Origin of the sequence: Natronospirillum operosum (assembly GCF_004768465.1) — a bacterium.
In the GTDB taxonomy this organism is placed as follows: Bacteria; Pseudomonadota; Gammaproteobacteria; order Pseudomonadales; family Natronospirillaceae; genus Natronospirillum; species Natronospirillum operosum.
Genome location: NZ_SRMF01000002.1, coordinates 505,305 through 562,975, shown reverse-complemented (window position 1 = coordinate 562,975; position 57,671 = coordinate 505,305). Strand labels below are relative to the sequence as shown.

Here is a 57,671-nt window from a genome sequence, read left to right as displayed (position 1 = left end):
CTGGTGTGTGGCAACAGCCTGCTCTGGAAGCCCTCTCCGAAAACCCCGCTGACCGCACTGGCCTGTCAGGCGCTGCTGGAAAAAGCCATGGCCCGGTTCGGCTCTGATGCGCCAACGCATCTGAGCCAGGTAGTGCTGGGTGATACTGAGCTGGGTGAAATACTGGTGGACGATCGGCGTGTAGCCCTGATCAGCGCCACCGGCAGTACCCGCATGGGCCGTGCCGTGGCGCCGCGTGTGGCCAGCCGCTTTGGCCGCTGCATCCTGGAACTGGGCGGCAACAACGCCATGATCATGACCCCCAGTGCCGATCTGGATATGGCGGTGCGGGCGATCCTGTTCTCGGCTGTGGGCACGGCCGGTCAGCGCTGCACCACCCTGCGCCGCCTGATTGTGCACCGCAGCATTCAGCAGGAGGTGACCGAGCGGCTGCGCACAGCCTATGCCGGCATTCGCATCGGTGACCCGCTGGCGGACAACCTGGTCGGCCCGCTGATCGACCTGCAGGCCTTCGAGCAGATGCAAGAAGCACTGGTCACCGCCCGCAGCAAGGGCTACACCGTCACCGGCGGAGAGCGCGTGCTGGCAGCGGAGTATCCCGATGCCTACTACGTGGAACCGGCCATTGTGGAAGTGCCCGCGCAGGATGATCTGGTGCGCGCGGAGACCTTTGCGCCCATCCTGTATGTGATGCCTTATGAGTCCTTCGACTCTGCCATCGCCATGCAGAATGATGTACCGCAGGGCCTGTCGTCCTGTGTGTTCACCACCGATGTGCGTGAAGCGGAGCAGTTTGTCTCCGCCACCGGCAGCGACTGCGGTATCGCCAACATCAACATCGGGCCCAGCGGCGCGGAGATCGGAGGGGCCTTTGGCGGCGAGAAGGACACCGGTGGCGGCCGGGAATCCGGTTCCGATGTCTGGAAAAGCTACATGCGCCGACAGACCAACACGGTGAACTATTCACGTGAACTGCCGCTGGCGCAGGGCATTCAGTTCGACTGAGAGCACGGGAGGATCCCATGCAAGCGCACTGCATCTGGGAGATCGATTGCAGGGAGCCGGAGCCTTCAGCGCCGCGCCTGCAGGCGTCGCTTGAGGCCGATGTCTGCGTGATCGGCGGTGGCATTACCGGGCTGTCGACAGCGCTGCATCTGGCCGAGCAGGGCGCTTCGGTGGTGGTGCTGGAGGCACAGCAGATCGGTGCTGGCGGCTCGGGCCGCAATGTGGGGCTGGTCAATGCCGGCTTGTGGATCCCGCCCGATGACATCACGGACACGCTGGGGCAGGTCGATGGTGAGCGCGTCAACGCCGTGCTCGGCAAGGCGCCACAGCGGGTGTTCGAGCTGATCGAGCGCCACCGGATACAGTGTGATGCCACCCGCACCGGTACCCTGCATATGGCGCACAATGCCAAGGCCATCGGCGAGCTGGAGCGGCGGCAGCAGCAGTTCAGCCAGCGCGGTGCCCCGGTGACGCTGCTGCGCGGTGCGGAATGCGAACGGCTGCTCGGTACCAACAAGGTGCCCGCCGCACTGCTGGATGCCCGCGCCGGCACCATCAACCCGCTGGGGTATACGCGCGGCCTGGCCCGTGCGGCCGAGCAGGCGGGTGCGAGGCTGTACAGCCACAGTGCTGCCCAGGGGCTGCAGCGAACCCCTCAGGGCTGGTCGATTCCCACCTCCGAGGGGCGTGTGACCGCGCAGCAGGTGGTGCTGGCGACCAATGCCTATACGGAAGCCGCCTGGAATGTGGTCCGCAAGCACTGTTTTCCCGGGTATTTTTATCAGGTCGCGTCAGAACCGCTGGAAGGCACAGCCGCGGAGGCCATACTGCCCGAACGTCAGGGCTGCTGGGACACCCGCACGGTGCTCAGCAGCATTCGCCGGGATGCGCACGGGCGCTTGATTCTGGGCAGCCTGGGGCGGGGAGACACCAAGCCCGAGGCCTTCGTACGGGCCTGGGCCAACCGCATTCAGCGGCACTATTTCCCGCAGCTGGGGCGGGTACGGTGGCAAACCACCTGGACCGGTCGCATTGCCTTCACGCCGGAACATACGCTGCGCGTGTTCTCTCCGGCCGAAGGCTTGCTGGCGGTCACCGGCTACAACGGCCGCGGCAACACCACGGGCACCATGGTCGGCCAGGGTCTGGCCAACTGGATATTGCACGGCAAGGACGACGACCTGCCCCTGCCCATCCGGGACTCCGACCCGGTCACCGGCATTCCGTTGCGCAGCCTGGCCTACGAATCGGGCTTCACGCTGTATCACGCCGGGCAGTGTCTGCGGGTGGTGTGAGGGAATACACCCAAGCTGACGCTTTGCCTCAGACACAAAAAAACCACCTCGAGGGTGGTTGTCTTGTGCCAATGGCCCGCCCGAGAGGATTCGAACCTCTGACCTCTGCCTCCGGAGGGCAGCGCTCTATCCAGCTGAGCTACGGGCGGTCTGTATTGGAGGGCTGAATTGTAGGGATGGCCCGTTGCTTTGTCCAGCCCTCGTGAGTCTCGGATGCGCTCAATCCCCCAGGTTATTGATGATCCCGTTGACCATGGCCTGCAGATCCCCGGTTCCACGAATATCGGCGGTTCGGGTTGCGGGGTCAGCGAGGGCGGCTACAATTCCACGCTGCATCAGTGCGGCTGTTTCCAGGGCCTTGCTGTTGTCGTGGCGCTGGCCGAGCCACTCGATCAGCATGCGCGTGGATTCGATCATGGCATAGGGATTTGCGAGGCCCTTGCCGGCAATGTCGGGTGCTGAACCGTGCGTGGCCTGGGCCATGGCAATGTTGCCCCGCCCGAGGCAGAGCCCAGGGGCCATGCCCAGCCCGCCGACCAGTCCGGCGGCTTCGTCGGTGAGAATGTCGCCGAACATGTTGGTGGTGACAACCACATCGAAGGCCTGGGGATTGCGCACCAGGTGCATGGCGAAGGTGTCGACAATGACCTCGTCGATCTCGACATCCGGGAAGTCTTCCCCGGCCTTGTAGCATTCCTCGACGAACATGCCGCAGCCCAGCTTGAAGACGGTGTTCTTGTGCACCACGGTCAGCCGCTTCTGGCGAGCCTGTGCCAGTTGCAGGGCTGCTGTGGCGACCTTGCGGCTGCCTTCACGGGTAATGACCCGAACCGAAATCGTCACATCTTCGGTGGGCCGAAACTCGCCGCTGCCTGCGACCACATTGCGATCCGGCTGAAACCCTTCGTTGTTCTCCCTGACAATAACCAGGTCGATATCATCATAGACACAGCCGATATCAGGGTAGGAGCGCGTTGGTCGTACATTGGCAAACAGGTCGAAATGCTTGCGCAGGATGGGGTGCGGGTTGATGGCGCCTTCCACTTTCGGGTAGTCGCGATGTCCGATGGGCCCGAGAATGAAACCATCAAAAGTGGCCAGGGCATCCAGAGTGCCTTCAGGCATGGTGGAACCGTGGGTGTCCAGGGCGGTGCGGCCGATGGGCATCGGCCGCCAGTCGATATCAAGGTCGGTTCGATCCGCCGCCGCGCGGGTGATGTCGACGGCAGCCGGCACAATTTCATGACCGATGTCGTCGCCATTCAGGATGCCCAGAGTAAGTGCAGACATGGCAAAGCTCCTGAGGTGTTGTTGTTCCGGTGGGATAGATGGGCGATCTGGGATGCCGCGATCAGGCGGCAGCCCGGGATAACGACCCAATTAACGGGGGACGGTGGCGCGGGCCAGGGTGCTGACATCGGTCAGATCGGCAAAGCCCCATGCTTCCTTGAGCAGCTCTTCTGCCTGTGCCTTCCCGATTACCAGCGCAGCCTGATCCACGAATTTGGTATCCAGTTGGTCGTTGGTCAGGGGTTTTTCGAAGGAACCTATGGCGCGCTCTACCTGCTTGCTGATCACGCGGCCGTCTCTCAGGGTTGCCTTGATGGATACCGCAGCTTCGTGGCAGTTGGGGTCGGTCTCCACCTTGACTCGGCGGCGCATGTCGATCAGTTCCGGCGCATTGACGGCTTCGTCGGTAAAGGCCGTGGGTGTGCCATCACGTCTGAGCAGTGCCGTGGCAGCGGAATGAAAGACACTGAACTTGCCTTCCAGTCCGGTCTTCGGCTCCGGCTTGCCGGTCAGTTCCAGTACCAGCGGGTGGGTGACCAGGTCAACACGCTCGATGTTCTGCACATCATCGCCCAGTTCCTCTGACAGCTGAATACAGCCATCGATAGTGGGGTGGATGACAATGCCACAGGCGAACGGTTTGTAGGAGTTCAGTGCGGCTTCCCAGTTTTCCCCGAGGCCACCCAGAATCTCGTCGTAGTCCTGCTTTTCGGACATGACGTTGGCGAAACCTCTGGGTGCTTCGATTGCCTTCTCCGAAGAATCATAGTCCGCTTTCGCCAGGTAGGCGGCCAACGCGCCATTCTGGGCAGCTCGGCCCGGATGGAAGCTCTTGGTCATGGTGCCGAACATTTCCCGCAGGCCTGATGACTGCGTCGCCGCAATGCCGAGTGCCCAGGTCATCTGCTGCTCATTCAGTTCAAGCAGTCGTCCGACTGCTGCTGCTGCCCCCATGACGCCTGTGGTACCGGTGATGTGCCAGCCTCGGTCATAATGATGCGGGTAAACCGCATTGCCGATGCGGCACTCGACTTCGATGCCAACGATCAGTGCGTTGAGCAACTGCTTACCGGTCACCGGCTGTCGCTCGGCCACAGCAAGCAGTGCAGAAGCGACCGGGCCGGCCGGATGAATGATGGTTTTCAGGTGGGTGTCGTCATAGTCCAGCACATGTGAAGAGATCCCGTTGAGCAGTGCGGCATGCAGTGCATCGAGTCTCTCGCTGCGCCCGAGAACAGTTGAAGTGGGGTCGCCGGAGAACGGGCTGACACCGGCCAGGGCTCGATCCACTGTTTCATGCATGGCGCCACCTACTGCGCACCCTAGCCAGTTAACAAAAGTTCTTACGCCTTCCTTCTGGGTGGCTTCGGGGATGTCGTTGAGGTCGCAACCTACTATCCACTCTGCCAGGGCGCGAGTTACGTCAGTTCTCTGGGTCATGCTGTGCCTCTCTGTTCTGCCATCCACTATAATTTATATAAAATACTAAATCATGTGATGTGACTTGTGTCAATCAGATTCTAATAAGTCTTTTGAAATCAATGGGATAAGATTTTCAGTGCCCAAGTGTGGTGCACATGATTGTCAAAAAATTGCGGATCAGGGTTGCAACTGATCTCCGTATGGCTACTATAAATTATATAAGATATTGTTTAGGTTAGTTTGCAGCCTGGACAACACAACGCGAATCATCCCTGAGCAAGCAGGGTCGTCGGATGCCACTGCAACAATAGAGTGACAACAAATTAGTGCGACAGTTTGCCAGCCAGGGCCAGTAACGAAGACAACAACAAAAGCACAAGCAGGAGAGACGCGATGTTTAAGCCAAAACTGTTGGTAACAACTCTGATTGCCCTTCCTTTAGCCTTGCCGGCTATGGCAGATGGTTGGCCTCCGGAAGAATTGAATCTGGTCACCCACTCCAGCTCGGGTGGTGGCGGAGACGTGATGATGCGCAACCTTGGCCAGACCATGGAAAGCGAGTTTGGTATCAGCACCGTGGTCGACAATCGGGTAGGGGGTTCTGGTGCAGTAGCACTCAGCTGGCTCGCCAACCAGGCACCGACCGATGGCACTGCCATCATGTCAGTTACGCCCACACAATTGATCACCCCGCTGCGGGCTGACGGCATTCCCGGATATCAGGATGTGACGCCGATTGCGCGTTTGTTTATCGATCCGTCTACCCTTTATGTGCATGAGAACAGTGAGTTCGAGACCATTGAAGAACTGCTGGAACATGCTCGAGAAAATCCTCGCTCATTGAGTATCGGTATTGGCAGCGCAGGGTCACTGGATCAGTTGGTATTGCAGAACTTTGAAGCGGCAACCGGTATCGAAGTGCGTACCGTACCACACGAAGGCGGAGGTGATGCCGTGGTAGCGCTACTGGGTCAGCACGTCGATGCCGTGGTGGGTGAGCCCGGCCAGGCTCTGACGCACCTGGATAATGGTACGCTGCGCATGCTGACGGTATTTCAGGAAGAGCGTCTCGATGCCTATCCGGACGTGCCGACGCTGAGCGAAATCGGCTACGAGGTGGTGTCCAACAAGTTCCGCGGTGTCTTTGGCCCGCCGGGGATGGACCCCGATCTGGCAAACGAAATCGCGGACAAGCTGAGTACCCTGTATGAAGCCGAGCCCTGGAATACCTACTGGGTTGAAGGCAGCATGAACCCGGCGTTCCTGGGGCCTGATGACTTTGTATCCTTCCTCGATGGCGCTAATGAAGAGATGGGTGACTTCATCGAGAGTCTGGAGTAAGCATAAGCAGGCAGGTTTGATAGGGCTTGCCTCAGGCGGCCTGCCCGGCAAGCCTCGCAGTCGACCAATGTTGGTTGGCTGCGGGGTCAGGCACTATAACGATAAGTTGTGTCAGGATGGATCTCCAATGCTACTGAAGAATGTAATTTCCGGCCTCGTGTGTCTTGTTTTGGGCGCGCTACTCTGGTGGATAGCGGGTGATGTGCCCAGTTTCACCGCGACGGATGAACTGGGCGGACGTTTCTTCCCGCGCCTGATCGCTGCCATGATCATGTTGGCCAGTGCCGGTCTGATCATCACCGGCGCTCTGGGTATAGAGATAGCCGGTGGTCAGGTGGGCGGCAAGAAAGGCCAGGCCCAGGCACCGCAGGTCAGTAAAGAGGACGAGGAGCCGGTCGAAACCGCTCATGTGTTGGGCGTACCTGTAGGCACTGCGAGACTGATTTCGTTCGTTTTGGTGATGCTGGTCTACACCCTGATTCTTGATGTGATCGGTTACATCCCAGCCTCGCTGGTCACGTTCGCGGTCATGATCTGGATCGCCGGAGAGCATCGTCCGGTGCGGGTGATACTGGGTTCAGTGGTGATCACGGCATTGCTCTACACATTGTTTGCCATCGTTTTCGGAATGAATGTCCCCGAAGCCTCGTTGTTCTGACGCTGACCAGGCGCAGACTCCGAATTCCCTATTGATAGGTTGACGTCCAGAGGAATCGAATCATGATCGAGGTGTCAGCGATCTTAGAGGCGTTATTGAATGTATTGACGCCCTACACACTGTTTTTCCTGGTACTGGGGGTACTGATCGGCATTGTTGCCGGCATTCTGCCCGGTATCAACGGTGCCATCGGCATCAGTCTTATTCTGCCGTTCACTTTCGGCATGGAGCCCGCCACCGCGCTGATCATGATGTTGGGGCTGTGGGGTGGCCAGAACTTCGGTGGCGGTGTCACTGCCGCTCTGGTTCATGCGCCTGGAGCAGCCTCCGGGGCGGCAACCCTGTTCGATGGCTATCCGATGGCCCAGAAAGGCCAGGCTGGCAAGGCGCTGGGCATAATTTGCGTGTCGTCGTCGATCGGCTGGTTTCTCAGCACCATCATGCTGGCGGTGATTGCCATTCCGCTGGCGGCATTTGCACTTCGCTTCAGCGCGCCGGAGTACTTTGCCGTGGGGATCTTCGGCTTGAGTATGGTGGCCAGCATGGCCACGAAAAACATCTTCAAGGGGGCCATAGCTACCCTGTTCGGCCTGGCCATTGTCACTATCGGCACTGATCCTTTCAGTGGGCTGCCTCGTTTTACTTTTGGCCGTTTCGAGCTGATGGATGGCATCAACTTTCTGGTCGTGATGATCGGTGTCTTTGCCATTGCCGAGGTGCTGGTTCAGGTCCAGAAGCCCAATGTCCAGGCCAAGGTCAAAAAGTTCTCGCGCGAGCTGCCTTCCTGGCGGGAAATCCGTGCGCTGCTGCCCACCATGTTCCGTTCGGCAGGCATCGGCATGCTGGTCGGTACCGCGCCGGGCGCCGGCGGCTCCATAGCAGCCTTTATCGCCTACAACGAAGCCAAGCGCTTTTCGCGCAAGCCGGAGGAGTTCGGCTATGGTTCGCAGGAAGGACTTGCAGCGCCTGAGGCCGCAAACAATGCCACGGAGGGCGGTGCCATGGTGCCGCTGCTTGCCTTGGGTATTCCCGGGTCTGGTGCTGCAGCCGTTATTTTGGCGTCCATGATTCTGTATGGCCTGCGTCCGGGCCCCCAGATCTTTACCGAACAGCCGGTTCTCGTATACAGTCTGTTCTTCGGTTTGGCCCTTGGTGCAGTGGCGCTGCTGATCCTCGGTCTGTTGCTGACGCCCTATCTGGCGCTGGTGATGCGTATTCCGAAACCCTATCTGATCACCGGGGTGGCGGGCATCGCCTTCATGGCTGCCATGGCCATTACCGGCCTGCTGTTTGATGTGCGACTGGTGCTGCTGTTCGGTGTTGTGGGGTATATCATGCGCAAGCTTGATTTCCCGCCTGCGCCCATGATTCTGGCGCTGGTGCTCGGGTTCATGATCGAGACCTCCCTGCGCCGTGCCCTGATCATGTCGGATGGTGACTGGTCGATATTCATGACCCGACCGATAGCGGCAACCATTCTCGCTGTTGCAATACTGAGCTTCCTGTACCCGATGTTGCGGGAGATTGTCGGCAGGCTTCGCCAGCGTTCGGCCAAACAGTAACGCCATTGTCCTCGAATGAGTGTGTGAAGGCCTCGGTTGCCGAGGCCTCTTTTGCACCGGAGCCGGTTGATGCCGACTCCGGTTTTTTTTGCTCAGAGGGTAATAAGAATGCCGCCGCAGGCGAGTGCCAGCACGGCCGCCCAGGCCGGGAGTTTCCAAACGGTAAGCATCAGGAAGCCGGTCAGCGCCAGGGCGAACTCAAGTGGGCCGACAACCGCACTGGTCCACACCGGCTGATAGAGAGCAGCACCCAGAATACCCACCACGGCGGCGTTGGCACCGCTCATCAGGGCGCGGGCGCTGCTCCAGCTGCGAAAGCGTTCCCAGTGCGGCAGCACGGCAATCAGCAGCAGCAACCCGGGCAGGAAGATCATGACCAGAGCCAGGGTAGCGCCGAGCAGGCCGCCACCAAGCGGCGTCATGACGGTGCCCAGATAGGCAGCAAAGGTGAACAGAGGGCCCGGCACGGCCTGGGCGGCCCCATAGCCGGCGAGGAATTCATCCGCAGTGACCCAGCCGGACTGCACCACTTCCGCTTCCAGCAGCGGCAGCACCACATGGCCGCCGCCAAACACCAGCGCCCCGGCGCGGTAGAAGGCATCCATGACCTGCAGAGTGGCCGTGGGATTGAGCCAGACCAGCAGGGGCAGGCCTGCCAGCAGGGCCACAAAGACTACGCCGGCCAGATTGCCCGCACGCACTGACACCGGCATTGTCAGTGGGTTCTGCTCACCGGTCTCGGCCTGGGTCCGGCACAGCACCATGCCGGCCAGCGCGCCTACAACTATGGCCGCCACCTGACCCAGCGGGCCGCTGACCAGTACCACGGTGAATACGCCGGCCAGGGCAATGCCGGCGCGCTGACGGTCAGGACAGAGGTTCTTCGCCATGCCCCAGACCGCATGCGCGACAATGGCCACGGCGGCTACCTTGAGCCCGTGAATGATGCCCTGACTGATGGGGTCGCCGAGTGCAGAAGCCCCCAGGGCAAACAGCACCAGCAGCAAGGCCGAAGGCAGGGTAAAGGCCAGCCAGGCAGCGGCCGCACCCAGGGGACCGGCACGCATCAGGCCCAGAGCGAAGCCCACCTGACTGCTGGCGGGTCCGGGCAGGAACTGACACAGGGCAACCAGGTCGGCGTAGGCCTTCTCAGTCAGCCAGCGGCGGCGCTCGACAAACTCGGTGCGGAAATAACCCAGGTGGGCGATGGGGCCGCCAAAGGAGGTCAGCCCAAGCAGCAGAAAGGCGCCAAAGACTTCTCCGAGGCGCCCGGTGACGGAAGATGATGATTGTGTCATGGTTGAATTATAACCTGATTGCAGTTTGCCCGACCACATTCATGTTCGCAGCCAGGCCAGCAGAGGTGGCAACAGAAGTGAGACGCCGCCCAGTATGATCAGTATCTCCATCAGCCGGGTGTGGAGCCTGGAGGAGGTGCGCTGCACCAGCCATCGACCCAGGTAATTGCCCGGAATGGTCAGACAGCCGAGCATCAGACCCATCAGCAGCAAGGAAGAATTCAACACCTCCTGCTGTCCGAACGCGATCATCTTGGTGATGTTCACGGCGGTGGAAATGGCTGCATCCGTTGCCAGGAACGTCTGCCCCGTGAGGCCGGCACCGAGCAGCAGCGGGGCCAGGAACATGCCCATGCCGGTGGTGGTGCCTGATCCCAGACCGAACAGCCCGGAACCAATGGCCAGGCCTCGAAATCCGACTCGGACCCGCCGTCTCTGACAGAAGCGACTGACAGGGACTGCAAGTACAAGAAAAATACCCAGCATCAGGGAAATGGCTTCGGCGCTCAAGCGGGCGTATATCAGAGTACCGAGCAGTGTGCAGGGCAGGGCACAGGCCAGGGTGATGGCCAGTACACGACCATCCAGCAACTTGCGATAGATCCAGAGCCGGTGTCCGTTGGCCAGCAACATGGCCACACTCACCACCGGGACCACAGCTTTGGCGCCCAGGATGGGCGCCAGAACGGGTGGCAGAATCAGCCCGCCGCCAAAGCCGGACAAACCGCCAGCCAGTCCGGCCAGCAAGGCCGCCAGCATGACCAGGATGAACTGCAGTGCTGTGGCACTGTCAATCGGCAGACCGAGTTCCATTCCTTAGCGGATCAGCTCGCAGCGCATGGTTCAGCCCTTGAGGGCCGCAGCAGAGAAGGTCTTCTGACTGCCAAACAGTCCGTCCGCATAGCGGGCGAGCTGCTCCGCATTCAGGCCTTTCCACTGTCCGAAATCCAGATTGGCCTGACACTTGGTGAGCAGTTGCTGGCGCGTCAGGGGTTCGCGTATGCCACCGCGCAACTGGCCCTGAAATTCTGTCACCACATCGCCGTTCTTGAGTTTGGCATCCACCTGACCGGTATAGTTGTGCGGGTACTCGTTGCCGGGGTCCACCTTGAAGCGAATGCGCGATGTAAGATCCAGCACGTCCTTGTTGCGGATGGCCCGCTCGGTGAATTCTGCCAGACCAGCATCCCCGTACAGCAGGCCGGCGGCTACGGTGTAAGGGCCGCTGAATTTGGCGGCATAGGGGGTCGGCGGTGCCTGTTTGAGATCAAGCGGTTCCCAGAGGCGATGCACGGTGCCTTCCCCTACATGGCAGACGATGTCCACGACATCCTCGGGTTTGATGCCCTGGTCGGCGAGGCGGACCGCACAGTCGATGAAGGGTTGCGTCATGGTGCCGCAGGCATAGGGCTTGAAGGCCACATTGGCTGCTTCCCAGCGCTCACCCAGATCGTCCAGCAGCTCGCTTAGATCTGGCTCAATCGAGGGCGCGAAGGCCCTGTACAGGCCGTGCACACCCTCGAAAACCGAAACCGGGCCCATGAATCCGGCGCCACCCATGGCTGCAGCCCGCAGCCCGGACTGTGCCGCCCAACCCGCATGCATGCGTTTGGTCCAGGAGCCGTCGGCCAGGTATTCTATAATGCCGGCAGACATGCTGGCCGATACACCCAGAACGTCTTTCAACTGCTCTGCGGACTGGCCTCGAGCAACGCCAATGCCCAGGGCCGCGGCGACCGTACCCAGCACGGAAGTGGGGTGAAAACCGGCTGTATGTACGCCCTTGCGGGCCACAACGCCCAGGCGGCACATGACTTCCATGGCCACTGCCAGACCCAGGGCCACACGCCCCTCCGAAAGCTGATAGGCCTCACCGGCAGCAAACAGTGCGGGAACCACTACCACACCGGAATGTACCGGGCATCCTTCATAGGTGTTGTCGAAGTCTTCGCCATGGCCCGTGGTGCCGTTGATCAGAGCCGCATCATAGGGGCTGCGGGTTTGGGCGTGACCAAACACGGTGCACTCCCCCGGGGTGTCGGCAGCCTGGTCCACGGCCCGGCCATAGTCGGTGTCCAGTGAGGCAATGGAAAGTGCAACGGTGTCCAGTACCGTATTGGCAACGGCATCCCTGACCGCCTGCGGAAGGTCGTTTTCCTGCAGCTCGGCGGCCCACTCTGCCAGTTGTTCAGACACGGAGTGCTGTTGGCTTGCATTGGGTTTCTTTGCTGTTGTCATGATGTTTTCTCCGTCAAATCTTATCTTGCTCTGGGCTTGTCTTGAGAGGTCACGGGTTGCATGTCCCGCGTCGAGTTTGTGCTTGAGTACCCACTTCAGGGGAGATAGGTGCCGCCGTTGACATGAATGGTCTGTCCCGTCATGAACCGGCCGTCCGGTCCACACAGGCTGTACACCACACCGGCGATTTCCTCGGGTGTGCCCCGGCGGCCGAGCAGGGGCTTGTGTACGGAATGATGCCTGGGCCTGACGGCCGAGGAACTGTGCGTGCGGTCGGTCGCGACCATGCCAGGTGACACCAGATTGACCGTGATGCCGTCATCGGAGAGGTCCCATGCCAGGGCCTTGGTCAGTCCGATCAGTCCGGCCTTGCCGGTCACGACGTGGGCCCGATCACTGCCGCCGGAACTGCCGGTGAGGCCGCCAATGTTGACAATGGCGCCGCTGTCACTCTGGCGGAGCAGAGGAGCAGCGGCCTGTGCACAGAGGAAGGCGCCGTCCAGGATAATGGCCAGTACCGAGCGCCAGTCTTCCAGCGTCAGGGTGTCCAGACGACCTTCCTGTCGAACGGCTGCGTTGTTGACCAGGATGTCCAGACCACCGAATTCATCCCGAGCACAGTGCATCAGGCGTTCCACATCCGCCGGTCGAGTCACATCGGCCAGGCAGCCAACGGCCTGCCCTCCGGCAGTGCGGATCTCGTTCACGGTGGCTTCCACTTCAGCCTGGCTGGTGCGTGCATTGATCACCAGCGCGGCGCCTTCATCGGCCAGGCGCATCGCAATGGCCTTGCCGATGTTGCGCGCGCTGCCGGTCACCACAGCGACCTTGCCTGCCAGCGGCCGGGTTTCAGAACGGTTTTGCATGGTGCTGCTCCTGTAGCCAGTCGGCTGCGGCTTGCCGCAGGGGTCCGGTTTTCATGGCGGTATAATTGTTATAAAATATAAATTTATATAATTTATAACTCATAGTGGTTGGTCATGCAAGTCGGACACCGCTATGCTGGCCACAGCAGTGGGTTCAATTGGCTCCGGTGATTAGGGGGAAGGTCGTGGCAGAGGTGGACAATTTTCTGGATGAGTTGGCTGTACAGATGCCTCTGTCGACCAGCGAGCGTGAACGAATTCGCGCTCTGTGGCCGGAAGCTGAGCGGGCCGCTGACGAGTGTGAACGCCACATGCCGACCATCGGCTGGTTGTCCTTTCGCAAGCGTTATCGAGCCTTCATGGATATCTGTCAGCGCCTGGATCGGTTGCAGACAGATGGCAGCATTGATGACGAGCAGGCCCAGTTGGCCCTGACGTTGCTGCGGCGGCGCAGTCGCAGTTATCGCAAGGCAGAGAACATGTTCGCCGCACGCGCCAGAGGCTATTCATTGGGGCAGCGACAGCAGTTGCCGCTGACGGCACAGCAATTGATCAAGGCCATGCAGTTTCCCTTGCAGGGTTCACCCGACCAGAATGAGGAGTGACAACAAGGACATGTCGAAGCCACTTAAGGTGACCCGCAGTCTGCTGCTGGGTTTTGCAGGTGGAGCAGTAGCCGCCTGGTTCGATTTACCCCTGGCCTGGATGCTGGGCGCTCTGGTGTTCACCATGGTGCTGTCACTGGGTGGTGTGGAAATCAGTATTCCCAAGCCATTCAAGACCAGCTGTCGCATGGCAGTGGGTGTTATTCTGGGGGCTGCAGTCAACCCGGAGACACTGAGCCGGGTGGGAGAGTGGCCGGTCAGTCTGGCCCTGGTGGTGGCCGGTGTCATGCTGATGGCTGTGCTGTCCACCCTGTACTACCGCCATGTGGCGCGGTTCGATACCCTGACCTCCGTGTCCGCGTCGCTGCCCGGTGCCATCAGTACCATCCCCATGATCGCCATCGACATGGGGGCGGACCCCAGAAAGATGGTGCTGCCCCACCTGTTTCGTATCACGCTGATCATATTGATCATACCGCCGCTGTTTACCCTCTGGCAGGGCAGCGGATCTGGCCGGTTGGTAGCCGCCGAGCAGGGGATCGACTGGTGGGGAGTGCATCTCTGGGCGTTGCTGCTCGTGCCCGGTGCCTGGTACCTCGGCCGTCTGATTCGCCTGCCCATACCGGAGCTGACGGGCCCCATGATACTGGCAGCCGGGTTGTCACTGGGCGGCTTCAGTGTGACCTTGCCGGACTGGCTGTTTGCCGTGACCTTCGTTGTGCTGGGCGCCTCCATTGGCGGGCGTTTCTATCGCATGCCGATGTCGACGCTGCTGGGTACCGGGCGCCATGCCCTGGTCGGCAATCTGGTGACACTGGCCACTACCGGGCTGGTCGCGCTGATTATCCACTGGCTGACCGGTGTGCCACTGCCGGTAGCCCTGCTCGCTGTCGTGCCCGGGGGCATCGCGGAGATGGCCATTCTGGCTGCGGTGCTGGGCGTGGACCCGGTCTTTGTGACCTTCCATCAGATATTTCGCAGCGTACTGATCAACTCCAGTGCTCCGTTCATACTGAACCGGGTCCGGCGGCACGTAGCGCGCAGGTCGGCCTAGCCAAGTTCATTGCGGTAGTGAATATGGTCGGTCGCCCCGACGATAGTACGCCATTCAACGGCTTCCCCGCCCAGACTGTAGGCGATGCGTTCAACCTCCAGTACCGGCGTTCCGGGCTCCAGATTCAGCAATTCGGCTTCCTGCTCGGTTGCTGATCGGGCTCGCAGTTGTTCCAGCACCTTGGTGATCAGCAGGTTGTAATGACGTTCCATGAACAGGTAGACGGACTTGGGATTCTCCTGTTCCAGAAAATCCCGGGCACCGGGGCAGATACTGTCGATCAGAAAGAAGGTTTCCACCAGTGCCGGTTCGGCATGCAGTTGCCTGATGCGCACGGTTTTGCAACCGGCCGTACCCTTGCGGATGTCCAGACCCTTTGCGATGCGTGTGTCGGCCTTGGCCGGCGAGGACGATACGAGGACGGCTTCATCCTTGGCAATGCGTTCCCCCTGATCACTGTAGAACCGATGGAAACGGAAAGGATGGTAGTCACCGTCGTGGGTGGTGACGAAGGTACCCTTGCCCGCCTGGCGGGTGACCAGGCCTTCGCTGGCCATATCTTCTATGGCCTTGCGCACCGTACCCTGGCTGAGGCCGTACTCGTCGGCAAGTTTGAATTCGCTGGGCAGCAACTGACCTGGTTTCCATTCACCCGTCAGAACCCTGTGTACCAGGTGCTGCTTGACCTGTTGGTACAGGGGTTGTGCGGTCGGCTTCAATACTGTCATGTCTCAGGCTTCCGTTCTGGTTAACACCACTGCCACCCATGAGCGATTTCACTATGGCGACTGACCTGATGGTCAGCTCTGCATATTATACAAAATAGCGCAGCTAGCCGAAGTACTCAATTACAAGCGTCGGTTTTCCAGCATGACAGGGCTCGGCTTGTCAGTACAGAACCGAGCCTCCAATCAGTACTCTTCTCTCGGGAATACCGGTGGAATGGGGTCGACATTGTTCATGGCCTCGCCCAGTTCCGCCTCGATCTGCTCCATGGCAGTGAGCCAGGTACTCAGTCGAGTAGCCACGTTTTCCAGTTCGTTGTCCGGAATCTGCAACTGCTGCAGCCGGGCCAGCGTACGCACGTCATCGAGTGTCACTTTCATCACGGATCTCCTCTAGGTTGAGCAAGCGCTGCGTCGTTATCAGCTCGGAATTCAGGCGGCAGCTGTAATTCCGCCAAGATCGGGATGCTGCCGGTGCCAGTCCGTCAGCTGCTGATAGGCATGACCGATGCGGAACAACAGGGGCTCGGAAAGCGGTCTGCCGGCAATCTGCAGGGCGATCGGCACGCCACCGTTGCGGGCAAACCCGCAAGGCACGGACATGGCCGGCACATTGGCAAGGCTGAACGGATAGTGGCAGATGCGGCGTTCGATCAGCCGGCTCACTACATCATGATTGCCACCCACTTTCTCCTGGCTGGCCTCGATCAGTTTGGGGGGCGTGACATTGGTGGGCGTGAGCAGGGCATCGTACTGACGTGTCGCCGCCAGTACCTGCTCCCGAACCAGAGTACGCGCTCGCATAGCACGACTGTAGACCGTGGCCGGGATCAGACTCGATGCCGCCAGACGGGTGCGGGTGCCGACATCGAAGCGGTCATAGCGATCACGCAGAAACTGCGCCAGAAACTGGGCTGCCACATCGGCATCAGCCGACAGTAACTGCAGGGGTACGGCCCACTTGGCCAGTGGCAGTGATATCTCCTCGACAGTGGCGCCCGCATCACGCAGGGTGTCTACGGCCGTATCGAAGGCAGCCCGCACCTCAGGATCCGTGCCCTCGCCCTGGGCCAGTTCCCGGACCACGGCGAAACGCAGTCCCTTGATGCCGCCGTCGAGCTGGCTCGAGTAGTCAGGGACGGGGTGGCGCAGGCTGATCGGATCACGCGGGTCATGCCCGGCAATGGCCTGCAGCACGGCGGCGGTATCGGCGACGGTGCGTGCCATGGGGCCAAAGGTATCGCTGGTGTAGGCGTACATGACGCCGCCATGGCGACTGACCAGACCATGGGTGGGGCGCAGGCCAACAATGCCATTGCAGGATGCGGGGCCGCGCACGGAGCCGCCGGTATCTTCGCCGATACTGAAACTGCAGTGCCCGGCAGCCGGAGCAATTCCGGACCCCGAGGACGAGCTTGAAGCCGTATGTTTCAGGTTCCATGGGTTGCGCGGCTGGCCGTACGGGAAATCGATGGTGCCGCCCTTGCCGAACTCGTGCAGGTTCTGTTTGCCCAGCAGGATGGCCCCGGAGGCGCGCAGGCGACTGATGATGGTGGCCTGTTCGCCGGCCTCCATCTCGTCCTCGTTCAGAACCCGGGTGGCCAGTGTGGTCTTGAATCCATCGGTGTGCATCTGGTCCTTCACCCCAAAGGTGAGCCCGTGCAGCGGGCCGCGATAGTGCCCGGCCGATATCTCCTGCTCTGCGGCAGTGGCCGCAGCCAGTGTCTGTTCCGGGTCTACCTGAGTCCAGGCATTGAGCTGATTGTCGGAAGACTCGATTCTGGCCAGACTGGCTTCGGCCAGGTCCACCGGAGAGATCTTGCGATCCCGAATCAGTGCCGCCTGTTCAAGTGCGGTCAGATAATGCAGTTCTGTTGCTGCCATGTGTCAGACTCCTGCCTTGAGGTTTTTGCGGCCCCAGCGCTGCTTGATCTGACGGGTAATCAGAGGTTGCAGCAGCGACAGAACCAGAAGAATGAAGAACGTGATGATGATGGGACGCTCGAGGAAGTACTGCAGTTCCATGCCACCGCTGAGCTGATAGGTCCGGATCAGTTGGGTCTCGACCATGCGGCCCAGCAGCAGGCCCACGACAGCGGCCGCGACCGGATACTTGTAGCGTTTCATCAGCCAGCCCAGGGCGGCGAACACGAACAGGGTGATCGGCCCGGCCACATCGCCGGTGATCGCATAGGATCCCAGAATAGCCAGCACCATGACCGAGGGAATCAGTATGGTCAGCGGCACGCGCACTATGTTGCCCGCCACGGCCAGAAACACCATGCCCACACCCAGCAGCAGCACGACCTGGGCCAGATTGCCCAGAATGATGGTGTAGACAATATCCATATTGTTGTTGATGAACTGCGGACCGCCGGTCACATTGTGCATCGTGAAGGCAGCCAGCAGCATGGCGGTGCCGGCCCCACCGGGTATGCCCAGTGCCAGCATGGTCACCATGGAGCCGCCCTCGGAGCTGCTGTTGGCCGATTCTGCCGCAATGACCCCCTTGGGGTTGCCCTTGCCATAGCTCTCGGGGTCGTCATCTGTCCGTTTGGCCTGGGCATAGGCGATGAGATTGCCCACAGAAGAGCCCACACCCGGGATGGCGCCCACAAAGACACCGATAAGGCTGCCTCGGAGGTGGAAGAACGGCACCTTGAGGACCTGTTTCGCGCCGGCAAATACGCGCCGGAAATCGGCGCGGCGCGCGCCTTCATCACTGATGATGAACTGATTGCCGACCAGTGACAGCAACTGACTGGCGGCGAACATGCCCATCATGGCAGGTACCACCGGTATACCGTCGAGCAGGAAGGGGATGTCCATGGTGCCACGCGTATAGCCGCTGGTGTTCATGCCGACCGTACCCAGCATCAGGCCGAAGCCGCCGGCTATCAGCCCTCGGGTCAGGTCCTTGCCGCCCAGAGCGGCAATCATGGTCAGGCCCCAGATGGCAATCATCAGCATCTCGCCGGGTCCGAGTCCGATGACCCAGGCGCCGAGCGGTGCTACCACAAACATCAGCAGGATGTAGCCGATGAACACCGCGATGACGGAACTCATCAGTGCCAGGCCCATGGCTTCATTGTGCAGACCCTGGCGGGTCATGGGATAGCCGTCAAAGGTGGTGGCCACAGCGGACGTCGTGCCTGGGATGCCCATCAGAATGGAGGTCACTGCACCGCCGAAACCGCCGCCGGTGAATATGGCGGTCAGGAACATGACGGCAGGCAGGAAGTCCATGTAGAGGGTCAGTGGCAGGCACAGGGCCATGGCCATGGAGTTGGACAGGCCGGCTATCGAACCGGCCACCAGACCTATGATCAGGCCGGGTATGATAACCAGCCAGATGTTGATGTCGCTGCCAAGCAGAGCGAAGGCTCCGCTCAGCGCCGTCCAGTCAAGCATGGTGGCAATCTCCTATAGAAACAGGGTGGGCATCGGGTAGCTGAGCAGAAACCTCGCTCCGCCGATGACAAAGACAGTGAATACCAGGGCGTAAACCAGCACGAACCACCAGCGACGGTAGCCGAGCAGTACCAGGCTCAGTGCGATAAAGACAAAGGTAGCGACATCCAGTCCGATGATGTTGTAGCTGAACACGAAGCCGCCCAGCATCAGCAGGAGTATCAGCGCGCGCACCATGTCGAACAGTGATTGTTCCTGTTCGTTGGTCTGCGGTTCATCGTCTTCTGCCGCTACGGCAGGATCCGGTTCCGGCTTTGTAGTATCGGCATCGCCGGCAGTTCTGTGGATGCGGATACTCTTGATCAGGGTTACGCCGTACAGCCCCAGAATCATCAGACTGAGGGGGTAAACCAGAATGATGTTGTTGCGATTCATGGAGGTACCCGTGACGTCCTGGAAGTACCACCAGGTGATGCCGGCGATGACTGTGGCAAAGGCGAGATGGCCCCAGTCTGCGTCGAGGCGCCAGTTTCCGAGCTGCATGGTCGTCACTCCTGCGGTCAATTGATAGGTGAAGCGTGGTTGTCTTGATGGCGGAGACAGCCGCAGACACCGCTTCTGTGGTGTCCGCGGCAGCATTGCTGCGCTTCGGCTTCCGGATCAGTCAGGTTGCACGATCTGCAGGAACTCGGGACGAGCCAGGCTCTCATGCTCTTGCAGCATCATTTCCCGCGAGGCCTCAGGACCCATCCAGTCGATGGTCAGATCCTGTTCATGGTGTGCTTCGATGGCTTCCGGGTTGTTGGCGATGTTTTCGAAGGCCTCGACCAGGCGGGCATAGCGCTCGGGCTCTTCTTCCATCAGCTCGTAATGCACAAAGTAGCCACGGATGGAGCCGGACAGCACATGCGGATAGTCTTCAACCCCGTGCTGGTCAACGACTTCCAGCACATGCGGTGCATCCCATACATCGGACATCGGCTCGCGCGAGAAGGTCATCAGCGGCTCAATCTCGCTGGACATCTGGCGCAGGCCGGCTTCCCCGACGACCCCGAAATCGAACTGATTGCCGGCAACGCCGGTGCGGACATCACCACCGCCGTCAAAGGTCACTACGCGTACATCATCAACAGACAGACCGATGGCTTCCAGAAACAGGGTGGCATTGATCATGTCCGACGAGGTCGGCTGCACGCCCATGCTGACACTGCCAGGGTTGTCGCTGATGGCTGCGATCAGGTCATCGATGGAGTCGTAGTCACCCCGTGTCGAGCTCGCGATCATGGACGTATCAATGTCCACCAGGTTCAGTGGCTGAAAGTCCTCAATGGTAAACGAAGCACCCTGCAGTTCCTGATTGATGGTCATGTAGGGAATGGCGGTAGTACGCAGGAGGGTGTAGCCATCGGCGGCCTGCTGGCGCAGATACTCATGACCCAGCAAGTTGCCGCCACCCGGGCGGTTGACCACATTGACCGGCTGACCGAGTTCTTCAGCCAGAAAATTGGACATGACACGGGCCGCGCGGTCATTCGAACCACCCGGCCCGGCGGCGACAACCATGGTCAGTGGTCGTTCCGGATAATCTGCGAGCGCTGTGGTGGCGCCGGCAGTGAGCAGAATGCCGCCCAGAGTGCTGGCGAGTGCTGCCTTGAATGAGAATGAGATTGTGGCTGTGCGATTCATACGAACCCCTCTCGTTATGATTGGTTATGCAACATATCTTATATAAGATACATTTTTATAAATTACATGTGTTGAGAGAGCAGTCAACAAGAATCGATCCAGAAAGACTTGCGACTCGGTCTTGCAGGTGGACCGACTGACCGGGAAAACCCCCGGAACAGGGCTTTGGTGAAGAGTGTAAAAATTTGTAACTGGCAGCGCTGGCAACCAGAGGCCTCTGGCACCAGGTGCTCCGGGTGCACGGTTGCAGTGCAGACTGGTCCGGCAATGCTGTCTTTTGGTGCCGCGAATGCGCCCGCTCAGGCCTCAGCTCGGTTGATCACGCAGCCGAAAGGCCAGCACCAGGCCAGCCAGGGCCAGACACAGAGCCGTGACAAAGGCCGTGCGCAGACCGCCGATCAGCGCCAGTTCTGTCGGCAGGTCAGCGAGTGTTGCCGTGCGGGCACTCATGATGGACACCAGCACGGCCGTGCCGATGGAGGCGCCGACCATGCGCAGGGTGTTGTTCATGGCGGTGGCATGGGCAATCAGATGCGGCGGGCTGGCGTTGATGCCGGCCGTGATCAGCGACATCATCAGAGTGGAAATGCCCAGCATGTGCAGAATAAAGCCGACGGTAATGCGTGACAGCGGCGTTTCCGGTCCCAGGGTGACGAAGTGCCCGAGGCCGATGCACATCAGAAGCAGCCCGCCAATGGCCAGCCAGCGGATGCCGAAGCGGTCGAACAGGCGGCCGGCTATGGGCGACATAAGCCCCATGACCACCGCCCCCGGCAACAGCAGCAGGCCGGTCTGCAGGGCACCGAAGCCGCGCGCGTTCTGAACATAGATGGGCAGCAGCGTCTGCGGGCCGATCAGCAGCGTGAAGACGATGATGGAGATGCCGGTGGTCAGCCGGTACATGGGGGCTTGAAATACCCTGAACTCCAGCATGGGTTTGTCCATGCGCAGTTGCTGGGGAATGAACAGGCTCAGGGCCACCACGCCGATCAGCAGCGCGCCGATCACGCTGGGCTGGTTCCAGCCCACGGTGCCGGCCATGCTGAAGCCGTAGAGCAGGCCGCCCCAGCCCAGGGTCGACAGGCTGACCGACAGCGGGTCGATGCGGCTGTCGCGATACTCGGTCACATCGGCCATGACCCACCAGGCCGCGATCAGACCCAGTACCACAAAGGGCAGCAGTACAATAAACAGGTAGCGCCAGGACAACTGGTCGATCAGCCAGCCCGAGAGCGTCGGGCCTATGGCTGGCGCAAAGGCGATTACCAGCCCGACCAGCCCCATGGCCGTGCCGCGTCGATGGGGCGGAAACAGCGACATGATCACGGTCTGTGCCAGCGGCATGGCGATGCCGGCGGCCATGCCCTGGATGATGCGTGCTGTCAGCAACTGGGGGAATGTCTGGGCAATGGCACCCAGCGCGGTGCCGAGCAGAAACAGCGTGATCGCGGTCAGGTACAGGTAGCGGCTGGAATAGCGGTCGATCAGGGCTGCCGACACCGGAATGAAGATGCCATTGGTCAGCATGAAGGCCGTGGTCACCCACTGTGCCTGCGCCGCGCTGATGTCGAAATCGCGCATGATGGGCGGAATCGCCACCAGCATCAGCGTCTGGTTCAGCACGGTGACGAAGGCGCCGAAAATCAGCACCCCCAGAATCAGTGGTCGGTTGATTTCAACGGATTGTGACTTGTCCATGCGGGTTCCAATATGCCATAAGAGATGTCCTGTATTCCCTGAGCCTGCCATTGATCATGTTGATGCAACGCCTCGAACGCCGTCTGCAGGCCCTGCAGGCGCAGAATCCGAGAACGCCCAAGTACCGGCTGCTGCGTGATGCCCTGATCGAACTGATTGTCGACGGGGCGCTGGCCGAGGGTACCCGCCTGCCCACGGAACAGGCCATGGCCGAGGCGCTGCCGCTCAGTCTCGGCACCATACAGAAGGCTCTGCGCGAACTGGTACAGAGCGGTGAACTGGTCCGGCACCGCCGCCGTGGTACCTTTGTCGCGGCGGGGGACCATCGACACGAGATCAGCACCCCGGCCTTCAGTTTTCTGCGTCCGGACGGTGACCGTGTCCGCATGGTGTTCATTCGCCTGCTCAAGCGGCGTCGCCTGACCGGGCGTGGCGCCTGGACCGGTGTGCTCGGGCCCTGTGACGACGGCTATGTGCAGATCGTGCGGCAGGACCGCATCGACGGTGCCTTTGATGCCTACTCCAACATCATTCTGCGCGGCGACATCGCCGCGCCCCTGATGACGCTGCCGGCGGAAGCGCTCGAGCACGAAAGTGTACTGCCATTGTTGCAGGATCGCATCCCGCTGGCGGAACTGCAGGCCGAGAACCGCCTGAGCCGTTATCGAATTCCCCAATCCATCGGTCCTCATGTCGGGGCAGCAGCGGGTGATACCGGATTGCGCCTGGATATCCGCTACAGTCTGCGCAGTATCGCCCCGGATCGCCCCTTCGCCTGGATGACCATGGTCATGCCGCCGCATGACTATCAGGTGGTGACCCGGACCCGGCCGGATGAAGCCTGACCATAACAAGCTGTAACACAAAAGGCATGCCCTAATACTATATAGTAATTGACAGGAGTGGGCGACTGCCTATACTCGTACCATATAAAAAACAAAAGTTGATATATGATAATTTTCGATCTCAGGGGGTAATCACCATGAGTTGGACCACAGTCTGTCGCAAGGATCAGGTACAGGAAGACTTTCCCTTCTCGGCCAAGATAGACGGCAAGGAAGTCGGCATCTACCTGCTCGACGATGACTACTATGCACTGGAAGATGTCTGTCCTCACGCCTATGCCCTGCTGTCGCAGGGGTTTGTGGAAGACGGCGAGATTGAGTGTCCGCTGCACGAAGCCACTTTCGATATCCGCACCGGCAAGTGTCTGGGCGGCCCGGCGGAGCGGGACATCAAGGTGTATCCGCTGCGCATCGTGGACGAAGAAATTCAACTGGACTCAGCCGAGGTGACCGCATCATGAACGAATCGGCATACAACGCCCAACTGCGCGACTGGCAGAAAGTCATACCGGCCTCCCAGCCAGGGCAGGGTCATATCGAGCAGCCGGGTGGCTTTGCCAACCCGGTCTGGCAGACACGCAAGCATGCACCGGCGCAGTTCGAGCTGGACCTGCAGGCCGCCCTGGAAGAGGTGTTCGCTGCCGGCGCTACCGAATTGCCCGAAGTGGTGCAGGGTCTCAACAAGGCAGGCTGCCTTGATCGTACCGGGGCCCAGTGGACCGAAGACAGTTTTCAGCGTGAAATGGCGGTGCTGGGGCGCTGAGCGCACCGGTACAGCGGGAGGCAGACATGAGCAAGACAACAGAACAGAACGACGCTGTACAGCAGTACCTGGATCAGGGCCTGCGGTCACTCTGGTATCCGGTTGTGGCCAGTTGGGAAGTGGGCAGCAACCCGCTCGGCATTACCCGCCTGGGCGAGAATATCGTGCTGTGGCGTGATTTCGACGGCAACATCAATGCCATCGAGGACCGCTGTCCGCACCGGGGTGCCCGCCTGTCACGAGGCTGGAATCTGGGTGACCGGCTGGCCTGCTGGTATCACGGGGTGGAGGTGAATGGCGAAGGCACCATCTGTGATGTGCCGGCCATCAGCAACAGCCCGCTGGTGGGGCAGAACTGTGTGCGCCGCTACCACGTGCAGGAGGCGCACGGCGCGGTCTTTGTCTGGTTCGGCACCACGCCGAATGAAGAGCCGACCGAACTGGCCCTGCCGGAGCAACTGGACGACACCGAAACCTACGGCCACATGTTGTGCACGGCCACCTGGAAGTGCAACTATCAGTATGCCATCGACAACGTCATGGACCCCATGCACGGCACCTACCTCCATGCGGACTCGCATTCCATGGCCGAAGGTGACCGCAAGGCCGAAATGGAACTGGTGCCCACGGACGCCGGCTTCATCTTCAAGAAAACCGGCCAGCTCGGCGTCAATTTCGACTGGGTGGAGTACGGCAACACCGGCGCCCTCTGGCTGCGCCTGTCGATCCCCTACAAGAAGGAGTTCGGCCCCGGTGGTCCGTTCTGGATTGTCGGCATGGTAGTACCGGAAGATGCGGACAACTGCCGCGTCTTCTTCTGGCGCGTACGCAAGGTCAGCGGCTGGCAGCGCGATGTGTGGAAGTTCTTCTATCGCACCAAGCTGGAAGGCCTGCACTGGGATGTGCTGGAACAGGACCGAGTCATTCTCGAAAGCCTGGCTCCCGAGGCCCGCATGCATGAAAACCTGTATCAGCATGATGTCGGTCTGTCGCGCCTGCGCCGGGTACTGCAGAAGGAAGCCAAACAGCAGTTGAAGCGGCATACCGAGGCGGCGTCATGAGTGACGGTATGCTTGCCGGTCGCCGCATCATGATCACCGGCGCCGCGCGCGGTCTGGGGCGCCAGATCGCCTCTGCCGCCGCCGCCGCCGGGGCGCAACTGGTGCTGAGCGACATTCTGCAGGACGAACTGGCAACCACCGCCGCAGCCTTGCGCGGCGAGGGTCATGCGGTGGAAGATCTGTACATTGATCAGGCCGACCCGGACAGCATCGAGCAAGGCATGGCCCGGGTCGCTGCCGACGGCCCACTGGATGGTCTGGTCAACAATGCTGCCCTGGCCACCAATGTCGGCGGCAAGACGATGCATGAATACGACCAGGACCTGTGGGACCGGGTCATGCAGGTCAATGTGCGCGGTGTCTGGCTGATGACACGAGCCGCAGTGCCGCTGCTGAAAGGCGGTGACAGACGCGGCAAGGTGGTGAACATGGCCTCGGACACGGCCCTCTGGGGCGCGCCGCGCCTGATGGCCTATGTGGCCAGCAAGGGGGCAGTGATCTCCATGAGCCGCGCCATGGCGCGCGAGCTGGGTAGCGACAATATCTGTGTCAATGTGGTGGCGCCTGGGCTGACCCGGGTCGAGGCCACCGAATACGTGCCGCAGGAACGCTGGGACTACTATGCCGCCGGCCGCTCGCTGGCCGGCGAGCAGCAGGCTGATGATGTCGACGGCACTGTGCTCTACCTGTTGTCAGGCTGGTCCGACTTTGTCAGCGGTCAGGTCATCCCGGTCAACGGCGGCTTTGTCTTCAACTGAGTGTGGGTGCGCTTCGGGGGCTTCCGGGCGTATCAGGACACTGAAAAGAGTTTGACATCGATCAACCCCCGCGCTAACGTCATATTATCAGATAAAAAATGATGTTTCATATATAAAATGGGTTGCAGCCAGAATAGACTCTATTCTGCAGTGTAAAGGATCACCATAGACGCCGACCCGTCCTAAAAATAATGGAGCCCTGCCCGGACCCGTGCGACCGCCCAAGAGGAGGGAGGTTACAATGAGTGCCGAGGGGACAGGCGAAGACAGAAGCCCCCGCAGCGCGATGGCCTGCCTGGCCTGAAACGGAACTGAAACACATAACAGGTGATGTTTATGCTGACGATCAAATCGAGACTGCTACTCCCGCTGTCCCTGCTGATAACCGGGCTGCTCGCGTCTGCCCCGGCTGCCAGCCAGACAGTCACAATCGGAACCAACCAGCCGGGTACGCTGTTCTACTCCACCGGTGTCGGCTTGTCCGAAACACTCGAAAATCAGGGCATCAATGCCCGGGTGCAGCCTTATGCCGGCTCGGGGCCGCTGATGGCTCTGGTCAATCAGGGCGAACTCGACTTTGCCGTGGTCAATGTGTTCGAGGTATCGCGCGCACTGGACGGCGAGGTGCCGTTCAACTCGGAGCACCCGAACCTGCGCGTGGTCGCGGGGCTGTTTGAAAGCCAGGTCGGCTTTCTGGTGGATGATGATTCGGACATTCAGGAATTGTCTGATATCGCCGGCAAGCGAGTGGCCGCAGGCTACTCTTCAGCGCCGATTATCGAACTGATGCGTCAGGCCATAGTCGCCAATGCGGGGCTGTCCGACTCGGACATAACCACTGTATCGGTGCCGAATACACCGCGCGGCGGCGAACTGCTGTCTTCCGGCCGGGTGGATGTGGCCTTCCTGTCTGCAGGCTCCGGCAGTGTGGAAGAGCTGGAAGCCTCCATGGGCGGCGTTCGTTTCCTGTCGCTGTATGACGATGACGCTGCCGTTGAAGCCACGCAGCAAATCATGCCGCAGGGTTATCCGGCGCCGATGGACAGAGAGAGCCTGCCGGCCGGTATTGCTGCAGATACCAATTTGCTGACCTATGCTGTGGTTCTGGTCGCGCACCGCGATTTCGATCCCGCAGCGATCGAGTCGGTCCTGCAGGCCATGGAAGAAGGCAGTGAGGAACTGGGCAATGCGGTCGCCAACTTCCGCGGCATTGACCGTGAACGCATGCGTGGCGTACCCAACATTCCCTACCATGATGCAGCTCTGAACTACTTCGACTGACCTGCCCGGGCCCGCAGGGCAAATGCCCCCGGGCCCTTTATTCCGCAGAACAGAAAGCCGATGGGAGAGTGATCCTGATGTCGATGGTTGTACGTGGCCTGGTGTTGATCAATCAATGGGTTTTTGTGGCCTGTGCTGCTGCCCTGACTCTGATCACCTGTTTTCTGGCTTTCAATCTGGGTTCCTATTTTGGCATCAGCTATTACGAAGAGCAGTTCTTCGCGCTGGCTGTGGGCTGTGCGCTGTTTGTGGCCTACCACAAATGGCCGGTATCGGCGCAGTTGGCGCCCTGGCAGTTCTGGTTGCGCCGCGTACTGGACCTTGTGGCCGCATGGGGGTGCCTGCTGGTAGCGGGTTATTTCGCCTGGAATTTCGAGCAATACTCCATGGCCATCGCCTTTCGGCCGCCGGAGGTCGTTATCGGCGGCTCCCTGTTGCTGCTGGCCATGCTGGAGGCAGTGCGTCGTATTGCCGGTCTGCCGCTGCTGGTCATCATTGTCACCATAGTGGCTTATGGGCTCTGGGGCAGTCATCTGCCGTCCCGGTTTGCGGCGCCCTCCGTGAACTGGGATTACCTGGTGACCTATATCACCACCGACCCGTCGGCCCTGCTGGGTATGCCGGTGGCTGTGGCCGTTGTGGTGGTGCTGCCCTTCCTGTTCATGGGCGGGCTGCTGAGTCGTTCGGGCGGCGGACAGTTCTTTACCGACATCTGCCTGGCCGTTTTCCGGCGTTCGCCCGGTGGGCCGGCCAAGGTGTCGGTGGTGTCATCGGCGCTGCTGGGCTCGGTGTCCGGCAGTGCGGTGGCCAATGTGGCCACCAGTGGTGTGATCACCATTCCGATGATGAAGCGGGCCGGTGTGAAACCGGAACGCGCCGCAGCCACCGAGGCGGTGGCTTCGACGGGCGGCCAGTTGATACCGCCGGTGATGGGCGCCGCAGCGTTCCTGATGGCAGAGTTTCTGCAGATTCCGTTCGCTACCGTGGTCATGGCAGCGCTGATCCCGGCCACGCTGTTCTTCGTCATTCTGTTTCTGAATATCCACCTGCTGGCCTGCCGGGATGGTACCGGCGCCATTGAGCCGCTGGACCGCACCGCCTGGGAGTACTTTCGCAGTGGCTGGTACACCTTCTTCGGGCTGATACTGTTGTTCGTGCTGCTGATCGGGTTTCGCTGGAGTCCGGAAATGGCCGCCTTCAGTGCTGCTGCCTTCTATGCCGTCTGCGGCCTGACCCTGGGCTACATGGGCCACAAGGTGCGGCTGCGCGAGGTGCTGGACAACTTTCGTTCCACCGGTGTGATCGCCACCGACGTTATCATCATATCGGCTGCGGCCGGCGTGATCATCGGGGTGCTGAACTATTCCGGGCTGACTCAGTCCCTGTCCCGGTTCCTGCTGTATCTGTCCTTCGACATGGTGACCCTGCTGGTGGTCTACACGGCTGTGGCCTCCATCATACTGGGCATGGGCATGCCCACTACCGGTGTCTATGTGCTGCTGGCAGTGCTGATGGCGCCGGCGCTGGTGCAGGTCGGCATCGAGCCGCTGGCGGCCCACTTCTTCATCTTCTACTTTGGCGTGCTGTCGATGATTACCCCGCCGGTGGCCATCGCCGCCTTCTCTGCTGCCAGCATCGGCGACGCCCGGCCCATGCGCACGGCGGTGGAATGTGTCGCTCTCGGGTGGCCCCTGTTTGTACTGCCTTTCATGATGATCGTGAACCCGGCTCTGTTGCTGACCAGAGGCTGGGGTGAAGGGTTGCTGATGTTTGTGCTGGTGGTGGTAAGCTTTGCGGGTATCGCCGCCGGCAGCATCGGCTACTGGCGTGGCATGTTGCCGCCGCTGTATCGGCTGGTGCTGTGTCTGCTGGGCGCGGCGATCGTGCTGATGGGGTTCACCGGCGTCGGAGCGGGTGTGTACCAGTGGCTGTTGCTGACCATCATGGTGCTGCTGCTGGCGTTGCGTTATCTGCGTCCTGTGCCGCAGCTTTCAGGCAGTCGATAAAGCGCATGACCCCGTCATTGGCGAGCCTGGGCTTCCAGGCCAGCATCAGGCTCCAGGGCACCGCGTCGCTGAGATCGTCGATCTCGCGCAGCGTCACATCCGGGAACGGCAACAGGGCGGCGCTCTGCTGCACGAAGCAGACCCCCAGCCCGGCGGAGACCAGGGCCAGCATGGTTGGCGTCAGTTTCGCTTCCTGTTCGATACTCGGGGTATAATCATGGGCATTAAAATAATCATGCAAGCGCTTATATAAATAGGGATTTACTGCGCGCGGGAAAAATATAAGTGGCTCTTTTCGAATATCATCGACAGTTATTATTTTCTGTTCGGCGAGTGCATGATGTCTGCATATCGCCAGCATTGTCCTGTCTCTTCTGATTTCCATCATCTGTATGCCGGGCGGGCAGTGCTCGCTGGGCAAGGTGATGCAGACATCCAGTTCGTCGTCCCGCAGCATGTCCAGCAGGTCCGCAGTGCCTGCTTCACGCAGTTTGACCTGAATGTCCGGTGCAACCTGATGCAGGCGCCGAATGGCCTGAGGCACCAGTTGCAAAATGCCGGCAGTGACAAACCCGACCTTCACCGGCCGCTGCTCTCCGGTGGCTGCAAGCTGGGCATTCTGCATGGTCAGCTCGAACTCGCTGACCAGCCGTCGGGCATCCGGCAGCAGTTGCTGCCCCAGTGGGGTCAGTTGGGTGCCACTGCGTGCGGCACGGTCGAAAAGTGCGCCTCCGAGATATTCTTCGAAACGCTTGATGGACTGGCTCAGCGGCGCCTGCTCCATGTTCAGGCGGCGCGCTGCACGTCCGAAATGGAGCTCTTCCGCGACCGCCACGAAATGGCGCAGGTGTCTTATGTCCATGTTATCGAATCGGTATCAGCAGATATATATTTCGTATTTTACCAGCGCTTTTCCGGCTCTGTATAGTTGATACTGTATTAGTTGCAATGAGGATTCAGCATGCCGTACCAACATATAAAAGTAACTCGTCTGAGCCCGCATGTGGGCGCGGAGATCGAGGGCGTGGACCTCACCTCTGAAATCAGTGACGAGGTGTTTGCGGAAATCAGGAAAGCATTTCTGGACTGTGGTGTCATCTTTTTCCGCGACCAGCAGATCAGTTTCGACGATCAGATCCGCTTTGCGCGTCAGTTTGGTCCGCTGGGCAAGCATGTGGGGGCCAAGACCATCAGCAAGACCACGGACAACCCGCTGGTACGCAAGTTTCACTACGACGAAACCAGCACCATGATCTCCGGTGAGAACTTTCACAGTGACCAATCCTGTGCCGAAGTGCCGCCTCTGGGCAGCATGCTGTACAACCACACGGTACCGCCGCACAACGGCGGCAGCACGATGTTTGCGAGCATGTACGCCGCCTATGAAGCGCTGTCGGAGCCCATGAAACAGTATCTGGACGGACTGACTGCGACCCATGACGGCACGCGTGTATTCGGGCAGGGCACACCGGTGTCCGCGCACCCGGTAGTCGTCAAGCACCCCGAAACCGGGCGCAAGCTGCTGTTCGTCAATACGGACTTCACGTCGCACATCAATGAAGTGCCCCGGCATGAGTCCAGGCGTGTTCTGGAGTTTCTCTATGAACACTGCGCCAAGCCGGAGTGGAGCTGCCGCTTCAACTGGACGCCGCATTCGGTGGCCCTGTGGGACAACCGCTGTACCCACCACAAGGCGGTATGGGACTACTGGCCGCACGTGCGGTCTGGTTACCGGGTGCAGATAGAGGGTACGACTCGGCCCCTGGCGGCGGCTGCCTGATGCCTGCAATCTCTGCCGGCACTCCGAGTGCCGGCAGGGTAACCAGTACATGCATTTACACTTTCTGACACTCTGAAACAGAGCGCATTTCCCGGTTCTGTTCATAACTCATTGATTGTCTTGCCTTTCTCGCCATCTGGCTGCAGTTCTGCCCTGGTTCGGGCCGGATTGACATCCGGCGGGTCCTGTTCTATCGTTGATCATATATAAAAACTTGTTTCATATAATAAAACATGGAGCAGGAAACAAGCCGGTTGAAATCGGTGATCGACGGCGAGAGGGCCTTATGAAGACAGGGTTGGAACTGGCTATCTGTGGCGGCGGCATTGGCGGCCTTTGTGCGGCCATTGCCTGCGGACAGGTCGGGCATCAGGTCAGGGTTTATGAGCAGGCAAAGGCATTCCGTCGCATCGGCGCGGATGTCAATCTTACGCCCAATGCGGTGAAGTGCCTGGACGGGTTGGGTGTCGGTGGCATCATTCGCGAGACGGCCGCTCGGCCGACGCATCGCCTCAGTCGCACCTGGGATACCGGCGAAGTCACTTCCAAGCTGGCCATGGGCAATGACGCTGAAGAGCGTTATGGTGCACCGCAGCTTACCATCCACCGTGGCGACCTGCTGCAGGCGCTGGAACAGCAGCTGCCTTCTGATGTTATCCATCTGGATCACGGTGTGGAGTCGGTAGACAGCCAGTCCACACCACCGCTGATCCGTTTCGAACGTGACCGTACCACCACGGCAGACCTGCTGGTCGGTGGTGACGGCATCCATTCCGCCGTTCGCCGCAGCCTGTTTGGCGCCGATCAGCCCGAATTTACCGGTCTGGTGTCCTACCGGGCCGTGGTGCCCCGCAGCGCCATTGATGTACCCAATCTCGATGCCTTCACCAAGTGGTGGGGGCCCTCACCGGACATTCAGGTCGTGGTCTTTCCGCTGACTCGCGGTGAAGAGGTGTTCATCTTTGCCACCACACCACAACAGGGCTGGACCGAGGAGTCCTGGACCATGCCGGGTGATGTGGAAGAGTTGCGTGCGGTTTACCAGGACTTTCATCCTGAAGTGCAGGCGCTGCTGGGCGCAGTCGAGTCGGTGACCAAATCGGCGCTCTATGTTCGTGAGCCCATGTCCGCGTGGCACCGTGGCGCGGCCGTGGTGCTGGGTGATGCGGCGCACCCCATGGTGCCCTTCATGGCGCAGGGGGCTTGTATGGCCATTGAGGATGCCGTGGTGCTGGCGCGCTGCCTGGAGAGTGTTTCGACAACGGATCTGGCACCGGCACTGCAGCGTTTCGAGCGCGCACGGCTGGAACGTACCGCCAATGTACAACGCGGTTCCCGAGCCAATGACTGGCTCAAACAGGCTGGCAATGCGGACTGGGTGTATGGCTATGATGCCTGGAATGTCGCGCTGGACTGATCTCTAGACTGACCATAGAAAAAAACAGAGGTGTACCATGAAAAACAGGATACTGACTGCTCTTGCCGCAGGTCTGGCCACTGCGACCCTGGCCGTTTCGGCCCAGGCCCAACAACAGCTGCGTGTGGTGTCTTTCATCCCGCAGGCCATTCCGCTGGCGACCGGCTTTCAGGCCTTTATTGACGGCATCAATGACGAGTTTGCGGGCGAGGTGCAGTTGAACTGGATCGGTGGCCCGGAAGTGATCAATCCATTCGATCTCGCTGACGCCGTGCGCAATGGCGCCATCGATGTGGCGCTGATCAGCCCGAGCTACTATTCGGGTACTGTGCCGGCTTCCACCACCAACAACCTGTCCATGAAGACCTATGAGGAGATTCGCGGCACCGGGTATTACGAGCGGCTGGACGAGTTGCATGCTGACCGCGGGCTGAAGTTCTGGGGTGAAATTCCGGCCTCGGAAATCGGCTTCAATATCTGGCTGGGTGACGAAATCACTTCTCTGGACGACATCCGCGGCAAGCGGATTCGGGTCTTCCCGACTGCGCAGCCGTTCCTGGAGGCCATGGGTGCCAATACCACCATCATGCCGATCGGAGAAATTTTCACCGCCATGGAGCGTGGTGTGATCGACGGCTTTGTGCAGGGCAATCAGGGCTGGGCGCCGCAGTATGGCGACGTCGTGTCCCATTATGTATCGCCTCAGTTCTACCGTGCCGGCTTCAATGTGCTGGTCAATCAGGATGCCTGGAACCGGATGTCGGAAGATCTGCGCGAGCGGCTCCAAACCTATCTGCGCGACGATCTGGCCTATCAACTGGAAGCCGAGAGCTGGGATCAGTACCTGGCGCTGGGTGAGCAGGAGATCGAAGAGGCCGGCTATGTCGAGTTGCGCCTGGAAGGCGATGACGCGGAAGACTATCTCAACCAGTCGCTGGAAACCGCCTGGGATCTGATGCGTGAGGATCTGGGCGAGGATCTGGCCAACGAACTGATGGACATGCTGGTGGATTGAACCAGCCTGTCAGGCGGGAGTAGAGCATTATGTCCTCGATAAAGATGTCGCGGTTGAACGACTGGATGGCTGCCATCATGCGGGGGGTCAGTGCGGTGAATCTGGCCCTGGCCGCCCTGGCTGCAGCCATACTGGTTGCCGCCACCCTGATGGTCTTTTCCGAGATCATCTCCCGCCTGCTGTTCAACCGATCACTGATGTGGACGGTGGAGGTCAGCGGGTACTCACTGCTGTACATGACCTTCCTGGGGGCGCCCTTCCTGCTGGAAAAGAACCGGCATGTGGCCATTGATCTGCTGGCCGGTGCCTTGCCCGCCACACCACAGAAGATACTGACCGCACTGACCAATCTGTTTGGTGCGGTCATCTGCCTGTACTTCGCCTGGTATGCATTGCAGGTCACTATCGACCAGTATCAGCATGGCATCCGGGTGACGTCCGTGCTGCGCCCGCAGCGCTATATCTTCACCGCCGTGGTGCCGCTGAGCATGCTGTTGCTGACGATCCAGTTTGTGGCGCATGCAGTGCACAGCCTGAGGGGGACCTCCGATGCCGAGTGAACGCAAGGTCAACTGTCCTGCCCCGGAGGTACGCTGATATGGAATGGTGGATGACGCTGTCGCTGATCCTGGGCGCCCTGATGTTCCTGATGATCATCGGTGTGCCGGTGGCCTTCAGTTTTCTGGCCGTCAATGTGGTCGGGGCCTACATATTCATGGGTGGTATTCCCGGGGTGCGCCAGCTGGTAGTCAACTCCACCGGAGCCCTGACCAGTTTCACGCTGGTACCCATAGCCATGTTCATGATCATGGGCGAGGTCATGTTCCGATCGGGCATTGCCAATGACCTGATGGATACGCTGGACAAATGGTTCGGCAAGCTGCGGGGTCGACTGGCCTTCATGGCTGTGGGCGGCGGGGTGCTGTTTTCCACCCTGACCGGCAACAGCATGGGTTCGATTGCCCTGCTGGGTTCAAGTCTGACCCCGGAGATGGAAAAAAGAGGCTACAAGAAGCCCATGTCACTGGGGCCCATTATCGGCTCCTCCGGGCTGGCCATCATGATACCGCCCAGTGCCCTGGCCGTGCTGCTGGGGGTCGTGGGTGAACTGTCCATCAGTCGCATCCTGATTGCCATCATTCTGCCCGGCCTGATCATGGCGGTGCTCTATGCGGCCTATATATGGATTCGCTGTACGGTGCAGCCTTCGGTGGCGCCGACTTTCGACATACCCTACACCCCCTGGCCCGAGAAGCTGAAGTCCGGTGCGGCCAACATAGTGCCCATCGGGGTTGTCGTCTTCTCCGTGGTCGGGGTGATCTTTCTGGGCTGGGCCACGCCGACCGAGGCAGCGGCCTCCGGGGCCGTGGCCACGGTACTGCTGGCGCTGTTCAAGCGGCGGCTGACTGTCCGCAAGTTCGGTGCCTCCATGTTCGAGAGCTCCAATCTCTCGGTAATGATTCTGCTGATAGTAGGCACCGCCATCGGTTTCAGCCAGTTGCTGGCCTTTACCGGCGTGACCTTCGGTCTGATGAATGCGGTGATGAGTCTGGACATCAGCCCGCGGATGATCGTCCTTATGATGATCCTGTCTGTGGTGCTGCTGGGCATGTTCATGGGGCCGCTGCCAATCATGCTGATTACACTGCCCATCTATATACCAGTGGTCACCCAGCTTGGCTTTGATCCCATCTGGTTTGCAGTGCTGTTCCTGATTGCGATCGAGACCGGTGCCACCTCACCACCAGTAGGGGCTGCATTGTTCGTGATGAAGGGTGTGGCGCCCAAGGGCACCACCATGATGGACATCTACAGAGCCGCCATACCCTTCCTGATCTGTGACTTCATGGCGTTGATTCTGGTCTTCACGTTCCCGCAGATCGTGACCTGGCCGGTCGAAATGATGTTCCGCTGAGCGGGGTCCGGATTGACAGCTGAGCAGTACAGGCGTAGTATAGTTTATATAATAACTGATGTTTCAAATATTAAATTTGTTCGATTCAGGCAGTACGGAAACACGATGGCACAATAGCCCAGCATGACCTGACAAGAGTGAAAAGAGTATGAGCCAAGAAAAAGATGCCCGCAGATACCTGATTCCCGGTCTTGAGCGGGGGCTGATCATCCTGATGGAACTGGCCCGCAGTCATCGTGAAATGAGTTTTGCCGAACTCGCCGAACGGATGGATTTTCCCAAGGCCACCGCCTATCGGGCGGTGCAGACCCTGGAGTACATGGGGTTCGTTCGCCGGCATCCGACCACAGGGCTGTATTCACTGGGTGTGAATGTACTGCGCCTCGGCTTCGAATATGTCGCGTCGCTGGACCTGGTCCAGGCCGGGCAGCCGGTGATCGAGTCGCTGCGCGACAAGACCCAGTGCTCCAGCCATATCGCCATCCGTGATGGGCAGGACGTGATCTACGTGGCCCGGGTCAGTGCGGCCAATGCCACCATCAACCAGGTGAGTGTGGGTACCCGTCTGCCGGCGCACCGCACGTCGCTGGGCCGCATGCTGCTGTCCGGGCTGAGTCGGTCCGAATTCGAAGCGGTGTATCCCGATGGCGAGCTGCCGGATACCAAGCCCGGCGCACCGGCCAATCGGGAAGCCCTGTGGGAACTGGTGCAGGAAGATGGTCGTCGAGGCTACGTGATCGGTGAATCCTTCTTCCAGTTCGGTATTTCCTCCGTGGTGTACCCGGTATTCAACGGCCAGGGCGATATCGAGGGCGTGGTCAGTATTCTGGTGCCGGTGCATGAGATTCCGGCAGAAGATCGTGAACCACTGAGAGCGCATGTCGAGGAAGCGGCAGCCAGCATCTCCGGCATGCTGGGCTATCGCGGCGGCCGCGCAGCGCGACAGGCGACCTGACAACAGAACGTGCAACCGTATTGCAGGTTCGGGAGAGCAGTGAAATGAGCATTGTAGGTATAGAAGCATTCGAGTTCGGCGTGGCCGACATGAAGGTCTGCCAGCGTTTTCTGCGCGACTTTGGCCTGAGGCCTGAGGTCGAAACAGCAGAGCACGCCGTCTTTCGGGCCCAGAATGGCGCCCGGATTGAAGCGCGCCCGCTGCAGGACCCGACTCTCCCGACACCCTTTGAAGAAGGGTCTACCCTGCGCCGGATGACCTGGGGCGTGGCGGATGCAACCGCGCTTGAGACCCTGCGTCAGCGCATGGCCGAGCAGCCGGGTTTCGAAGCCTCGGCCGAGGTCGTGCAGTGCCGTGACCCCAATGGCATGACGGTCCGCGTGATGCGCACCGCACTGCAGCCCGTGGAGCTGCGCGTGCCTCCGATCAATCAACATGGTGATATGCGCCGTGTGGACGAGCCCAGCCCGGTCTATGAGCGGGCCGAGCCGGTCGGTATCGGCCATGCCGTGTTCTTTGTCGAGGATCTGGCAGAAACCGAGGCGTTCTACCGTGATGTCATGGGCTTCCATGCCTCCGACCGCTATACCGATCGGGGCGTGTTCATGCGCATGCAGGCCCGGGGCGGACACCACAACCTGTTTCTGCTGAAGATCCCGAACAAGCCGCGCGGCCTGAATCATGTGGCCTTTACCGTGCGCGATATCCACGAGGTCATCGGCGGTGGCATTCACATGACTGGCAAGGAGTGGACAACCTTTATCGGCCCGGGGCGACACCCGGTGTCGTCGGCCTATTTCTGGTACGTCAACAGCCCGCTCGGCGGCGCCTTTGAATACTACACCAATGAAGACTACCTGACGGAAAACTGGCAGGCCCGGGAGATGGAGCACTCGCTCACGTCCTTCACCGAGTGGGCCATAGAAGGCGGTATCGATGACAAGACCCGGCGCCAGAAGAAGGACTGAGCACAAGACAGTCCCGACCGGACTCCATTGAATCACTGCACACCAAAGAGAGGTGAACGATCATGACCGCACAACTGGACACCTGGAAGAAACCTGCAGAGAAGAGCTTCGAGGACTGGATGGAATCCCGCATTGCCCGCTTCAAGGGCCGCAAGTACGACTGGGATGCCCTCAAGTTCCAGGCTGATTACGACCCCAAGTACCGGCGCGCCCAGATGCGCTACATCGGCACCGGCGCCACCGGCGTGAAGGACGATGCCAACACCATTCCGGCAGAACATTTCACCTTCTCCACCATGGTGCTGCCGGCCAAGTGTGAAGGCCCCCTGCACGTGCATGACGATGTGGAAGAGGTGTTCTTTGTGCTCAAGGGTGAAATCACGCTGTTTCTGCAGGATGGCGACCACTACATGGAAACCGTGCTGCAGGAGCGTGATGTGATCTCCATTCCGCCTGGTATCTATCGCGGGCTGTTCAACGGTACCGAGGAAGAGAGTCTGATGTGCGTCATGCTGGGCACACCCAAACCGCAGATTCCGACCTATCCGGATGATCATCCGCTGTCGAAGATCAAGCGCAACTAGAGGCCAGTCGGCCAGGTGGTGATGCCATGAAAATGATTGCCCTGTCTCTTGCCTCCGGTACCCAGGCCTACTGTGAATGGCCGGCGCAACAGGCCGCAGCGCCGACTGTGGTCATGCTGCATGGCATCAGTTCCGGCAGCGGGTCCTGGCAGCCATTGGTGCGCCATCTGGGTGACCATCGACTGCTGGCCTGGGATGCACCGGGCTACGGCATCAGCCGCATACTGGCAGCGAGTGAACCGACCGCTGCCGACTACGCCGAGCGGCTGGAATGCTGGCTCGCAGCGATGAACATTGAGCACTGCATTCTGCTGGGGCATTCGCTGGGCGCCATGATGGCGACGGCCTATGTGGCGCGTTATCCGCAGCGGGTACAGGGTCTGATCCTGGCCGACCCGGCCGAGGGGTACCGTCATGCCGGCACCGAGGAGCAGGTACGGGTCTACCAGAGCCGCTGGCCGGAACTGGAGCGCCAGGGCACGGTGGCCTACGCCGAGGGGCGGGCACCGCGACTGCTGCGAGCGGGGACCGAGGCAGCCAATTTAGAGCGGGTCCGGGCCGAAATGGGCAAGCTGAATGTGGAAGGCTTTCGGCGCGCCAACTGGATGCTGGCGCATGATGCGCTGGCGGACTACCTGCCGCTGCCCGCCGGGTTGCCGGGCGTGGTCCTGTGCGGCGCCGAAGATGCCATTACGCCGCCGGCGGGCGCCCAGGCCCTGGCCGCGCGACTGGGGCTGCCCTATCGGAGTATCGAGGCGGCGGGCCATGCCAGCTACATCGACAACCCGAGCGGATTTGCCGCCGCCGTGCGTGAACTGAGCGGCCAGGTGGCGCGCACCGAAACCATGGCGCTGGGAGGATAAATGAAATGATGGATTTTCTGATCCGCGAGCGGGTGGCGGTGGTCACCGGAGGCTCTTCGGGGATCGGTCTGGAGACCGTCCGCCTGTTGCTGGCCGCCGGTGCACGGGTGGCCTTCTGTGGACGCAACGCCGAGCGCCTGGAACAGGCGGCCCGGTCACTGCGCGCGGACTTCCCGCAGGCGCAACTGATGAGCGCTCCCTGTGATGTGCTGGACCCGGCTTCCTGTCACCGCTTTGCGACGGATGTGGTGCAGACCATGGGTGCAGTGGACATGCTGATCGCCAATGCCGGCCAGGGCTATGTGGCAACGCTGGACGAGACACCGGCTGACGCCTGGCTGTCCGAGACACAGCTGAAACTGCATGGCGTGCTCAACCCGCTGCAGGCCTTTCGCGCGCAGCTGGCCGCGTCGGATATCGGTTCTCTGACCTGCGTCAATTCATTGCTGGCCCTGCAGCCCGAGCCCCACATGATCGCCACCTCGGCGGCACGTGCCGCCCTGCTCAACATGACCCACAACCTGGCGCATGAACTGATCACGGATGGCATTCGCGTCAACTCCATCCTGCTGGGCATGGTGGAGTCCGGTCAGTGGCGGCGCCGCTACGAGCAGCGTGCCGACCCCGAGCAGACCTGGGAAGACTGGATCGGCGGCATTGCCCGCAAACGCGGTATACCCATGGGCCGCCTGGGCCGACCGGAAGAGCCCGCGCGGGCTCTGGTCTTTCTGGCTTCGCCCATGGCTTCATTCACAACCGGTGCGGCGCTTGACGTATCGGGCGGTTTCAACAGGCATCTGTAATCATGACAGCTCAACGCAATCAGAACCCCCAGTCCGGCGCCGCCAGCCGCAGCATCATGATGATCGGCTATGGCGCCATGGGGCGCGAAGTTCACCGTCTGCTGCCGGCCGGCCTGTCTCTGGACTGGGTGGTATTGCCGGCTCACAGTGATCTGAGTGAACGTCAGCACTTGCGCGACATCAACACCGTAAGCCGGGTCGACCAGTGTGCCGGCCGTCCGGATCTGGTACTGGAGTGCGCCGGTCAGGCCGGGGTGCGCGAGCACGGCGTCGCCGTCCTCGAACGGGGTCTGGATCTGGCCGTGGTCTCGGTCGGTGCGCTGGCTGACGAAGCCCTGCACAAGCGTCTTGAAGAAGCGGCCCGCAAGGGCGGTGGCCGACTGATATTGCTGTCGGGCGCCATTGCCGGCATCGATGGCCTGGCGGCAGCCCGCGAAGGCGGGCTGGACGAGGTTACCTACGAGTCACGCAAGGCCCCGCGCAGTTGGAAAGGCAGCCATGCCGAGAATCTGATCAATCTGGATACAGTCAGCTCCGCAACCGTGTTCTTCGAAGGCACCGCGGCCGAAGCTGCGCGTCTGTTTCCGGCCAATGCCAATGTGGCGGCGACGGTCGGCCTGGCCGGGGTGGGGCTTGAGGCCACCACCGTCAAGCTGACAGTGGACCCGCACACCGCCACCAACACCCATCGCATTCATGCCCGCGGGCGCTTTGGCGAATTCCATATCGAATTGAACGGCCGCCCGCTGGAAAACAACCCGAAAACATCCACGCTGGCGGCACTGTCCGTGGTCAGAGCCTGTCGACAGGCGCTGGCACCGATCGTGATCTGAGCTGCGGACGCCGCAGGAGAGTATCGTATGAAACAGCAACCCATACTGGTGGGCGGCGAATGGAAGCTGGGCAGCGGCAACCCCATGCAGTCCGTATTCCCGGCCGACGGCTCGGTCAATGCCGAACTCAGGGCAGCGGGCCTGGAGGATGTGGAAGCCGCCATCGCCGCTGCCGACGCCGCCTGGCAGGCACCCGGCTGGCGCGACCGGCTGCCCCATGAAAGGGCCGCCGTGCTGTACCGGGTCAGCGATCTGATCATGGCCCGGCAGGAGGAACTGGCGGCGCTGCAGACCCGCGACAACGGCAAGCCACTGGCCGAAACCCGGGCTCTGGTCGCCAGCGCGGCCGGCACCGCGCGCTACTTTGCGGCGGTCAGCGAGACGCTGGACAGCGAGATCACCACGCCGCGTCTGCCCGACACCATGACCTTCAGTCAGTATGAGCCGCTGGGCGTCATTGCGGCCATCACGCCGTGGAATTCCCCCATTGCCAGTGAAATGCAGAAGGTGGCCCCGGCGCTGGCTGCCGGCAATGCCGTCATCATGAAACCGGCAGAGGCCACACCGCTGCTGGCCCTGAAAATGGGCGAGCTGTTCGAGGAAGCCGGTCTGCCGAAGGGTCTGCTGAGCGTACTGCCGGGCAAGGGCAGCGTGATCGGGGAGGCCATCTGCCGGCACCCAAGGGTGCGCCGGATCTCCTTTACCGGCGGCACCCGGACCGGCCGGCACCTGGCCCATGTGGCGGCCGACAAGCTGATCTCGACCTCGCTGGAACTGGGCGGCAAGTCGCCCACCATTGTGTGCCCGGACGCGAATCTGGAACAGGCCGTCAAGGGTGTCGTATTCGGCATATTCAGTTCCTCCGGCCAGGCCTGTATTGCTGGCTCGCGGCTGTTCATCCACGCAAGCCGTTATGACGAATTCATGGCTCGGCTGCTGGCGGTGACGCGCAACCTTCGTGTCGGTCACCCGGAAACCGAGGGCACGCATATCAGCCCGCTGATCACGCCCGAACATCGGGACAGTGTGGCCGCCTATGTGGACCAGGCACGAGCCGATGGCGGCCGCATCCTGTGCGGCGGTGCCATTCCCGACGACCCGGCGCTGGCCAGCGGCAACTATTACCTGCCGACCATCATCGACAGCCTGCCTCATGACAGCGTCGCCTGTCAGGAGGAGATCTTCGGCCCGGTGCTGGTGGTGTTCTCCTACCGTGACGAAGACGAACTGGTCCGCCTGGCCAACGACAATGTCTATGGCCTGGCCGCCGGCATCTGGACGGCCGACTATCAGCGCGCGTTCAGTCTGGCGCGCCGACTGGCTGTCGGCACGGTCTGGATCAATACCTACAAGAAATTCTCCATCTCCACGCCGTTCGGCGGTTACAAGGACAGCGGCATCGGTCGCGAAAAAGGCCGCCAGGGAGTGCTGGCATACATGCAGCAGAAGAGCCTTTACCTGGGGATGAGTCCCGAACCCATTGGCTGGAGTGACTGAGGCCAGCGATCCATTGCCCTGGAGGAATTTATGAACAATGCAGTCTCTGTTGGTACGGCCATCAGTCAGACCCTGGAAGACTATGGTGTGGACGCTGTCTATGGCGTGATCTCCATTCACAACCTGCCCATCGCCGATGCCATCGGGCAGCGCCAGCGGATTCGCTTCGTGCCGGCACGCGGCGAGGCCGGTGCCGTGACCATGGCCGATGCCCACACCCGGGTCGGCAGCCTGGCCGTCGCCCTGACCAGCACTGGTGCCGGTGCCGGTAACGCCATTGGCGCGTTGATGGAAGCCTACAACGCCGGAACGCCCATGCTGCACCTGACCGGCCAGGTGGAAACCGGTTATCTGGATCGCGAGGCCGGCTTCATTCATGAAACCAAGGACCAGTTGAATGTACTGCGCGCCTGCTGCAAGGCCGCCTACCGGGTGACCACGCCAGAGCAGATGATTCCCGTGCTGCACCGGGCCATTCAGGAGGCGCGTACCGCGCCTTCGGGGCCGGTCAGTATAGAAATTCCCATCGATATACAGGCCGCGACGCTGAACTATACACCCCTGCCCACGGTTGCACCGCTGCAGTTGCCCCAGCCATCGGCGGAGCAACTGGATCAATTGGCAGAACGGCTGCTCAGCGCCCGGCGGCCAGTGCTCTGGATCGGCGGCGGCGCCCGCCATGCGGGGGCGTCCGTCAGGGCGCTGGCCGATGCCGGCATTGCCGTGGTGTCCAGTACGCACGGGCGGGGGGTACTGCCCGACAGTCACCCGCGCAGCCTGCGTGCCTTCCACAGTAGTGAATCCGTGGAGCAGCTCTTTGGCACCTGTGATCTGATGGTGGTGGCCGGCTCCAAGCTGCGCAGCAATGAAACCCGCACCTACTCGGTGGTTTTGCCGCGCCCGCTGGTGCAGATAGATGCGGACCCGGCAGCGGCACAGCGCAACTATGTGGTGGACGATTTCCTGTGCGGCGACTGTGCCGAGGTGCTGGTGGCACTGGCCAGTCGTGTGGCCGGTCGCCGACAGCCCGATGCCGAGTTTGATGCCGCCATGGCGGCCGCAGTGAAGGGCGCAGAGCAGGCCCTTCGTGATCAGGTGGGGGCCTATGCCCGGCTCAGTGATGCGGTACGCGGCAGTCTGGCCGATGACGACATCTTCGTGCGCGATATTACTGTCTCGGGCAGTACCTGGGGCAGTCGCCTGTTGCCGACAGAGCGTCCCCGCACCAATATTCACTCACTGGCCGGGGCCATCGGGCTGGGTCTGGCCATGGGCATTGGCTGTGCTGTGGCTCAGCCTGAAAAGCGGGTGCTGGCGCTGGTCGGTGACGGCGGCCTGGCACTGGGTATTGGCGAAATCGCCACCCTGGTACAGGAACAGCTCAACATGACGTTGCTGGTCATGAATGACGGTGGCTATGGCGTGATGCGGGGCATCCAGCGCCAGCACTTCGACAACCGCCAGTACTTCAACGATCTGCACAACCCGGATTTCCAGCTGCTGGCCCAGGCCATGGGTCTGCCGGCCTGGCGGGTGACCAACGCGGATCAGTTCAACAGCGTACTGCAGGCGGCCAACCAGACCCAGGGGCCGGCACTGGTGGAAGTTGACATGAACAGTGTCGGTGAACTGAAGTTTGCCGGACCGCCGCAGAAGAAACTCTACTGACGGCCCGGCCGGTTCGCCTGGTCAGGCCGGAGCGTCGGATACTTCCGCCAGCTCCGCTTCCAGGCGGGCCTGCTCTTCCCCGGAGGTGGTGGCAAAGCGAGCTATCAGCAGGTAGGCCACCGGCGTCAGGAACAGCGTGAACACCGACGCCAGCCCCAACCCCATCACGATCACCCAGCCCAGCGCTTCGCGCGCCTCGGCCCCCGGCCCGGTAGACAGAATCAGCGGCAGACCGCCCAGCACGGTGGAGCTCATGGTCATCATGACCGGGCGCAGCCGGATGATGGCGGCTTCTTCAATGGCTTCACGCACTGACCGACCGCGATCACGCAGTTGGTTGGCAAACTCCACCATCAGGATGCCGTTCTTGGCCATGATACCCACCAGCAGCACCAGCCCGATCTGGCTGTAGATATTCAGCGACACCCCGGTCAGCAGCAGCGCAAACACCGCACAGGCCAGCCCGAAGGGCACCGTGAACATGACGATGAAGGCGCTGACAAAGCTCTCGAACTGGGCGGCCAGGACCAGAAATACCACCAGCATCGCAAAACCGAAGGTGATCAGCAGCGCGTTCCCGGTTTCATCCAGTGCTGCCGCTTCTCCCAGCGGCAGGATGCGCATGTTGTCGGCCAGCAGCGGATTGGCCAGGCTCTGCGCTTCTGCGAGTGCCTCGCCGAGAGCGAAGCCATCGGCCAGGCTGGCGGTGATGGCAATGGCCCGCATCTGGCCCTCGCGGTTGAGCGAGGGAGAAACGGCACGCTCTTCCAGCTCCACTATGGTCGACATCGGCACCATGCGTCCGTCATCGGTGCGCACGAAGAGGTTCTGCAGGTCGGAAGGGTCGCGTACCGGCTGCGACGTGGTCAGCAGACGGATGTCGAAGCTGCGGTCCTCGATAAACACCGAGCCGACCGTGTTGCCTTCCAGCATGGCCTGCAGGGTGCCGGCCAGGCCGTTGATCTGGATGCCCAGGTCGTTGGCGCGCGCACGGTCGATATTGATGCCAAGCTGGGGCTGGGTGGTTTCGAATGACAGGTTGACGCGCCCGAACCTCGGGTCCTGCTGCATCTGGCCGACCAGGTCATCGGCCACTTCGCTGAGCGCTTCATAGCTGCTGCCGGTGAGCGCAAAGCGCAGGCCCTGGCCACCCCCGCGAATGCCCAGGCTGTTGGGCTGGATGGCAAAGGCCTGCACGCCGGGTACGGTACTCAGCAGGCCGTTGATTTCACCGACGATATCCTGCTGACTGCGTGCCCGTTCGGATTTGGGCGGCAACGTCATGACCATGAAGGCACGGTTGGGTGAGGCGCCGAAACCGGCAATGGTGAAGGTGTTGGCGATCTCGCCGTTGTCCTGCAGCGGCTGTAGCAGAGCCTCGATCTGCCGCACCTGGCGGTCGGTGTAGTCCAGACTCACTCCCTGCGGTGCCGATATCGACAGCAGAGCCACCGAGCGGTCTTCTTCCGGGGTCAGCTCGTTCTCGATGGACCCGAACAGGCTGACGGCGAAGGCACCGAACATCAGGGCCACGGCTACCGATACCATGGGCGCCGCCAGGCAGGCGCGCAGCAGGCGCTGATAGAAGGCGGCCAGCAGGTCGCCGACCAGATCGAACAGGCCACGCGGCGCGGGCGTCCCGTTTTCATCCGTGCCATTGGCCGGGGCAGCACGCAGCAGCCGCGAGGACAGCATGGGACAGAGCGTCAGGGCCACGATGGACGACAGCACCACAGCCAGGGCCAGGGTGAAACCGAACTCGCGGAACAGGCCGCCGGCCTGACCGGGCAGAAAGGACAGCGGTATGAACACGGCGGCCAGGGTGGCCGTGGTGGTCACCACGGCAAAGAACACCTGTTGCACACCGAGCACGGCGGCAGCGCGCGGGCCCATGCCCTGATTGCGCTTGCGCACGATATTCTCCAGCACCACTATGGTGTCATCCACCACCATGCCGGTGGCCAGTACGAGTGCCAGCAGGGTCAGAATATTGACCGAGAATCCGGCCAGATAGATGGCGGCCATGGTGCCGACCAGCGCCACCGGTATGGTAATGGCCGGGATCAGGGTGGCCCGCCAGTCGCGCAGGAAGACGAATATCATCAGGGTGACGATGCTGACAGCCAGCAACAGGGTTTTCAGAGCCTCTTCGATCGAGCCCCGAATGAAGGTGGCATCATCACTGGTGACCTGGATGCGCACGCCCTCCGGCAACACGGCCTGGATATCGTCCACGGCAGTGCGCACGCCGTTGGAAATCTCCAGCGTGTTGGACTGGGCCTGGCGCACAATGCCAACCCCCACGCCAACGCGGCCGTTGGTGCGCAGTACACTGTCACTGGGGTTGTCGCCCAGGGTCACGTTGGCGACATCGCCAAGCCGCACGCGCGGTCGCAACTGCAGGGCTTCGAACTCTTCCGGGGTCGAGACTTGGGAGGTGGTGCGCACCACCAGACTCTGGTCGGCACTGGACAGCGAGCCGGCCGGGGCGTCAAAGGACACATTGTTCAGCGCCTGCTGCAGATCCGCAATGGTCAGGCCGTAGGCGGCCAGGCGGGACGGGTCGACATCGACACGGAAAATCTCGTTGCGGGCACCGAAGTTCTGTACATCGGCCACGCCGGGTACGGCCGCCAGCCGGTCCACCACATCGTCTTCCAGAATCTGGGTCAGTTGCTGAACCGACAGATGATCGGCAGTTACGGACAGCCGGATGATGGGCTGCGCGTCCGCATCCGCCTTGACGATTCTGGGTTCATCGGCGCCGTCAGGCAGGCGGTTGATAATGCGGCTGATAGCATCCCGGATGTCGGTGGCCGCCGTATCCAGATTGGTGTCGCTGCAGAATTCCATGGTGATGCGGCTGCGGCCGAAGTTGGAACTGGAGGAGATCGAGTTGATGCCGGACACCCGCGCCACGGTCCCCTCGAGGACGCTGGTGATCTCCCGGTCCACGGTTTCCGGCGCGGCGCCGGTATAGCTGGTGGTGATGGTGATCACCGGGTTGTCGACTTCCGGCAGTTCGCGCACCTCGACACCAGCCAGCCCGGCCAGGCCAGCCACGACGATGAGTGCGGAGACCACCAGGGCCAGTACCGGGCGGCGTACAAAGAGAGCAGTGAAGCCGCCCATGCGGGCGATACGGGGTGTGGATGACATGCTCAGCCCTCCTGCGGTGCTTCGGTTGGCGCATCAACCAGCTGTACTTGCGCCCCCGGGCGCAGCGCCTGCACACCCTCGATGACCACGGTGTCGCCGATCTGCAGGTCGGCTTCCACCAGCACCTGATTGCTGTCGCGTTGCACAATGCGTACGGGCACCCGCTGCACCTGATCTTCTGAGTCTATGCGCCAAACAAAGGCGCCATCGGAACTCCACTGAATGGCCAGCGGGTCCACGGCCGGGTAGGTCTCACCCGGAAAGTCGAGATGAATATTGAACGACATGCCCGGGCGCAGTCGGTCATCTTCGTTGGGTATGCGTGCCCTGACACGCAGGGTGCGGCTGTCGGTTTCCAGGCGGCTGTCCAGTTCACTGATGGTGCCTTCCAGGTCGCGGTCGGCGGCCGACAGGGCATTGACGCGAATGGCAGTGCCCACTTCCAGTTGCCCCACATAGCGTTCCGGCACCCTGAATTCGACCAGCAGTTCGGAGCGGTCATCGATGCGCGTGATCTCCGACTGCTGGCTGATGAAGCTGCCCGGCTCAATGGACAGGTTGCCCAGCACGCCGGTCAGCGGGGCCAGTATGGTGCGTCGCTCCAGCGCCAGCTCGGCTTCGCGCCGCTGCAGGCGGGCGTTGTCGAGCGCAGACTCGGCTTCGTTGACTTCGGCCTCGGTGACAGAACTGGCGCTCTGCATGCGTTGCAGGCGATTCAGTCGGGTTTCGGCATCGCGCACGGCCAGTTCGGCCCGGTCCAGTGCTATGCGCTCGGAAGCATCATCCAGGCGGGCAATGACATCGCCAGTGCTGACCAAGTCACCGGAACGACGTTCGATCGTGGCCACACGACCACCCACTTCCGGCGTTACCATGACCGAGCGCAGAGCCTCGCCGTCGCCTATGGCGGTCAGGCGATCCGAGCGCTGACCTTCGACAACCTCGGCACCAATGACCGAAGCCGTGCCACCAAAGCCTGGGCCGCCACCGCCCTGTCCGGAGCCTTCCGACGCCTGGGCGAAGCCCATCTGTGCACGCCAGTCTGCGGCTCCGGGGTGCCACCAGAGCCAGCCGCCGGCGCCGAGAAGGAGGATGAAGAGGGTTATTGTCGCTTGTTTCCAGACAGCCATGAAAAACTCCGCTGATCGGGTTGCTGCCCCGATCAATTGTTCTGCCAGTCAGTGTATGCCGGTGCCTTTCTCCGGCGTTCTGACCACTACGTATGAAACGCCATATTGGCCCAGTTGGTTTGTGTTCCGAAATAACACAATCTGCTATGATCTCGCCGCGATGTGAACCGACTGGAGAAACCTTTACATGAGTGTCCGCGAAATTCGCCATCCACTGGTGCAGCACAAGCTCAGCCTGTTGCGAGACAAGGACATCAGCACGCGCAGTTTTCGCGAGCTGACCGGCGAGATCGGCAGCCTGCTGACCTATGAGGCGACAGCGGACCTCGAACTGGAAGAGTATACCGTGGAAAGCTGGATCGGACCTACTGCGGGCCAGCGGATCAAGGGCAAGAAGATCACCGTCGTGCCCATATTGCGCGCCGGTCTGGGCATGCTGGATGGGGTGCTCAGCATGGTGCCGAGCGCCAAGGTCAGTGTGGTGGGCCTGTACCGTGACGAAGAAACCCTGCAGCCGGTGACCTACTTCGAGAAGATGGCCAGTGACATTGATCAGCGCATGGCACTGATCGTTGACCCCATGCTGGCCACCGGCGGGTCCATGCTGGCCTGTATCGACATGCTCAAGGCGGCCGGTTGTGAGCAGATCAGGGCCCTGGTGCTGGTCGCCGCGCCCGAGGGCATTCGACTCATTGAAGAAAAACATCCCGATGTCGAGCTCTATACCGCCGCCATTGACGAGCGGCTGAATGATCAGGGTTATATTGTCCCGGGTCTGGGCGATGCGGGCGACAAGATTTTCGGTACGCGCTGAGCGTTGCGGCTGAGCGTTGAGTGAGAAAACAACCGGAAAAACAGAGCACAGAAAAAGAGAAAAATCAGAAAAGGAATCGCACTTATGACAACTCCTGCCATGCCTGCCTGGCGCACCCCCCTGGTGGGCGCGCAAATGCTGGTGGTCGCTTTTGGCTCTCTGGTCCTGATGCCCCTGCTTACGGGTCTGGACCCCAGCGTGGCGCTGTTCACTGCCGGTGTCGGCACCCTGATCTTCCACTTCATTACCGGCAGAAGCGTGCCTGTTTTCCTGGCGTCGTCCTTTGCCTTTATCGCGCCCATCGGCTATGCGGTGCAGACTTGGGGTATGTCGGCCACCATGGGGGCGCTGGTCGTCACCGGGGTGCTGTATATCCTGCTGTCTGCAGCGGTGAAGTGGAAGGGCCCCGGCTTCCTGCACTTTATCCTGCCGCCGGTGGTTATCGGGCCCATCATCATGGTGATCGGCCTCAGCCTGGCGCCGGTTGCGGTCAATATGGCCATGGGTGAAACCGGTGATTACGGCTACGGGCCGGCCCTGTTCGTGTCCATGACAGCGCTGATTGCCACCGTGGTCACGGCCGCGTTTGCGCGCGGTATCTTCCGCGTTGTGCCCATCCTGATCGGGGTTGTGGTGGGCTATCTGGTTGCCCTGCCCATGGGCATGGTCGACTTTACCCCCATGCAGGAATCGGCCTGGGTCGCCTTGCCCGAATTCGTGGCGCCCACCTTCCAGTGGCAGCCCATTCTGTTCATGATTCCGGTGGCCATTGCACCGGCAGTCGAGCATGTGGGTGATGTCATGGCCATCAGCAAGGTGACCGGCAAGGACTATGTCACCAAGCCCGGCCTGCATCGCACCCTGTTGGGTGACGGGGTGGCGACATCCACAGCCGCCCTGTTCGGCGGCCCGCCCAACACCACCTATTCCGAGGTGACCGGTGCCGTCATGCTGACCAAGATGTTCAACCCGGTCATCATGATCTGGGCGGCGGGCTTTGCCGTGGTGCTGGCCTTTATCGGCAAGCTGGGTGCCATTCTGCAGACCATTCCGGACCCGGTCATGGGTGGTATCCTGGTGGTCCTGTTCGGCTCCATTGCCGCCGTGGGCATGAATACCCTGGTGCGCAACGGTGTCGACATGACCCGCGAGCGCAACCTGATCATCGTCGCTGTCACGCTGGTTTTCGGCATCGGTGGCATGGTGGTTGGTCAGGCCGAGTTTGCGCTGCAGGGCATCGCCCTGTGCGGCGTGGTGGCCATTGTGCTGAACCTGGTGCTGCCGGGTCGTGATCAGGCCGACGCCAGGGTCTGATGCGCCCGGTCTGGTGGTACCGGAGCCCGTTGCGGCTCCGGTGCCACCGATACTTTTTCTACGCCAAAACCATACTTTCCCTGCCTGATTCTGCCTGCTACGGCCTTATCCACTGATTCGAAGCCTCTGTCTGTCCGTCTGCCTGATCAAAAAAGTATCAGCATTGTTCCTTTAGGTATTGGTGCATTCCTGGCCAAAGGCATTCAATAGGAGGTGCATAGCCCACTGTGGCGGTAACCAGTGCGTACCGCGCAGTGACACAACAACAAAAGTGAGCAGGTATACAACATGCAAACGAGCAACTCCAGGACGGCATTGGCTGTCGCCGGTGTCCTGTCCGTGACTATCGCCAGTTCGGCCTTCGCCCAAACGACGCTGACCATCGGCACCGTGAACAACGGTGACATGGTACGCATGGAAAGGCTGGCCTCCGTGTATGAAGAGCAGAATCCGGGCATTACACTCGATTTTGTGGTGCTGGAAGAAAATGTGCTGCGCCAGCGCATGACCACAGATATTGCTGCCGGCAGTGGTCAGTTCGACATCATGACCATCGGCAGTTATGAAACCCCGATCTGGGGCGCGAACGAATGGCTGGTGCCGTTGGACGATTTGCCCGCCAGCTATGAGGTCGATGATCTGTTTGACTCCGTGCGCGATGGTCTTTCGCATGACGGCACGCTGTATGCGCTGCCGTTCTATGCCGAAAGCTCCATGACCTACTACCGTACCGATCTGTTTGCGGAGGCCGGGCTGGACATGCCCGAGAACCCGACCTGGGATCAGGTACGGGATTTCGCCCAGACGCTGCATGATCCATCCAATGATCAGTATGGCATCTGTCTGCGCGGTCTGGCGGGCTGGGGCGAGAACATGGCGCTGGTGAGCACCATGGTGAACGCCTTCGGCGGCCGCTGGTTCGATATGGACTGGGAGCCGCAACTGGACTCTGCGGAGTGGAATGAAGCGATCAGCTTCTATGTCGATCTGCTGGGCAACTATGGCCCTCCGGGCGCCAGCTCCAACGGTTTCAACGAAAATCTGTCCCTGTTCAACAGCGGCAACTGTGCCATGTGGGTGGATGCCACCGTGGCCGGCGCCTTTGTGACTGACACGTCCGACAGCAGGGTGTACGACAGTGTCGGCTTTGCTGCCGCACCACACCAGGTGACCGAGAAAGGCAGTGGTTGGCTCTGGACCTGGGCGCTGGCGATTCCCACCAGTTCGCAGAATCAGGAAGAAGCCACAGACTTCATCGCCTGGGCCACCTCGCAGGAATACTCCGAGCTGGTAGCGGCAGAAGATGGTATCGCCGCCATCCCACCGGGTACCCGTCAGTCCACCTACGCTAATGATGACTACATGGCGGCAGCCCCCTTTGCCGCCATGACGCTGGCGCAGATGGAAAAAGCCGACCCCAACGACCCCACGCTCGAGCCGGTGCCCTATACCGGGGTTCAGTTCGTGGCCATCTCGCGCTTCCAGTCCTTTGGGACCAATGTGGGGCAACAGATTGCAGGTGCGCTGGCAGGCAACATGACAGTCGAGCAGGCGCTGCAGAACTCGCAGCAGACCGTGCGCCGAGAGATGGTGCGTGGCGGCTATATCGACTGAGCGCTGACTCTCAAGCCCTCGCAACCGGGTGGCCGTGGGGCCACCCGGGCGGCAACGCCACACTGCAGTTCGCTGTCAGAGTGTCGTTGCCGCCCTTGACTGCCCGAAGAGTGAATCCATCATGGCGACGCACAACTATAACCGCAGCATGGCGCGCTGGCTGTTGATGCCGGCCGTTCTGCTGCTGATTGTCTGGATGGCCGTGCCACTGAGCATGACCATCTACTACTCCGTACTCGACTTCAATCTGCTCATGCCCGGCATGCGCGATTTTGTCGGCTTCGAAAACTATGTATTCTTTTTTACTGATCCGAGTTTCATCGCCGGCCTGCGCAACACGCTGGTGCTGGTCGGGTCAGTACTGATTATTACCATCGGTCTGGGCACCCTGATTGCAGTGCTCATCGACCAGCCGTTCTACGGGCGCAATATCGTCCGCATACTGGTCATTGCCCCCTTCTTCATCATGCCGACCGTCAATGCGCTGGTGTGGAAGAACCTGATGTTTCATCCGGTGAACGGTTTTCTGTCCTTTGTCTATCGGGTATTCGGTGCCACGCCGGTGGACTGGTTCTCCCAGTACCCGATGTTGGCGATAATCATTATCGTCAGTTGGCAGTGGCTACCCTTTGCCATTCTCATTCTGATGACGGCGCTGCAGTCGATGGACCAGCAGCAGGTGGAAGCGGCCCGCCTGGAAGGCGCCGGCCCGGTGGCCGTGTTCCGGCACATCGCCATTCCGCACCTGCAGCGGCCGCTGGTGGTGGTGCTGATGATTCAGACCATCTTCCTGCTCACCATCTTCGCGGAAATCTATACCACCACGGGCGGTGGCCCGGGCACCCAGACCACCAACCTGGCCTATCTGATATTCCATCAGGCATTGCTGCAATTCGATGTGGGTATGGCCTCTGCCGGCGGCATCGTGGCGGTCATCCTGGCCAACATTGTAGCCATCTTCCTGATTCGTGTGGTCGGCAAGACCCTGGCGGAGCACTGATCATGTTACTGAACCTGCACAGCCATAATCTGATGAAAACCCTGCTGGCCACCGTGATTTGCTGGACGGTGGCGCTGCTGATCTTCTTTCCCATCTTCTGGATGGTGCTGACGTCGTTCAAGACCGAAATCGCGGCCATTTCCATGCCGCCGCAGTTCATCTTCGAACCGACGCTGGACAACTATCGGCGCATCTTCGAACGCACCAACTACACGCGCTACGCCTGGAACTCGGTGGTGGTCAGTGTCGGCTCCTCGATACTGGGCATGATCATCGCCGTGCCGGCGGCCTACGCCATGGCGTTCTATCCGTCACCGCGCACCAAGGGCACGCTGCTGTGGATGCTGTCGACCAAGATGCTGCCGCCGGTCGGGGTGCTGATCCCCATCTACCTGCTGTTCCGGGACCTGTCGCTGCTGGATACGCGCCTGGGTCTGACCATGATCTTCATGCTGATGAACCTGCCGATCATGGTCTGGATGATCTACACCTACTTCCGTGAAATTCCTCCGGAGATTCTGGAAGCCTCCCGCATGGATGGCGCCAATACCCGCGAGGAAATACTCAAGGTGGTGGTACCCATGAGCAAGGGCGGGCTGGCGGCAAGCTTTCTGCTGGCGCTGATCCTGTCCTGGAACGAAGCCTTCTGGTCGCTGAATCTGACCGCCTCCAGGGCAGCCACACTGACGGCTTTCATTGCTTCCTACTCCAATCCCGAAGGGCTGTTCTGGGCTCGCTTGTCTGCCGCGTCGACGCTGGCCGTGGCGCCCATTCTGATATTCGGCTGGTTGAGCATGAAACAACTCGTTCGCGGACTGACGTTCGGGGCGGTCAAGTAACAGACAAGGGTGTTTTGACCATGACTAGTATTCAGGCGTATTACCGACAGACTGCCAACACGGGGCCGGAGGGCAGATCGCTGCTACCCGGAATCGTGCATGTCGGTGTCGGGGCCTTTCACCGTGCACACCAGGCCTGGTATCTGGAGCGCCTCAACCGCCTGCATCAGCAGGAGGTGAAATGGGGTATTAGCGGCATCGGCCTGCTGGCGGGTGACAGTGATTTCCTGCATCGTCTGGAGGGGCAGGATTGCCTCTATACACTGACGCTGGTGGACCAGGCACAGCGTGACACCTGGGCCATAGGGGCCATCACCGAGGTCATTGCCGCCGCCGAGGACAGAGCCCGCGCCCTGGCACGCCTGGCCAGCCCGGATACTCGCATCATCAGTACCACCATTACCGAGGGTGGCTATCTGTATGATTTCGAGACCGATCAGTTCATCGCCGAGCATCCGGCGGTGGTGCATGATCTTGCAAACCCCGAGGCACCGCAGAGTCTGTTCGGCTATCTGCTGCTGGCTCTGCGGCTGCGCCGGGACCGCAATGCCGGCCCCGTGACCCTGTTGTCGTGCGACAATGTGCCGGGCAACGGCTCGGTGTTTCGCCAGGCGCTCACCGCCTTTGTGCGTCTGGCCGGTGATGAGGCGCTGCTGCACTGGATGCAGAGCAATGTCAGCTTCCCAAACTCCATGGTGGACCGCATCACGCCGACGCCCACCGCCGAACTGGCGGCTGATGTTGCGGCCCGGACCGAGGTCGATGATGCGTGCCCGGTGCTGGGGGAGTCCTTTGCGCAGTGGGTGGTCGAGGATGACTTCATTGCCGGACGGCCGGCACTGGAGCAGGTGGGTGTCGAGTTCACGCCCCATGTGGCGCACTACGAGCGCCTGAAGCTGCGTATTCTCAACGGTACGCACATCACCGTGTCCTGTATTGGCCGGATGCTGGGCCTGACCTATATCCACGAAGCCATGGAAGATTCGCTGCTGGGCCCGCTGGCGCGCCAGTTGATGGACCAGGATGCACACGCCGGTATAGGCCATTTCAGTGATGCCGAGATTGACACCTACAAGGACACCATTGTGCACCGGTTTGCCAATCCGGCCATTGCGGACAGCATTGACCGGGTGGCCTCGGATGGCTTCAGCAAGCTGAAAAACTATCTGATGCCCATTCTGCGGGACTGTCTGAACCGGGGGCAGGTCTCACCGCGACTGGCATTGGCTTTCGCCTGCTATCTGCGCCACCTGGAAGGCCGTAATGACCATGGCGAGCCGGTCGTCATCAATGAGCCTGCACTGTCGGAGTCCGAGCGCCAGCATTTTCCTGGCCGGGTAAAAGCCTTTCTGCGGCTGCCACAGTTCCTCGGTCAGGATGACAGTGCGCCGGCGCGGGCGTTTATTGCAGAGACCGAACGCCTTCATGATTCCCTTGTCGCCAGGGGAACGGCCGCCACGCTTCTCGACATCAGTGTGTCCTCTGTGGTGTGAGCCGGTTTCCACCCGGATGCAATTGCATCCGGGTGGTTTTTTTGCACCGGGGCAACAAAGTTCCGAGCGATTCGAGAGGTGTTGAGCATGTTCCGTCTTCGCATGCACAGGCTGCAACCTTCCATCCTGTTGAGAATAGCCGGCGGGTTCCTGGTGATCATTCTGCTGCTGGCCGCATCGACCCTCATCACCATGCACAGTTCCCGCACCACCATGATCGGGGTGGACCGCATGACCACCAGCGCCAACCCGATTCTGCACACGACGGGTACACTGGATCTGGAACTGAGCCAGCTCAGCGAGCTGTTCCAGTTGCATCAGGCCAGCAATGAGCGGGCTGTCATGCCTGATCTGCAAGACGATTTCGAACTGACCAGAACCCGTATCGGTGCCGAGTCGGACCAGTTGCTGGCCTACCTGGATGATCTGGGCGAAACCTCGGCGCAGGTGTCGATGGTGCAGCGGTTCGACGCCCAGATCGCACAACTGGTGCAGCGCATGCGGCAACTGATGATGGAACATCAGGACGCTCTGGGGCGGGTGGATCAGATTCGCCAGCGCCGGGACGAAATCACGACTCTGGAGGCGGATATCAGTCATCTGTTCGAAGATCTGGTGTGGTCACTGCCGGATGACGAAGCGGTTGCCATCGCGCTGGAATTCTATGCCTCCTTCCTGCACGGACTGATGCTGATGAAGGATATCGATATCGCGGATCAGGCTGACGTGCTGGAACGGCTGGACCAGGCCTTCGGCGACTGGGAGATGCAGCACAACAATCAGTTCTTTGCCTTTACCGGCATGGTGGCACGGCAGCCGGAGACGCAGCAGCTGGTGCAGACCGTGGATGAGCTGACCGAGCAGATGGTGCAGGGCACCCGGGGGCATGACGACCAGCCCGGTCTGATCAGCCTGCGGGCTCAGGCTGTGGCCAGCCAGGCCCGCTACAGTGCCGAACTGGCGGACCTGACCGCGGACATTGAACAGGCCAAGCTGGAACTGACGGCGCTCAACCAATTCGCCGAGCGCTTCGCCCGGGAGACCAACCAGCAAGTGGCAGCGAATCTGGCGCGTACGCTGAACCTGTCGCTGGCATCCTTGCTGGCGTCCATCCTGCTGGGCGGGCTGATCTCGGCGCTGATTATCCGCAGCATCCGGCAACCCATGCAGCGGCTGACGCGGTCCCTGTCCCACCTCGGAGAAGGGGACCTGACCTGGGCTACGCAAGGCCACAGGCGCGACGAGATGGGTGTGCTGGAAGGTTCCGTGGAGCAGGTGCGGCAGTCTCTGCTTGATATGATACAGTCCATTCGCGGTCAGTCGGAGCGCCTGCGACAGCAGGCCGAGGGCGGCCGCAACCTGGCCGAGACGATGCGGGACCGTACCGCAGAGCAGAGCCGGGAAACCGACAGCATTGCCTCGTCCATGCAGGAGATGGCCACCACTGTGGGGGCTGTCAACACGAGCGCCCGCGAGGGCATGAATCATGCGGACGAGGCCCTGCAGGAGATTGATGTGACCGTTGCTGCGGTGCAGCAGAATCGGGAATCACTCACCGCCCTGAAAGAGCGTGTGATTCATGCCGAAGCCTTTACCGGTGAGCTGTCCGGGCGCATGGCAGACATTGAGTCAGTGTCGGAGGTGATCCGGGACATTGCCGAACAGACCAACCTGCTCGCTCTCAATGCTGCCATAGAGGCTGCCCGGGCCGGCGAGCATGGCAGAGGGTTTGCGGTGGTGGCGGATGAGGTGCGGTCGCTGGCCAGTCGCACCCAGAGTTCCACCACGGAAATTCGGGCCACGGTTGAAGGTCTGCTGGCGGGACACCGGGAACTGGCCGAAACCATGCGCTATTGCCTGCAGGGTGTGGGCGACAGCCATGCGGTGGCCGCCGACAGTGCCGATGCCATGCTGGCCTTCCGCGATCGCATGGGCCAGATCAACCACATCAGTCAGCAGATCAGCGTCACCACCACCGAGCAGGGCACCACCGCCGAGGACATCACGCGCCGGGTGACCCGCATAGCGGATATTGCCCGCGCCAACGAGCAACTGTCGGTGGAGGCCAGGGACGCTGCGGCTGTACTGGGCGACCTGACGGCGGAACTGGAAACACTGGTACAACGCTTCAGGATTCAATAAATTGGTCAGTGGTTGTACAGACTGGCAACAAAACAACAGAGCGAAACAACAGAGCAAAACAACAGAGATAGCGTCGAGAGGTGAAGCATGACTGTCACCCGCCCCAGCTACGAGATGATAGAAGAGCAGGACAACTGCTTTCAGTACCGTGAACATGATGCTTTCAGCGACCTGATACGCTGGCACTATCATGAGGAATACGAGCTGCATTTGCTGGTCAGTTCCCGCGGCAAGAGCTTTGTCGGCGACTATGTGGGCACCTTCCAACCCGGCTGCCTGATTCTGACCGGCCCCAACCTGCCCCACAACTGGATCTCCCTGAGCGACATTTCCACCGGTGTACGCGACCGGGTGATCAACTTTACCCACGAATTCATGCTGTCACTGATGGCGCTGGTGCCGGAAGCCCGTTCGATGCGTCGAATGCTGGCTGACGCGCGCTATGGCATTCAGTTCACTCCCCATATCAGCGAATGCGTCGAGCCCTGGTTCCAGACGCTGTCGGAACAGCAGGGGCTGCAGCGTTTCAACGCCTTCTTGCAGATCATGGAGCGGCTGTCAGCCTCCGGGGCCTACACGCGGCTGTCGACGCGGCAGTATGACGATGCCCACGATACGCAGACTCTGGACCGCATCAACCGGGTGGTGAACTATATGACCGAGCACTTCACCGATACCTGCAGCCTGGAAGATGTGGCGGCGCAGATTCAGCTCAGTCCGGAAGTGTTTTCGCGCTTTTTCCATCGCGCTACCGGGCATCGGTTCAAGGACTTCCTGACTCGCCTGCGCGTGGGCAAGGCCTGTGAATATCTGGAAAGCACCGACTGGCCGGTCACCAATATCTGTTATGAGGTCGGTTTCCGCAACCTGTCGAATTTCAACCGTCGCTTTCTGGATGTGAAGGGCATGACGCCTACCGAATACAGGCGCAATATCGCGCAGCGTGACCGGCGGGCCACCAGCCATATTCTGTTGTAGACAGGTTTGTATCCTGTCAGGC

52 protein-coding genes and 1 tRNA gene (2 of these 53 cut by a window edge) are annotated in these 57,671 nt (G+C 60.9%); 35 read left to right on the top strand and 18 right to left on the bottom strand.

What is annotated here, in order from left to right:
* On the top strand, nt 1-1,005 hold the 3' portion of the coding sequence (amaB, locus tag E4656_RS08970; RefSeq protein WP_135482853.1) for an L-piperidine-6-carboxylate dehydrogenase. Its footprint begins 489 nt before the window's first position; 1,005 of the gene's 1,494 nt are visible here — the last part of the coding sequence; the start codon falls outside the window, past its left edge; it ends in the stop codon at nt 1,003-1,005.
* A gap of 17 nt (nt 1,006-1,022) precedes the next feature.
* A complete protein-coding gene (gene amaA, locus E4656_RS08965) occupies nt 1,023-2,300 on the top strand; it encodes an L-pipecolate oxidase (RefSeq protein ID WP_135482852.1) in 1,278 nt (425 codons plus the stop codon).
* 72 nt (nt 2,301-2,372) lie between these two features.
* On the opposite strand, the gene E4656_RS08960 is transcribed toward amaA, so the two are convergent.
* The 3 genes from E4656_RS08960 to E4656_RS08950 form a co-directional block, all read right to left on the bottom strand.
* Nucleotides 2,373-2,449, bottom strand: a tRNA-Arg gene (locus E4656_RS08960).
* Between the two features lie 70 nt (nt 2,450-2,519).
* The gene (locus tag E4656_RS08955) at nt 2,520-3,590 is read right to left on the bottom strand and encodes an isocitrate/isopropylmalate dehydrogenase family protein (protein WP_135482851.1); all 1,071 of its coding nucleotides are present in this window, start codon (nt 3,588-3,590) and stop codon (nt 2,520-2,522) included.
* A 90-nt stretch (nt 3,591-3,680) separates the two neighbouring features.
* Nucleotides 3,681-5,030: an MmgE/PrpD family protein gene (locus E4656_RS08950; protein WP_135482850.1), complete on the bottom strand. Its 1,350-nt coding sequence runs from the start codon at nt 5,028-5,030 to the stop codon at nt 3,681-3,683.
* Between the two features lie 375 nt (nt 5,031-5,405).
* On the opposite strand from E4656_RS08950, the gene E4656_RS08945 reads away from it, so the two are divergent.
* The 3 genes from E4656_RS08945 to E4656_RS08935 all read left to right on the top strand — a co-directional run bounded on the left by E4656_RS08945 (nt 5,406) and on the right by E4656_RS08935 (nt 8,573).
* On the top strand, nt 5,406-6,353 hold the full coding sequence (locus tag E4656_RS08945) for a Bug family tripartite tricarboxylate transporter substrate binding protein (protein WP_135482849.1): 948 nt from the start codon (nt 5,406-5,408) through the stop codon (nt 6,351-6,353).
* Between the two features lie 127 nt (nt 6,354-6,480).
* The gene (locus E4656_RS08940; RefSeq protein ID WP_167855993.1) at nt 6,481-7,011 is read left to right on the top strand and encodes a tripartite tricarboxylate transporter TctB family protein; all 531 of its coding nucleotides are present in this window, start codon (nt 6,481-6,483) and stop codon (nt 7,009-7,011) included.
* 62 nt (nt 7,012-7,073) lie between these two features.
* Nucleotides 7,074-8,573 (top strand): tripartite tricarboxylate transporter permease, encoded by a 1,500-nt coding sequence (locus tag E4656_RS08935; RefSeq protein ID WP_135482847.1) that lies wholly within the window; start codon nt 7,074-7,076, stop codon nt 8,571-8,573.
* Between the two features lie 92 nt (nt 8,574-8,665).
* Here the strand turns inward: E4656_RS08935 and chrA are convergent, their stop codons facing one another.
* The 4 genes from chrA to E4656_RS08915 all read right to left on the bottom strand — a co-directional run bounded on the left by chrA (nt 8,666) and on the right by E4656_RS08915 (nt 12,975).
* Nucleotides 8,666-9,871, bottom strand: a complete 1,206-nt coding sequence (gene chrA, locus E4656_RS08930; protein ID WP_135482846.1) for a chromate efflux transporter — start codon at nt 9,869-9,871, stop codon at nt 8,666-8,668.
* Between the two features lie 39 nt (nt 9,872-9,910).
* Nucleotides 9,911-10,684: a TSUP family transporter gene (locus E4656_RS08925; RefSeq protein WP_135482845.1), complete on the bottom strand. Its 774-nt coding sequence runs from the start codon at nt 10,682-10,684 to the stop codon at nt 9,911-9,913.
* A 30-nt stretch (nt 10,685-10,714) separates the two neighbouring features.
* Complete coding sequence (locus E4656_RS08920) at nt 10,715-12,109, bottom strand: MmgE/PrpD family protein (RefSeq protein ID WP_135482844.1); 1,395 nt, start codon at nt 12,107-12,109, stop codon at nt 10,715-10,717.
* A 95-nt stretch (nt 12,110-12,204) separates the two neighbouring features.
* Nucleotides 12,205-12,975, bottom strand: a complete 771-nt coding sequence (locus E4656_RS08915; protein WP_135482843.1) for an SDR family NAD(P)-dependent oxidoreductase — start codon at nt 12,973-12,975, stop codon at nt 12,205-12,207.
* 185 nt (nt 12,976-13,160) lie between these two features.
* Between E4656_RS08915 and E4656_RS08910 the strand changes: the two genes are divergently transcribed.
* Entirely contained in the window at nt 13,161-13,580 is a 420-nt protein-coding gene (locus tag E4656_RS08910) for a hypothetical protein (RefSeq protein ID WP_135482842.1), read from the top strand.
* Between the two features lie 10 nt (nt 13,581-13,590).
* Nucleotides 13,591-14,634, top strand: a complete 1,044-nt coding sequence (locus tag E4656_RS08905; protein ID WP_167855992.1) for an AbrB family transcriptional regulator — start codon at nt 13,591-13,593, stop codon at nt 14,632-14,634.
* On the opposite strand, the gene E4656_RS08900 is transcribed toward E4656_RS08905, so the two are convergent.
* From E4656_RS08900 to E4656_RS08870, 7 genes are all read right to left on the bottom strand, one after another.
* A complete protein-coding gene (locus E4656_RS08900; RefSeq protein ID WP_135482840.1) occupies nt 14,631-15,362 on the bottom strand; it encodes a GntR family transcriptional regulator in 732 nt (243 codons plus the stop codon). The genes E4656_RS08905 and E4656_RS08900 overlap by 4 nt on opposite strands.
* Before the next feature lie 183 nt (nt 15,363-15,545).
* Nucleotides 15,546-15,740, bottom strand: a complete 195-nt coding sequence (locus E4656_RS08895) for an Asp-tRNA(Asn)/Glu-tRNA(Gln) amidotransferase subunit GatC (protein WP_135482839.1) — start codon at nt 15,738-15,740, stop codon at nt 15,546-15,548.
* A gap of 51 nt (nt 15,741-15,791) precedes the next feature.
* Nucleotides 15,792-17,243, bottom strand: coding sequence for an amidase (locus E4656_RS08890; protein WP_135482838.1), 1,452 nt, complete (start codon nt 17,241-17,243; stop codon nt 15,792-15,794).
* A gap of 3 nt (nt 17,244-17,246) precedes the next feature.
* Nucleotides 17,247-18,770 carry a tripartite tricarboxylate transporter permease gene (locus tag E4656_RS08885; protein WP_135482837.1) on the bottom strand — a complete coding sequence of 508 codons (1,524 nt, stop codon included), beginning with the start codon at nt 18,768-18,770 and terminating at the stop codon, nt 17,247-17,249.
* A gap of 12 nt (nt 18,771-18,782) precedes the next feature.
* Nucleotides 18,783-19,313, bottom strand: coding sequence for a tripartite tricarboxylate transporter TctB family protein (locus E4656_RS08880; protein ID WP_167855991.1), 531 nt, complete (start codon nt 19,311-19,313; stop codon nt 18,783-18,785).
* 117 nt (nt 19,314-19,430) lie between these two features.
* On the bottom strand, nt 19,431-20,456 hold the full coding sequence (locus E4656_RS08875; RefSeq protein WP_135482835.1) for a Bug family tripartite tricarboxylate transporter substrate binding protein: 1,026 nt from the start codon (nt 20,454-20,456) through the stop codon (nt 19,431-19,433).
* Between the two features lie 306 nt (nt 20,457-20,762).
* A complete protein-coding gene (locus E4656_RS08870) occupies nt 20,763-22,154 on the bottom strand; it encodes an MDR family MFS transporter (RefSeq protein WP_135482834.1) in 1,392 nt (463 codons plus the stop codon).
* Between the two features lie 62 nt (nt 22,155-22,216).
* Between E4656_RS08870 and E4656_RS08865 the strand changes: the two genes are divergently transcribed.
* The 7 genes from E4656_RS08865 to E4656_RS08835 all read left to right on the top strand — a co-directional run bounded on the left by E4656_RS08865 (nt 22,217) and on the right by E4656_RS08835 (nt 28,868).
* Nucleotides 22,217-22,999: a GntR family transcriptional regulator gene (locus tag E4656_RS08865; RefSeq protein WP_240753947.1), complete on the top strand. Its 783-nt coding sequence runs from the start codon at nt 22,217-22,219 to the stop codon at nt 22,997-22,999.
* Between the two features lie 137 nt (nt 23,000-23,136).
* Nucleotides 23,137-23,460 (top strand): Rieske (2Fe-2S) protein, encoded by a 324-nt coding sequence (locus E4656_RS08860; RefSeq protein ID WP_135482832.1) that lies wholly within the window; start codon nt 23,137-23,139, stop codon nt 23,458-23,460.
* Nucleotides 23,457-23,762, top strand: coding sequence for a recombinase-like helix-turn-helix domain-containing protein (locus E4656_RS08855; RefSeq protein ID WP_135482831.1), 306 nt, complete (start codon nt 23,457-23,459; stop codon nt 23,760-23,762). The genes E4656_RS08860 and E4656_RS08855 overlap by 4 nt, the downstream gene beginning before the upstream one ends.
* A 26-nt stretch (nt 23,763-23,788) precedes the next feature.
* Nucleotides 23,789-24,823 (top strand): aromatic ring-hydroxylating oxygenase subunit alpha, encoded by a 1,035-nt coding sequence (locus tag E4656_RS08850; RefSeq protein ID WP_135482830.1) that lies wholly within the window; start codon nt 23,789-23,791, stop codon nt 24,821-24,823.
* Complete coding sequence (locus E4656_RS08845) at nt 24,820-25,581, top strand: SDR family oxidoreductase (RefSeq protein ID WP_135482829.1); 762 nt, start codon at nt 24,820-24,822, stop codon at nt 25,579-25,581. The genes E4656_RS08850 and E4656_RS08845 overlap by 4 nt, the downstream gene beginning before the upstream one ends.
* Nucleotides 25,582-25,917: 336 nt before the next feature.
* On the top strand, nt 25,918-26,862 hold the full coding sequence (locus E4656_RS08840) for a TAXI family TRAP transporter solute-binding subunit (RefSeq protein ID WP_167855990.1): 945 nt from the start codon (nt 25,918-25,920) through the stop codon (nt 26,860-26,862).
* A gap of 77 nt (nt 26,863-26,939) precedes the next feature.
* The gene (locus tag E4656_RS08835; protein ID WP_135482827.1) at nt 26,940-28,868 is read left to right on the top strand and encodes a TRAP transporter permease; all 1,929 of its coding nucleotides are present in this window, start codon (nt 26,940-26,942) and stop codon (nt 28,866-28,868) included.
* Here E4656_RS08835 and E4656_RS08830 read toward each other — a convergent pair.
* Nucleotides 28,804-29,730, bottom strand: a complete 927-nt coding sequence (locus tag E4656_RS08830; protein ID WP_135482826.1) for a LysR family transcriptional regulator — start codon at nt 29,728-29,730, stop codon at nt 28,804-28,806. The genes E4656_RS08835 and E4656_RS08830 overlap by 65 nt on opposite strands.
* A gap of 99 nt (nt 29,731-29,829) precedes the next feature.
* On the opposite strand from E4656_RS08830, the gene E4656_RS08825 reads away from it, so the two are divergent.
* The 13 genes from E4656_RS08825 (at nt 29,830) to E4656_RS08765 (ending at nt 43,166) form a co-directional block, all read left to right on the top strand.
* A complete protein-coding gene (locus E4656_RS08825) occupies nt 29,830-30,648 on the top strand; it encodes a TauD/TfdA dioxygenase family protein (RefSeq protein WP_135482825.1) in 819 nt (272 codons plus the stop codon).
* A gap of 286 nt (nt 30,649-30,934) precedes the next feature.
* Nucleotides 30,935-32,065 (top strand): FAD-dependent monooxygenase, encoded by a 1,131-nt coding sequence (locus E4656_RS08820; protein ID WP_135482824.1) that lies wholly within the window; start codon nt 30,935-30,937, stop codon nt 32,063-32,065.
* Between the two features lie 37 nt (nt 32,066-32,102).
* Nucleotides 32,103-33,080, top strand: a complete 978-nt coding sequence (dctP, locus tag E4656_RS08815) for a TRAP transporter substrate-binding protein DctP (protein ID WP_135482823.1) — start codon at nt 32,103-32,105, stop codon at nt 33,078-33,080.
* A 29-nt stretch (nt 33,081-33,109) separates the two neighbouring features.
* The gene (locus tag E4656_RS08810) at nt 33,110-33,640 is read left to right on the top strand and encodes a TRAP transporter small permease (RefSeq protein ID WP_135482822.1); all 531 of its coding nucleotides are present in this window, start codon (nt 33,110-33,112) and stop codon (nt 33,638-33,640) included.
* Between the two features lie 38 nt (nt 33,641-33,678).
* Nucleotides 33,679-34,995 (top strand): TRAP transporter large permease, encoded by a 1,317-nt coding sequence (locus E4656_RS08805; RefSeq protein ID WP_135482821.1) that lies wholly within the window; start codon nt 33,679-33,681, stop codon nt 34,993-34,995.
* Nucleotides 34,996-35,143: 148 nt separating this feature from the next.
* Nucleotides 35,144-35,950: an IclR family transcriptional regulator gene (locus tag E4656_RS08800; protein ID WP_135482820.1), complete on the top strand. Its 807-nt coding sequence runs from the start codon at nt 35,144-35,146 to the stop codon at nt 35,948-35,950.
* A 44-nt stretch (nt 35,951-35,994) separates the two neighbouring features.
* Nucleotides 35,995-36,918: a VOC family protein gene (locus E4656_RS08795; RefSeq protein WP_135482819.1), complete on the top strand. Its 924-nt coding sequence runs from the start codon at nt 35,995-35,997 to the stop codon at nt 36,916-36,918.
* Between the two features lie 62 nt (nt 36,919-36,980).
* Nucleotides 36,981-37,502, top strand: coding sequence for a cupin domain-containing protein (locus E4656_RS08790; protein ID WP_135482818.1), 522 nt, complete (start codon nt 36,981-36,983; stop codon nt 37,500-37,502).
* Between the two features lie 26 nt (nt 37,503-37,528).
* Entirely contained in the window at nt 37,529-38,365 is an 837-nt protein-coding gene (locus tag E4656_RS08785; RefSeq protein WP_135482817.1) for an alpha/beta fold hydrolase, read from the top strand.
* A 5-nt stretch (nt 38,366-38,370) separates the two neighbouring features.
* Nucleotides 38,371-39,168, top strand: coding sequence for an SDR family oxidoreductase (locus E4656_RS08780; RefSeq protein WP_240753946.1), 798 nt, complete (start codon nt 38,371-38,373; stop codon nt 39,166-39,168).
* Nucleotides 39,169-39,170: 2 nt separating this feature from the next.
* The gene (locus E4656_RS08775; protein ID WP_135482816.1) at nt 39,171-40,001 is read left to right on the top strand and encodes an aspartate dehydrogenase; all 831 of its coding nucleotides are present in this window, start codon (nt 39,171-39,173) and stop codon (nt 39,999-40,001) included.
* 27 nt (nt 40,002-40,028) lie between these two features.
* Complete coding sequence (locus E4656_RS08770; protein ID WP_135482815.1) at nt 40,029-41,498, top strand: aldehyde dehydrogenase; 1,470 nt, start codon at nt 40,029-40,031, stop codon at nt 41,496-41,498.
* 30 nt (nt 41,499-41,528) lie between these two features.
* Nucleotides 41,529-43,166: a thiamine pyrophosphate-binding protein gene (locus E4656_RS08765; protein ID WP_135482814.1), complete on the top strand. Its 1,638-nt coding sequence runs from the start codon at nt 41,529-41,531 to the stop codon at nt 43,164-43,166.
* 21 nt (nt 43,167-43,187) lie between these two features.
* Here E4656_RS08765 and E4656_RS08760 read toward each other — a convergent pair whose 3' ends face one another.
* Together E4656_RS08760 and E4656_RS08755 are read right to left on the bottom strand one after the other, a co-directional pair.
* Nucleotides 43,188-46,325: an efflux RND transporter permease subunit gene (locus E4656_RS08760; protein ID WP_135482813.1), complete on the bottom strand. Its 3,138-nt coding sequence runs from the start codon at nt 46,323-46,325 to the stop codon at nt 43,188-43,190.
* A 2-nt stretch (nt 46,326-46,327) separates the two neighbouring features.
* Complete coding sequence (locus E4656_RS08755) at nt 46,328-47,455, bottom strand: efflux RND transporter periplasmic adaptor subunit (RefSeq protein ID WP_135482812.1); 1,128 nt, start codon at nt 47,453-47,455, stop codon at nt 46,328-46,330.
* Nucleotides 47,456-47,642: 187 nt separating this feature from the next.
* Between E4656_RS08755 and upp the strand changes: the two genes are divergently transcribed.
* The 8 genes from upp to E4656_RS08715 all read left to right on the top strand — a co-directional run bounded on the left by upp (nt 47,643) and on the right by E4656_RS08715 (nt 57,649).
* A complete protein-coding gene (upp, locus tag E4656_RS08750) occupies nt 47,643-48,269 on the top strand; it encodes a uracil phosphoribosyltransferase (protein WP_135482811.1) in 627 nt (208 codons plus the stop codon).
* An 84-nt stretch (nt 48,270-48,353) separates the two neighbouring features.
* Nucleotides 48,354-49,583 carry a uracil-xanthine permease family protein gene (locus E4656_RS08745; protein WP_135482810.1) on the top strand — a complete coding sequence of 410 codons (1,230 nt, stop codon included), beginning with the start codon at nt 48,354-48,356 and terminating at the stop codon, nt 49,581-49,583.
* A 288-nt stretch (nt 49,584-49,871) separates the two neighbouring features.
* On the top strand, nt 49,872-51,197 hold the full coding sequence (locus E4656_RS08740; protein WP_135482809.1) for an ABC transporter substrate-binding protein: 1,326 nt from the start codon (nt 49,872-49,874) through the stop codon (nt 51,195-51,197).
* A gap of 121 nt (nt 51,198-51,318) precedes the next feature.
* On the top strand, nt 51,319-52,197 hold the full coding sequence (locus tag E4656_RS08735) for a carbohydrate ABC transporter permease (protein ID WP_135482808.1): 879 nt from the start codon (nt 51,319-51,321) through the stop codon (nt 52,195-52,197).
* A gap of 2 nt (nt 52,198-52,199) precedes the next feature.
* Nucleotides 52,200-53,036, top strand: a complete 837-nt coding sequence (locus E4656_RS08730; RefSeq protein WP_135482807.1) for a carbohydrate ABC transporter permease — start codon at nt 52,200-52,202, stop codon at nt 53,034-53,036.
* 20 nt (nt 53,037-53,056) lie between these two features.
* A complete protein-coding gene (locus E4656_RS08725; protein WP_135482806.1) occupies nt 53,057-54,529 on the top strand; it encodes a mannitol dehydrogenase family protein in 1,473 nt (490 codons plus the stop codon).
* 87 nt (nt 54,530-54,616) lie between these two features.
* A complete protein-coding gene (locus tag E4656_RS08720; RefSeq protein WP_135482805.1) occupies nt 54,617-56,671 on the top strand; it encodes a methyl-accepting chemotaxis protein in 2,055 nt (684 codons plus the stop codon).
* An 87-nt stretch (nt 56,672-56,758) separates the two neighbouring features.
* Nucleotides 56,759-57,649, top strand: coding sequence for a helix-turn-helix domain-containing protein (locus E4656_RS08715; protein WP_135482804.1), 891 nt, complete (start codon nt 56,759-56,761; stop codon nt 57,647-57,649).
* Nucleotides 57,650-57,665: 16 nt separating this feature from the next.
* Here E4656_RS08715 and E4656_RS08710 read toward each other — a convergent pair whose 3' ends face one another.
* Nucleotides 57,666-57,671, bottom strand: the final stretch of a protein-coding gene (locus E4656_RS08710; protein WP_135482803.1) for a helix-turn-helix domain-containing protein. It continues 921 nt past the right edge of the window; 6 of the gene's 927 nt are visible here — the last part of the coding sequence; the start codon falls outside the window, past its right edge; it ends in the stop codon at nt 57,666-57,668.

Coding starts and splice junctions, on each gene's coding strand:
- amaA (WP_135482852.1), top strand. CDS start 1,023: ATGCAAGCGCACTGCATCTGGGAGATCGATTGCAGGGAGCCGGAGCCT.
- E4656_RS08955 (WP_135482851.1), bottom strand. CDS start 3,590: ATGTCTGCACTTACTCTGGGCATCCTGAATGGCGACGACATCGGTCAT.
- E4656_RS08950 (WP_135482850.1), bottom strand. CDS start 5,030: ATGACCCAGAGAACTGACGTAACTCGCGCCCTGGCAGAGTGGATAGTA.
- E4656_RS08945 (WP_135482849.1), top strand. CDS start 5,406: ATGTTTAAGCCAAAACTGTTGGTAACAACTCTGATTGCCCTTCCTTTA.
- E4656_RS08940 (WP_167855993.1), top strand. CDS start 6,481: ATGCTACTGAAGAATGTAATTTCCGGCCTCGTGTGTCTTGTTTTGGGC.
- E4656_RS08935 (WP_135482847.1), top strand. CDS start 7,074: ATGATCGAGGTGTCAGCGATCTTAGAGGCGTTATTGAATGTATTGACG.
- chrA (WP_135482846.1), bottom strand. CDS start 9,871: ATGACACAATCATCATCTTCCGTCACCGGGCGCCTCGGAGAAGTCTTT.
- E4656_RS08925 (WP_135482845.1), bottom strand. CDS start 10,684: ATGGAACTCGGTCTGCCGATTGACAGTGCCACAGCACTGCAGTTCATC.
- E4656_RS08920 (WP_135482844.1), bottom strand. CDS start 12,109: ATGACAACAGCAAAGAAACCCAATGCAAGCCAACAGCACTCCGTGTCT.
- E4656_RS08915 (WP_135482843.1), bottom strand. CDS start 12,975: ATGCAAAACCGTTCTGAAACCCGGCCGCTGGCAGGCAAGGTCGCTGTG.
- E4656_RS08905 (WP_167855992.1), top strand. CDS start 13,591: ATGTCGAAGCCACTTAAGGTGACCCGCAGTCTGCTGCTGGGTTTTGCA.
- E4656_RS08900 (WP_135482840.1), bottom strand. CDS start 15,362: ATGACAGTATTGAAGCCGACCGCACAACCCCTGTACCAACAGGTCAAG.
- E4656_RS08895 (WP_135482839.1), bottom strand. CDS start 15,740: ATGAAAGTGACACTCGATGACGTGCGTACGCTGGCCCGGCTGCAGCAG.
- E4656_RS08890 (WP_135482838.1), bottom strand. CDS start 17,243: ATGGCAGCAACAGAACTGCATTATCTGACCGCACTTGAACAGGCGGCA.
- E4656_RS08885 (WP_135482837.1), bottom strand. CDS start 18,770: ATGCTTGACTGGACGGCGCTGAGCGGAGCCTTCGCTCTGCTTGGCAGC.
- E4656_RS08880 (WP_167855991.1), bottom strand. CDS start 19,313: ATGCAGCTCGGAAACTGGCGCCTCGACGCAGACTGGGGCCATCTCGCC.
- E4656_RS08875 (WP_135482835.1), bottom strand. CDS start 20,456: ATGAATCGCACAGCCACAATCTCATTCTCATTCAAGGCAGCACTCGCC.
- E4656_RS08870 (WP_135482834.1), bottom strand. CDS start 22,154: ATGGACAAGTCACAATCCGTTGAAATCAACCGACCACTGATTCTGGGG.
- E4656_RS08865 (WP_240753947.1), top strand. CDS start 22,217: ATGCAACGCCTCGAACGCCGTCTGCAGGCCCTGCAGGCGCAGAATCCG.
- E4656_RS08860 (WP_135482832.1), top strand. CDS start 23,137: ATGAGTTGGACCACAGTCTGTCGCAAGGATCAGGTACAGGAAGACTTT.
- E4656_RS08855 (WP_135482831.1), top strand. CDS start 23,457: ATGAACGAATCGGCATACAACGCCCAACTGCGCGACTGGCAGAAAGTC.
- E4656_RS08850 (WP_135482830.1), top strand. CDS start 23,789: ATGAGCAAGACAACAGAACAGAACGACGCTGTACAGCAGTACCTGGAT.
- E4656_RS08845 (WP_135482829.1), top strand. CDS start 24,820: ATGAGTGACGGTATGCTTGCCGGTCGCCGCATCATGATCACCGGCGCC.
- E4656_RS08840 (WP_167855990.1), top strand. CDS start 25,918: ATGCTGACGATCAAATCGAGACTGCTACTCCCGCTGTCCCTGCTGATA.
- E4656_RS08835 (WP_135482827.1), top strand. CDS start 26,940: ATGTCGATGGTTGTACGTGGCCTGGTGTTGATCAATCAATGGGTTTTT.
- E4656_RS08830 (WP_135482826.1), bottom strand. CDS start 29,730: ATGGACATAAGACACCTGCGCCATTTCGTGGCGGTCGCGGAAGAGCTC.
- E4656_RS08825 (WP_135482825.1), top strand. CDS start 29,830: ATGCCGTACCAACATATAAAAGTAACTCGTCTGAGCCCGCATGTGGGC.
- E4656_RS08820 (WP_135482824.1), top strand. CDS start 30,935: ATGAAGACAGGGTTGGAACTGGCTATCTGTGGCGGCGGCATTGGCGGC.
- dctP (WP_135482823.1), top strand. CDS start 32,103: ATGAAAAACAGGATACTGACTGCTCTTGCCGCAGGTCTGGCCACTGCG.
- E4656_RS08810 (WP_135482822.1), top strand. CDS start 33,110: ATGTCCTCGATAAAGATGTCGCGGTTGAACGACTGGATGGCTGCCATC.
- E4656_RS08805 (WP_135482821.1), top strand. CDS start 33,679: ATGGAATGGTGGATGACGCTGTCGCTGATCCTGGGCGCCCTGATGTTC.
- E4656_RS08800 (WP_135482820.1), top strand. CDS start 35,144: ATGAGCCAAGAAAAAGATGCCCGCAGATACCTGATTCCCGGTCTTGAG.
- E4656_RS08795 (WP_135482819.1), top strand. CDS start 35,995: ATGAGCATTGTAGGTATAGAAGCATTCGAGTTCGGCGTGGCCGACATG.
- E4656_RS08790 (WP_135482818.1), top strand. CDS start 36,981: ATGACCGCACAACTGGACACCTGGAAGAAACCTGCAGAGAAGAGCTTC.
- E4656_RS08785 (WP_135482817.1), top strand. CDS start 37,529: ATGAAAATGATTGCCCTGTCTCTTGCCTCCGGTACCCAGGCCTACTGT.
- E4656_RS08780 (WP_240753946.1), top strand. CDS start 38,371: ATGATGGATTTTCTGATCCGCGAGCGGGTGGCGGTGGTCACCGGAGGC.
- E4656_RS08775 (WP_135482816.1), top strand. CDS start 39,171: ATGACAGCTCAACGCAATCAGAACCCCCAGTCCGGCGCCGCCAGCCGC.
- E4656_RS08770 (WP_135482815.1), top strand. CDS start 40,029: ATGAAACAGCAACCCATACTGGTGGGCGGCGAATGGAAGCTGGGCAGC.
- E4656_RS08765 (WP_135482814.1), top strand. CDS start 41,529: ATGAACAATGCAGTCTCTGTTGGTACGGCCATCAGTCAGACCCTGGAA.
- E4656_RS08760 (WP_135482813.1), bottom strand. CDS start 46,325: ATGTCATCCACACCCCGTATCGCCCGCATGGGCGGCTTCACTGCTCTC.
- E4656_RS08755 (WP_135482812.1), bottom strand. CDS start 47,455: ATGGCTGTCTGGAAACAAGCGACAATAACCCTCTTCATCCTCCTTCTC.
- upp (WP_135482811.1), top strand. CDS start 47,643: ATGAGTGTCCGCGAAATTCGCCATCCACTGGTGCAGCACAAGCTCAGC.
- E4656_RS08745 (WP_135482810.1), top strand. CDS start 48,354: ATGACAACTCCTGCCATGCCTGCCTGGCGCACCCCCCTGGTGGGCGCG.
- E4656_RS08740 (WP_135482809.1), top strand. CDS start 49,872: ATGCAAACGAGCAACTCCAGGACGGCATTGGCTGTCGCCGGTGTCCTG.
- E4656_RS08735 (WP_135482808.1), top strand. CDS start 51,319: ATGGCGACGCACAACTATAACCGCAGCATGGCGCGCTGGCTGTTGATG.
- E4656_RS08730 (WP_135482807.1), top strand. CDS start 52,200: ATGTTACTGAACCTGCACAGCCATAATCTGATGAAAACCCTGCTGGCC.
- E4656_RS08725 (WP_135482806.1), top strand. CDS start 53,057: ATGACTAGTATTCAGGCGTATTACCGACAGACTGCCAACACGGGGCCG.
- E4656_RS08720 (WP_135482805.1), top strand. CDS start 54,617: ATGTTCCGTCTTCGCATGCACAGGCTGCAACCTTCCATCCTGTTGAGA.
- E4656_RS08715 (WP_135482804.1), top strand. CDS start 56,759: ATGACTGTCACCCGCCCCAGCTACGAGATGATAGAAGAGCAGGACAAC.